46 protein-coding genes and 5 pseudogenes (1 of these 51 running past the window's edge) are annotated in these 57671 nt (G+C 63.3%); 26 read left to right on the plus strand and 25 right to left on the minus strand.

The annotated features are described in order from the left end of the window. The 3 genes and pseudogenes from FAZ69_RS33440 to FAZ69_RS27705 all read left to right on the plus strand — a co-directional run. Positions 1 to 1068, plus strand: a pseudogene (locus tag FAZ69_RS33440) (hypothetical protein); the annotation flags it as partial. Beyond that, entirely contained in the window at positions 1065 to 1253 is a 189-nt protein-coding gene (locus tag FAZ69_RS27700) for a hypothetical protein (RefSeq protein ID WP_136898292.1), read from the plus strand. The pseudogene FAZ69_RS33440 and the gene FAZ69_RS27700, both read left to right, overlap by 4 nt. An 8-nt stretch (positions 1254 to 1261) precedes the next feature. Then, positions 1262 to 1693 (plus strand): hypothetical protein, encoded by a 432-nt coding sequence (locus FAZ69_RS27705; protein ID WP_136898293.1) that lies wholly within the window; start codon positions 1262 to 1264, stop codon positions 1691 to 1693. A 151-nt stretch (positions 1694 to 1844) separates the two neighbouring features. Here FAZ69_RS27705 and FAZ69_RS27710 read toward each other — a convergent pair whose 3' ends face one another. From FAZ69_RS27710 to nosR, 3 genes are all read right to left on the minus strand, one after another. Continuing rightward, positions 1845 to 3557: an ATP-binding protein gene (locus FAZ69_RS27710; protein WP_136898294.1), complete on the minus strand. Its 1713-nt coding sequence runs from the start codon at positions 3555 to 3557 to the stop codon at positions 1845 to 1847. Between the two features lie 32 nt (positions 3558 to 3589). Beyond that, complete coding sequence (locus FAZ69_RS27715) at positions 3590 to 4648, minus strand: substrate-binding domain-containing protein (protein WP_439654806.1); 1059 nt, start codon at positions 4646 to 4648, stop codon at positions 3590 to 3592. A gap of 257 nt (positions 4649 to 4905) precedes the next feature. Beyond that, positions 4906 to 6261, minus strand: coding sequence for a response regulator c-di-GMP phosphodiesterase, NosR family (gene nosR / locus FAZ69_RS27720; RefSeq protein ID WP_136898295.1), 1356 nt, complete (start codon positions 6259 to 6261; stop codon positions 4906 to 4908). Positions 6262 to 6702: 441 nt separating this feature from the next. Here nosR and FAZ69_RS27725 point away from each other — a divergent pair. Beyond that, positions 6703 to 6843: pseudogene (locus FAZ69_RS27725) on the plus strand (Rieske (2Fe-2S) protein); the annotation flags it as partial. On the opposite strand, the gene FAZ69_RS27730 reads toward FAZ69_RS27725, so the two are convergent. The 3 genes from FAZ69_RS27730 to FAZ69_RS27740 form a co-directional block, all read right to left on the minus strand. Further along, positions 6840 to 7310 (minus strand): MEKHLA domain-containing protein, encoded by a 471-nt coding sequence (locus FAZ69_RS27730; RefSeq protein ID WP_136898296.1) that lies wholly within the window; start codon positions 7308 to 7310, stop codon positions 6840 to 6842. The pseudogene FAZ69_RS27725 and the gene FAZ69_RS27730 overlap by 4 nt on opposite strands. A gap of 100 nt (positions 7311 to 7410) precedes the next feature. After that, complete coding sequence (locus tag FAZ69_RS27735) at positions 7411 to 7806, minus strand: 2-oxoglutarate dehydrogenase (RefSeq protein WP_136898297.1); 396 nt, start codon at positions 7804 to 7806, stop codon at positions 7411 to 7413. Between the two features lie 77 nt (positions 7807 to 7883). Then, positions 7884 to 9698 carry a S10 family serine carboxypeptidase-like protein gene (locus FAZ69_RS27740; RefSeq protein WP_136898298.1) on the minus strand — a complete coding sequence of 605 codons (1815 nt, stop codon included), beginning with the start codon at positions 9696 to 9698 and terminating at the stop codon, positions 7884 to 7886. 608 nt (positions 9699 to 10306) lie between these two features. On the opposite strand from FAZ69_RS27740, the gene FAZ69_RS27745 reads away from it, so the two are divergent. Together FAZ69_RS27745 and FAZ69_RS27750 are read left to right on the plus strand one after the other, a co-directional pair. Then, positions 10307 to 12241 (plus strand): SMP-30/gluconolactonase/LRE family protein, encoded by a 1935-nt coding sequence (locus tag FAZ69_RS27745; protein WP_136898299.1) that lies wholly within the window; start codon positions 10307 to 10309, stop codon positions 12239 to 12241. A 315-nt stretch (positions 12242 to 12556) separates the two neighbouring features. Beyond that, positions 12557 to 12883, plus strand: a complete 327-nt coding sequence (locus FAZ69_RS27750; RefSeq protein ID WP_136898300.1) for a hypothetical protein — start codon at positions 12557 to 12559, stop codon at positions 12881 to 12883. 200 nt (positions 12884 to 13083) lie between these two features. Here FAZ69_RS27750 and FAZ69_RS27755 read toward each other — a convergent pair whose 3' ends face one another. The 8 genes from FAZ69_RS27755 to FAZ69_RS33445 form a co-directional block, all read right to left on the minus strand. Then, a complete protein-coding gene (locus FAZ69_RS27755) occupies positions 13084 to 14985 on the minus strand; it encodes an ATP-dependent nuclease (RefSeq protein WP_169708780.1) in 1902 nt (633 codons plus the stop codon). A 549-nt stretch (positions 14986 to 15534) separates the two neighbouring features. Continuing rightward, entirely contained in the window at positions 15535 to 15744 is a 210-nt protein-coding gene (locus tag FAZ69_RS27760; RefSeq protein WP_240702491.1) for a type II toxin-antitoxin system RelE/ParE family toxin, read from the minus strand. 289 nt (positions 15745 to 16033) lie between these two features. Continuing rightward, positions 16034 to 16945 carry a hypothetical protein gene (locus FAZ69_RS27770; protein WP_136898303.1) on the minus strand — a complete coding sequence of 304 codons (912 nt, stop codon included), beginning with the start codon at positions 16943 to 16945 and terminating at the stop codon, positions 16034 to 16036. A 53-nt stretch (positions 16946 to 16998) separates the two neighbouring features. Then, complete coding sequence (gene tssA / locus FAZ69_RS27775; protein ID WP_136898304.1) at positions 16999 to 18096, minus strand: type VI secretion system protein TssA; 1098 nt, start codon at positions 18094 to 18096, stop codon at positions 16999 to 17001. Then, positions 18093 to 21989: a type VI secretion system protein gene (locus FAZ69_RS27780; protein WP_136898305.1), complete on the minus strand. Its 3897-nt coding sequence runs from the start codon at positions 21987 to 21989 to the stop codon at positions 18093 to 18095. Before FAZ69_RS27780 ends, tssA begins: the two co-directional genes overlap by 4 nt. Then, the gene (locus FAZ69_RS27785; RefSeq protein WP_169708781.1) at positions 21986 to 22924 is read right to left on the minus strand and encodes a DotU family type IV/VI secretion system protein; all 939 of its coding nucleotides are present in this window, start codon (positions 22922 to 22924) and stop codon (positions 21986 to 21988) included. Before FAZ69_RS27785 ends, FAZ69_RS27780 begins: the two co-directional genes overlap by 4 nt. Continuing rightward, a complete protein-coding gene (tssK, locus tag FAZ69_RS27790) occupies positions 22917 to 24308 on the minus strand; it encodes a type VI secretion system baseplate subunit TssK (RefSeq protein ID WP_169708782.1) in 1392 nt (463 codons plus the stop codon). The genes FAZ69_RS27785 and tssK overlap by 8 nt, the downstream gene beginning before the upstream one ends. Before the next feature lie 41 nt (positions 24309 to 24349). Further along, positions 24350 to 24784, minus strand: a complete 435-nt coding sequence (locus FAZ69_RS33445) for a type VI secretion protein (RefSeq protein ID WP_169708783.1) — start codon at positions 24782 to 24784, stop codon at positions 24350 to 24352. 644 nt (positions 24785 to 25428) lie between these two features. Between FAZ69_RS33445 and tssB the strand changes: the two genes are divergently transcribed. The 9 genes from tssB (at position 25429) to FAZ69_RS27835 (ending at position 36695) form a co-directional block, all read left to right on the plus strand. Beyond that, complete coding sequence (gene tssB, locus FAZ69_RS27795) at positions 25429 to 25992, plus strand: type VI secretion system contractile sheath small subunit (protein WP_136898308.1); 564 nt, start codon at positions 25429 to 25431, stop codon at positions 25990 to 25992. Positions 25993 to 26116: 124 nt separating this feature from the next. Then, positions 26117 to 27607 carry a type VI secretion system contractile sheath large subunit gene (gene tssC / locus FAZ69_RS27800; RefSeq protein ID WP_136898309.1) on the plus strand — a complete coding sequence of 497 codons (1491 nt, stop codon included), beginning with the start codon at positions 26117 to 26119 and terminating at the stop codon, positions 27605 to 27607. A gap of 93 nt (positions 27608 to 27700) precedes the next feature. After that, the gene (locus tag FAZ69_RS27805; protein WP_136898310.1) at positions 27701 to 28198 is read left to right on the plus strand and encodes an Hcp family type VI secretion system effector; all 498 of its coding nucleotides are present in this window, start codon (positions 27701 to 27703) and stop codon (positions 28196 to 28198) included. A gap of 12 nt (positions 28199 to 28210) precedes the next feature. Next, positions 28211 to 28684: a type VI secretion system baseplate subunit TssE gene (tssE, locus tag FAZ69_RS27810; protein WP_136898311.1), complete on the plus strand. Its 474-nt coding sequence runs from the start codon at positions 28211 to 28213 to the stop codon at positions 28682 to 28684. Beyond that, a complete protein-coding gene (gene tssF / locus FAZ69_RS27815; RefSeq protein WP_136898312.1) occupies positions 28668 to 30458 on the plus strand; it encodes a type VI secretion system baseplate subunit TssF in 1791 nt (596 codons plus the stop codon). The genes tssE and tssF overlap by 17 nt, the downstream gene beginning before the upstream one ends. Beyond that, positions 30422 to 31495 (plus strand): type VI secretion system baseplate subunit TssG, encoded by a 1074-nt coding sequence (tssG, locus tag FAZ69_RS27820; protein WP_136898313.1) that lies wholly within the window; start codon positions 30422 to 30424, stop codon positions 31493 to 31495. Before tssF ends, tssG begins: the two co-directional genes overlap by 37 nt. Beyond that, positions 31495 to 34050 carry a type VI secretion system ATPase TssH gene (gene tssH / locus FAZ69_RS27825; protein ID WP_206171243.1) on the plus strand — a complete coding sequence of 852 codons (2556 nt, stop codon included), beginning with the start codon at positions 31495 to 31497 and terminating at the stop codon, positions 34048 to 34050. Before tssG ends, tssH begins: the two co-directional genes overlap by 1 nt. Positions 34051 to 34147: 97 nt before the next feature. Continuing rightward, on the plus strand, positions 34148 to 36136 hold the full coding sequence (locus FAZ69_RS27830) for a type VI secretion system Vgr family protein (protein WP_136898314.1): 1989 nt from the start codon (positions 34148 to 34150) through the stop codon (positions 36134 to 36136). A gap of 7 nt (positions 36137 to 36143) precedes the next feature. Next, a complete protein-coding gene (locus tag FAZ69_RS27835; protein ID WP_136898315.1) occupies positions 36144 to 36695 on the plus strand; it encodes a toxin-antitoxin system YwqK family antitoxin in 552 nt (183 codons plus the stop codon). A gap of 4 nt (positions 36696 to 36699) precedes the next feature. On the opposite strand, the gene FAZ69_RS27840 is transcribed toward FAZ69_RS27835, so the two are convergent. Then, positions 36700 to 37095 (minus strand): DUF4280 domain-containing protein, encoded by a 396-nt coding sequence (locus FAZ69_RS27840; RefSeq protein ID WP_136898316.1) that lies wholly within the window; start codon positions 37093 to 37095, stop codon positions 36700 to 36702. Positions 37096 to 37163: 68 nt separating this feature from the next. On the opposite strand from FAZ69_RS27840, the gene FAZ69_RS27845 reads away from it, so the two are divergent. Next, a complete protein-coding gene (locus FAZ69_RS27845; protein WP_136898317.1) occupies positions 37164 to 38117 on the plus strand; it encodes a hypothetical protein in 954 nt (317 codons plus the stop codon). Between the two features lie 51 nt (positions 38118 to 38168). On the opposite strand, the pseudogene FAZ69_RS34370 reads toward FAZ69_RS27845, so the two are convergent. Then, a pseudogene (locus FAZ69_RS34370) lies at positions 38169 to 38417 on the minus strand (methyl-accepting chemotaxis protein); the annotation flags it as partial. Between the two features lie 353 nt (positions 38418 to 38770). On the opposite strand from FAZ69_RS34370, the gene FAZ69_RS27855 reads away from it, so the two are divergent. From FAZ69_RS27855 to FAZ69_RS27865, 3 genes are all read left to right on the plus strand, one after another. Beyond that, positions 38771 to 40291 (plus strand): catalase, encoded by a 1521-nt coding sequence (locus FAZ69_RS27855; RefSeq protein WP_439654807.1) that lies wholly within the window; start codon positions 38771 to 38773, stop codon positions 40289 to 40291. Between the two features lie 92 nt (positions 40292 to 40383). Continuing rightward, positions 40384 to 40995: an ankyrin repeat domain-containing protein gene (locus FAZ69_RS27860; protein WP_136898319.1), complete on the plus strand. Its 612-nt coding sequence runs from the start codon at positions 40384 to 40386 to the stop codon at positions 40993 to 40995. Between the two features lie 291 nt (positions 40996 to 41286). Further along, entirely contained in the window at positions 41287 to 43011 is a 1725-nt protein-coding gene (locus FAZ69_RS27865; RefSeq protein ID WP_206171244.1) for a GMC oxidoreductase, read from the plus strand. Positions 43012 to 43184: 173 nt separating this feature from the next. Here the strand turns inward: FAZ69_RS27865 and FAZ69_RS27870 are convergent. The 8 genes and pseudogenes from FAZ69_RS27870 to hyfB all read right to left on the minus strand — a co-directional run. Next, a pseudogene (locus FAZ69_RS27870) lies at positions 43185 to 43347 on the minus strand (DUF2909 domain-containing protein); the annotation flags it as partial. Continuing rightward, positions 43344 to 43694, minus strand: coding sequence for a hypothetical protein (locus tag FAZ69_RS27875; RefSeq protein ID WP_136898320.1), 351 nt, complete (start codon positions 43692 to 43694; stop codon positions 43344 to 43346). The gene FAZ69_RS27875 and the pseudogene FAZ69_RS27870, both read right to left, overlap by 4 nt. 53 nt (positions 43695 to 43747) lie before the next feature. Further along, complete coding sequence (locus FAZ69_RS27880; RefSeq protein ID WP_136898321.1) at positions 43748 to 44290, minus strand: NADH-quinone oxidoreductase subunit B family protein; 543 nt, start codon at positions 44288 to 44290, stop codon at positions 43748 to 43750. Then, positions 44290 to 45825, minus strand: a complete 1536-nt coding sequence (locus tag FAZ69_RS27885) for a hydrogenase large subunit (RefSeq protein ID WP_136898322.1) — start codon at positions 45823 to 45825, stop codon at positions 44290 to 44292. The genes FAZ69_RS27880 and FAZ69_RS27885 overlap by 1 nt, the downstream gene beginning before the upstream one ends. Before the next feature lie 3 nt (positions 45826 to 45828). Continuing rightward, entirely contained in the window at positions 45829 to 47289 is a 1461-nt protein-coding gene (locus FAZ69_RS27890) for a hydrogenase 4 subunit F (RefSeq protein WP_136898323.1), read from the minus strand. Beyond that, positions 47282 to 47941 carry a formate hydrogenlyase gene (locus FAZ69_RS27895; RefSeq protein WP_136898324.1) on the minus strand — a complete coding sequence of 220 codons (660 nt, stop codon included), beginning with the start codon at positions 47939 to 47941 and terminating at the stop codon, positions 47282 to 47284. The genes FAZ69_RS27890 and FAZ69_RS27895 overlap by 8 nt, the downstream gene beginning before the upstream one ends. Continuing rightward, a complete protein-coding gene (locus FAZ69_RS27900) occupies positions 47942 to 48892 on the minus strand; it encodes a respiratory chain complex I subunit 1 family protein (RefSeq protein ID WP_136898374.1) in 951 nt (316 codons plus the stop codon). After that, positions 48886 to 50892, minus strand: coding sequence for a hydrogenase 4 subunit B (hyfB, locus tag FAZ69_RS27905; RefSeq protein WP_136898373.1), 2007 nt, complete (start codon positions 50890 to 50892; stop codon positions 48886 to 48888). The genes FAZ69_RS27900 and hyfB overlap by 7 nt, the downstream gene beginning before the upstream one ends. A gap of 229 nt (positions 50893 to 51121) precedes the next feature. Between hyfB and FAZ69_RS27910 the strand changes: the two genes are divergently transcribed. Both FAZ69_RS27910 and FAZ69_RS27915 read left to right on the plus strand, forming a co-directional pair. Next, positions 51122 to 51883: a YoaK family protein gene (locus FAZ69_RS27910; RefSeq protein ID WP_136898325.1), complete on the plus strand. Its 762-nt coding sequence runs from the start codon at positions 51122 to 51124 to the stop codon at positions 51881 to 51883. 129 nt (positions 51884 to 52012) lie between these two features. After that, positions 52013 to 52210 (plus strand): ribbon-helix-helix protein, encoded by a 198-nt coding sequence (locus tag FAZ69_RS27915; RefSeq protein ID WP_136898326.1) that lies wholly within the window; start codon positions 52013 to 52015, stop codon positions 52208 to 52210. A 101-nt stretch (positions 52211 to 52311) separates the two neighbouring features. Here FAZ69_RS27915 and FAZ69_RS27920 read toward each other — a convergent pair. Continuing rightward, positions 52312 to 52913, minus strand: a pseudogene (locus FAZ69_RS27920) (fused MFS/spermidine synthase); the annotation flags it as partial. 295 nt (positions 52914 to 53208) lie between these two features. Between FAZ69_RS27920 and FAZ69_RS27925 the strand changes: the two are divergent. The 5 genes from FAZ69_RS27925 to FAZ69_RS27945 form a co-directional block, all read left to right on the plus strand. Beyond that, a complete protein-coding gene (locus FAZ69_RS27925) occupies positions 53209 to 53655 on the plus strand; it encodes a hypothetical protein (RefSeq protein WP_136898327.1) in 447 nt (148 codons plus the stop codon). Continuing rightward, a complete protein-coding gene (locus tag FAZ69_RS27930; RefSeq protein WP_369407767.1) occupies positions 53598 to 53948 on the plus strand; it encodes an HPr family phosphocarrier protein in 351 nt (116 codons plus the stop codon). Before FAZ69_RS27925 ends, FAZ69_RS27930 begins: the two co-directional genes overlap by 58 nt. Before the next feature lie 102 nt (positions 53949 to 54050). Beyond that, positions 54051 to 54272, plus strand: coding sequence for a hypothetical protein (locus FAZ69_RS34095; protein WP_136898328.1), 222 nt, complete (start codon positions 54051 to 54053; stop codon positions 54270 to 54272). A gap of 311 nt (positions 54273 to 54583) precedes the next feature. Beyond that, positions 54584 to 56116, plus strand: coding sequence for an SLC13 family permease (locus FAZ69_RS27940; protein ID WP_136898329.1), 1533 nt, complete (start codon positions 54584 to 54586; stop codon positions 56114 to 56116). A gap of 49 nt (positions 56117 to 56165) precedes the next feature. Further along, positions 56166 to 57671 carry the 5' portion of a hypothetical protein gene (locus FAZ69_RS27945; protein WP_136898330.1) on the plus strand. It continues 900 nt past the right edge of the window, so the window shows 1506 of its 2406 coding nt (coding positions 1-1506); the start codon lies at positions 56166 to 56168; its stop codon lies beyond the right edge, outside the window.

Genomic DNA, 57671 nt, shown 5'->3' on the forward strand with positions numbered 1-57671 from the left:
GTCTCCAAGACGCCGGATGTGCAAAACCTGCTGTCGCAGCAGTCGGACTTGATGAACGCAGCGTCAGCAGCGGGGCAAGTCGTGGCGCAAAGTATCGGTGCTTATGCCGATGCAAAGCAGAAGGAAGCGCAGGATGAGGCGAATGCAGCGGCGAAGGCGGGCGATACGACCGCAGCGGCGCAGTATCAGGCCGAAGCCGATTCGTGGGCCGAGGGCGGGTCGAACCGGGTCGCGCTACACGTTGTGGGTGGGGCGCTCATCGCCGGGCTCGGCGGGGGGAGCCTCGGCGCTGCCGCACAGGGAGCGGCGGGGGCGGGCTTGGCTGCGGCGTTCGCGGGCAAGCTGAACGGCCTGGCGGACAAGATCGGCGATGCGACGGGCTCGATGACGCTGGGTAATGTCGTATCGAACGTGCTGGCGACGGCGGGCGGCGCATTGGTGGGGGGCAGTGCGGGGGCGTTCGCGGCGGCGAATGCGGATTTGTATAACCGCAGTTCAGGCAACGGGGATGGGACCGGGGGGACGGGAAGTCAGGTGTTGGATGCGGTGCTTGCGTTGCTGCCGGGCAGCCCCGTGCTGCGCAATCAGGTGGGGATCTATGAACAGCAGTTCGTTGGTATGGTGCAAGCTGGCGCAAAGGCCATCATCAATGCGCCGCACTGGTTCCAGGTGGCTCAGGGTATCAATAACGGATTAAGCGCGGGCCTTGACCTGGGAGGTGATGGGCCGACCGCGAGCCCGGGAATGGCGGTGATAAACTCGGCGGCGCGACAGGCAGTTGAGGCCTCGCTGGGTACTCCGGGCTATGTGCCGGATAATGCGACGCTGAATAGCGGGGACGGTGGTGCTGATTCGTCGAACGCCAACAATTCAACAACCCAGTCGGGAAAAGCCGATCTTGGAGGCACTAAAGTTCCGCCTTCGATCTGGGTGGCGATGGAAAGTTACCTGTCGGCATTGGTGGGACGGGTACGCCAATCCCGATGGAGCCGACCAGCAACCCCAGTGCCACAGCAGAGCAATTTGCAAGGGCAGCGTTCAACGGCCAGACGCCGGTCAAGGTCGTGAACAACATTACGGGTGAAGGAAGTTGGGTGGCTATCATGCCTGACGGAACGGCTATTACCTATCGGCCTGCGGGACAGGCTTCGTCGGCAACGGCAACAACCACGGCGACCGTTGAAATCAACAGCGCAGTGGTTAGAAGTATCAACAATGGCAATGTGGCTAAGTTCAAATTTCCCAGCAAGTGAGAGACGGAATGTTCTCGTTCCCAGCCAATGATTATCAACAGCAGCTTATTGTTGCTGGTCTGGATGATTTCACGCCGAATGCTGCGCTCCCCAATTTTTGGGGGGGGCAGTATGGGGCAAATCCTGAGGTGTGGAAGCAGGCTGTACTAGACTTCCTTTGCATAAATTTGAGGTGTGGACTTATTGAAGCTACGCACAGACCTGAGATTTCGCAACACCGCGATGTGCAGGCACTCAAAGTTATCTTGACGCAAGGGGATATGGAGAACGGTCTACCAGCCGATATTGTCTGGGACGTTTTGTACTTCAACGGGACAGAAATGCTCAACGCAATGCTTGAAGGCGCAAATATGCGCACGTGGGACGCGCTCGCGCTTGGCCCCGATTCACGCTTTATTACTGAGCTAACGAGTCTCTATGAGCGTAGCGCTACCGAATAGTTAATCAGGCTATGTGCCTGATACAGCGATACTAAACAGTGGTGGCAACGTGACCCGCCCCGGGAATTGTGGAGGCTGGTTGGCTCAAGCGAATACCGGCACAGCAGCTGTAAAGCGTCCACCAGTTCTGGCGACGGGACCCGCAACACGCCTACGCCGCCTCCACCGGCAACACCACTCTAAACCGCGACCCCTTACCCAGCTCGCTCTCAACATCGATCCGTCCGCCATGCTGCTTCACGATGCCATATGAAATCGACAACCCGAGCCCAGTCCCGACCCCAACCGGCTTGGTCGTAAAAAACGGATCGAAGATACGCCCCAGATACTCGGGGCTGATCCCTTTACCCGTATCTTCGATCTCCACCCATACGTGCCCCGGATCCTGGCCCGTGCGCAGCGTGATGCTCCCATGCCCTTCGATGGACTGAGCCGCATTGACAAGCAGATTCATGAAAACCTGATTGAGCTGCGACGGAATGCATTCGATCTCGGGAATCGGACGGTAATCCCGCACCAGCTCGGCCTTGTATTTGATCTCGTTCCAGGCAATCTTGACCGTGCTCTCGAGATTGGTCTGAAGGCACGCCACCTGTTTCTCCATCCGGTCGACATGCGAAAAATCCTTCAGGCCTTGAACGATGTCGCGCACTCTTTGCAAGCCGTCCGTCGATTCCGCAAGCAGGGCGCCGACGTCTTCGCGCAGATAGGCTAGGTCGATCTCCTGCTTCAGTTTCGCCATCGCCGCACGGGTGTCGGGCGTCATCTCGTCTTCGCTCGCCTCATAGGCGGCCAGCGCCTTGAGCAGATCGCCGACGTACTGCTTGAGCGTGCCGAGGTTGGCATTCACGAAGCCGACCGGGTTGTTGATTTCGTGGGCCACGCCTGCCGCCAATTGCCCGATGGAAGCCATCTTTTCCGATTGCAGCAATTGGCTATGGACCTGCGCGAGTTCGTTGATCAGCTTCTCCTGGCGCAGCTTCTCCACGTGCAGTTCGGCGTTCGTCAACGCAAGCTGCCGGCGATCCTTCTGGAAGTTCTCGACGGCCTTCGCCATCTCGTCGATCTCGTCGTCGCCGTGATCGAGCGCGAGCGCATGCGTCTCGCCGCCGTCGCTGGTCCGCAAGCTGAGACTCACCTGCTGCAGTCGGTTCAGCACGTGATCGCCCAGGAATACTCGAGTGAAAAGCCACGCAAACAGGAGGCTCAGCGCAAGCAGCGACGCGAGCCAGCGCTGATTGCGCTCCGAGGTCTCCGCCAATCCCTCTACGGCCACCTGAAACTCTTGGGTGTATTGATCGGACCTCGCTTGAGCGGCCGCCGCCATCGCACTGGCCTCTTGACGCATTTCGTCGCGCAGCCGCCGCGTCGAATCCTCCACGCCAGGAGCGGGCTCGTCGGTCGCGGCGTCGTCGGCGGAGGGGAGCGCTACCCGTTTGCCGAGCGCTTGCAGTTGGCTCTCGCGCAATTGCGCAACGATGTTCGCCGTATTGCGGAACAGCTGGCTCGACTGGCGCAGGTCGAGGATGGCCAGATCGTTGTTGGTGGTTGCCAGCAGGTCGGACAGCGCATCGAAGCGTTCCAGGCGCCGGACGATGCCCGCATAGCTCTTGCGCATCGCATCGAGCGAAGCGGCGTCGGCGAGCTGAGCCGATTCGCGCTCGATGAGCAGGGTCTGCTGCACGAGCTCCTGCGCGTGCTGCATTGTCACCAGCTGGTCCTTGGCCAGCGCGCGTGTCGCGCTGGTGGCGGTGCGCAAGGAGTAAAGCGCGGTCAATCCGCCCACCACGATCAGGAGGGACAGCACGAGCGCCGCAATGAGGATTTGCAGGCGCAAGGAGCGCGGTAGAAACCGGTGTCTCATGTGCGTATGTCGACGGGCGAACCGCCAACGCGCTAGCGTCTCCATATGCTCCGATAGATGTTCCTGTAGCCGTTGTCCGGGTCGAACTGTCCGCGCAGGCCGCCGTCGAATGCGATGTTTTCCGTGGTCACGAGATGCACGGGGGCGATATAGCCGGTCACGGGTTGATGGGACAGCAGGCGGTTCAACTCGTCGATCAGCTGCCAGCCCTGCATGTTGAGCGGCTCGGCAACCGTGCCGGTCTGGAACGTGCGGGCGCGGATGCGCAGGAAGGCCGCCGCGCTGCCGTCGCCGGCGGAGAGCATGCTGATGCTGCCGCTCGCGCGTCCCGTCTTGGTCAACTCCGGCGCGGCGTAATCGAAGTAAATGTCGTTGATCGCCAGCGCGTAGTTCCAGTCCTTGCCGTACTTGGCGAGCAGATCCTTGGTCACGGCCGGCATCAGGGCAGGGCTGTTGGAAAGCGACACGTCCCGCACTTCGAGCAATCGGCAGCTTTTGCAAGCGCGGATCACCTCGGCCATCGCGTTTGCCTTGGCTTTGGCGATCTCGTAGTGGTTGTCGGTGAACACCACCACGTTGGCCCGTCCGCCCGATTCCGTAACGGCGGCCATTGCCGTCACACGCGCGACTTCGAGCGTATCGGTCGAAACGTTTACCGCAACCGGCCCGCCGTGCATCGGGCCGGCGTTGGGCCCGACATGCCATCCGACGATTGGGATGGCCGCGTCGGCGAACGGCTTGAGCGGGGCTCGCAGTTCCTCCGCGTCGGCGCCGAGGATGATGACCCCGTCGGGCTTTATCGCGAGCGCGGAGTGCACGGCGTCGTGCCGGCCGGCTGCCGTTCCGCCTGAGTCGAAGATCCGCGTCTTCCAGCCGATTACGCGCGCGGCTTCCTGAATGCCTTGCGCGACGCCGAGAACGCCGCCGTTGCGCAGGTCCTCGCTGAGGATGGCGATCGTGGCTTTCGGGTATGCCGGCGGGCCGGATTGCGGGCCGCTCCAGCGCAAGCTGTGCTCGCTGGCTTTCACGACGATCGAGCGCATGTCGGCGGCGCTCGGCGGCTGCGCCGGCGCGGTCTGGTTCGAGGCCATCGCGGGCGTGACGGATGGCACTTGTGCATATCCGGGCAGCATCGCCGTCATGGACAGGGTCAACGCAAGAAACAACCGTTTGTAGTTTGAAAGCATGTAAATCTCCGGAACGTCTCCAGACCATCCGCGACGAACTGAGATCTTTGGTGTCTCCAGCAATACGTCAGGGGCGAGCGGCCGCGGGTGGTGTCTCCCTTGTGTTTACGGCCGATTTGAAAAGGGGCTTGACCTCCGGTGCGCTAGCGAAAACCCTCACTTCAAGCGCGGTCCTCGACGACGGTGACCGAGAAGCGCGTGCCTTCGGACTGCTCGAAGCGCCGTATTTGCGCGATGTGGTGGGCTTCGAGCACGCTGTCGCGTGTTAGCAGCAGCATGCCGCGCGGCGTGCGCAAATCGTCGGCGAGCTTCATGCCCGTCTTCAGCTTCGCCGTGTCGATGCAAATGTGCTCGATCGAGGGTTGGGCCGCGCTCAGGCGCTTGATGAACAGGCTCACGAGGACCGGGTCGTAGCGGATGCCCGCCTGGCTTTGCAGGATCTTCAGGATCTGCGTGTCGATCAAGTGGCGTCCGAGCAGCGCGCCGGAATGCAAGTCCTCGAAATCGCGGACGATCGCGAGAACGCGCGCGCCGAGCGGAATCGCTTCGCCGTTCAATCCATCGGGCGTGCCGCGCCCATCGTATCGCTCGTATTGCAGCCGGATCAGCCCGCCGGCGTGCTGCAGATTGGCCACCGGCATCAGCGTCATTTCCGCGTGCAGGGGGTGCTGGTAGTAGAGCTGCGCTTCGGCCGGCGTGAACTGGTCAATCGACTTTTGCAGCAAGGCGTCGGGCAGCGCGAGCTTGCCGATCCCGAGGAGCAGCCCCGCAAAAAACAACTCCTGGGCCTCGAACTCGCTCATGCCGGCATCGAGGGCGAGCTGCTTGGCGAGCTCGGCGACTCGCGCGGACTGCCCGCCCAGTGCGCCGCAGCGCATTTCGATCATGTTCGCGCAGACCTTCAGCATGGCTGTAAAGCTGCTCTTGAGGTCGAATTCTGCGCGTTCGAGAAACAGCACGGTCTGCTTGATTTCTCCGGTTCGAGCCAGCACTTCGGCTTCGAGCGTGGTATTGAAAGCCTTCAATTGCTCGTTCTGGACGCGAGTCAACTCGAGCAGGCGAGCGGTCTCGCGGCGCAGCTCCTGCTGCTCGAGAGCGCGGCGCAAGGTGAGCAGCAACTCCTGGTCGTGCCACGGCTTTTGCAGGTAGTGATGCACGCCGCCTTCGTTGATCGCGCTCACGACGGAGTCGATGTCCGAATAGCCGGTCAGGATGATGCGGGCCGTTTGAGGGTAGTCCGCATGCACCTTCGTCAGGAATTCGGCGCCGCTCATATGAGGCATGCGCATATCGGAGATGACCACGTCGATCGGCTGCTGCGCCAGGATATCCAAACCGGCCGCGCCGCTTTCGGCTGTAAAGACGCGATATGACGTGCGGTGAAGCAAGCGTTTGAGCGCGGACAGAACACCGGGCTCGTCGTCGACAATGAGAATGGCGGCCGATTGCTCCGGCGCTGCGGTATTGCCGCTGTCGACAGCGTCGGCGGCAATATTCCTTTCCCCCGGATTGTTCATCGCAAGCTCCTGTCGTTGGGCTTTGTGGAGAATGGCCTTCACTCATTAACGGCTGCACGGGAAATTTCCGATAGTCGGGTTTTCCACGGAATTAGTTATTTCATGAATTCATTACTAATTGTACTTTGCGCGGCTTTGCGAATAACAAAAAAATAATTGATGGCCTATTGATCGCTAATATCTCAGTGTTGGCGTTTTTTGTTGCACGTTTTCAAATAGCCAATTCGGATATTCGAAGCTATTGAACGGTTGTTTGAGATGACAGCGCATCGCTGGTGCATCACGCGCGTTCGCGTCTACCCGGGCTTGTCCCAGGTGGGCAAACACCGCGCTTTGAACGCATGGGGGGCCGGCTTTCCGGCCTTGTCCCGCCGTCGTCCCGTCTAAACGAACCCCATTGTTCGCGTTTCGCGAATGACGTATTCGGCCGTTATCCCGTAACAGGTTCTCATGTGCGCGCACCACAGCGCGCTGTTTCGCTTCGAGGACGGCCGTTGCATCGAAGGCCTGTGCACGGGCGCTGCGCTCGACGGGCTGGCTGTCGAGGTCGATGCCGCGGGGTGGGTCGTCTTGGGGCGCTAGCGCGGCTGATCGGGCAAGTCCGCCGTTTGCGGAATCATCGCGGCTTGACCATGCAAGACGCCGTGCTCGTCGATCAGCTGCCAGACCGTGGCGCGTTCAATCCAGAAGCGCCGTCCATGCTTCGAGATCCGCACGCCTCGATATCCGGTCACGAAGCCATGACGGGTAACCTGGTCCAGAAACGCTTGCCGTTCGTGCCGTTCCGGCGCTTCGGCTGAAAGACGGGACGGAAGGGCAGTGAGTTCATCCCAGCCGTAGCCGAACAGCGACTGCGCGCGCCGGTTTCCATAGACGAACACCGGATCTTCCGCCGTGTTGTGCGCAAGCAGCCCATACGGCGCCTCGTCATACAGCCAATGCATCGCATCTTCGGTTCGCTCGAGCGGGGGAACCAGGGGCTCGCCGAGCAGTCTGGCGTAGCTGCCGGTCAGCAGCTTGAAGAAATCGATGTCGTTTCGGAAATCCATGTACGGGTCCTTTGATACTGTGTCCGGTCGAATGGAACGGGAGAAAGGACCCCTATTATCCCGCGCGGCGCGACGCCGCGCGGGTCGACAACACCAAGTCTCATTGATGCTGTTGCTGCAGATACTGCCGCACGTTGTCGATCGACACGCGCCCCGAGTGCGCCGTATCGATCTCATCGAAGTGCTTCGCGATGAAACCCAAGCCGCTGCTTTGCGCCTGCGCCTTGGTAATCGACGCACCGTTGCTCAGCACCGTATTCGCGCCGAGCCGCGCTTCGAGCCGCTGCTGAGCCTGCTGCTGCAATTGCGTGCCGGTGGAGGGCGCCACGGGCGCCGGGCGGTTGGCCGGGAAAAACGGCCCGTCCACGCCGTGCCCGCCCTTCGGAAGCGTAACGGGCGCCACGGCCTGGGTGGTCGCCGACGCCTGCGCGCTGCCGGCCACGGCACCGAGAACGATCAGCGGCAGAACGCGCCGCAGCATATCGATTGGAGACATGATCACTCGCCAAAGATGAATAAGAACGATGAATAAGCGGGAGGTCCCCGGAAGGGCGGGGACCCATTCCTTCAAGGTTACTGCGCCGCCGCCGATTGAGCGATGGCCGTCGGCGTGCCGGCAGGGCTTTCGTCCGGCCACGGCGCGGGCAGCGTCCACAGCGTAAGCGCAAGCGGAATCGGATAGCCGCGGTAGTAGCTCACGAGGTCGCGCTTCATCTGCGGCCGCGCCACGTCGTCGAGGTACGTCATGTGTCCGCCCTGGAAGAAGTTGACCTGCAGGTTCGGGGTCAGGCCGGGCACCGTTTGCAGGCGCGCGAGCTGTTTCTCCGTGTTGAAGAAGGGCGTGGCGAGATCGTGGAAGCCGTTCTCGGCTAGCACCTTGAGCTGCGGGTTCAGCGTGAGGGCGCCGAGCAGGTCAGGCAGCGTGTCCGGCAGGGGCTGGCCGTCGTGCGAGAAATTCCAGACCTGGATGATGTTGTCGTTCAGCGGCATGAAGGTCGCATTCGGCGCCGTATAGCCGAGGTAGTTCGGCAACTGCGTCTGCAGCGCGGTCGTGAACGGCTGCGAGATCAGGATGTCCGACGGGTCCGAATCGTTCACGAGGCGCGGGTCCGAATTGGGCAGCGACACGCGTCCGTCGTAGCGGCCGATCGTGGTGCCCGGCAGCAGCGTCGTGTTGAACGGGTTGACGTTGAAGTAGCCCTGCAGCGCCTGCAGCGTCAGGCTCGATGGCCATTGCCACGCCGCCAGCGTTTGCTGGCTCGGGAATACCGGCGTGCCGAGCGCGTCGGGAATGCCGAGCTGGCTCAGTGTCCACGACTGCGCGTACCTCCGGAACTGACGGTAGTTGTCCGTGACGAAGTACTGCATTTGCAGCGCGTAGAGGCCCTGATCGAGCGGCGCCGGGGAAACCTGGTTGTAGTACGCCGCCACCTCAGCGTAGCCGGGGAAATAGCCCGCGAGCGTATCGGTATCGAGCTGCAGGCCCGCCGTCGAACTGGTGATCGCGGTGGCCTCGATTGCGTCGGCGAAGTAGTTCAGGATCGACGACTGCAGCACGATGCCCGTCAGATGCACGCCGGCCGATTCGAGCGCGAGCGCGAGCATGTCGGTGCGCGGCGTGCCGTACGACTCGCCGTAAAGATAGATCGGCGAGCCGCTGCGATTGTTGGCCGTCAGGTAGCGCGTGATGAAATCGCGCATGACGTCGACGTCCGGATCGCAGCCCCAGAAAGTCTGGTTCGTGTTCGGCAGGATCGCTTCCGAAAGCCCGGTGCCCGGCGGATCGATGAACACCATGTCGGTGGTGTCGATCAGGCTCTGCTCGTTGTTGACGACCGGATAGTTCGGCCAGTTGGTGAGCAGCGGATCGGGCGTCGCGACGCGCGTCGGCGCGAATGAGCCGAGACGCAGCCAGATCGACGACGAGCCCGGACCGCCGTTATAGAAGAACGTGACGGGGCGCGGCGCGCCGTTCGTGCTCGGCGCCGTGTAGGCCACGTACGACATCGTCGCCTCCGGATTGCCCTTGGCATCCGATGCCGTCAGGTGGCCGGCTGTCGTCGTGTAATTGACGGTCTTATTGCCCGAGGTCCACTGGTAGTGCATGACCGCCGCCTTCTCGGCGACTTGCGATGGCGACAGTCCGTCGGTCGCATTCGGCGAATAGGCGACGAGGTCGACATACGGCTGGTTGGCCGCTTGCGATTGGGCGTCGGCCTGTGCCTTCGCACTGACTTGACTTAGCGCACTCGTCGCCGGCGACGAGGAGCCGCCGTCGCCTCCGCCGCATCCCGCGAGAATCAGCATGCCGACGATCAATGCGCCTGTGGCGGTCAGCCGGACGGAATGCCTGCGGCGGCTGCCGTTAGAGCTACGGTCTGGTTTCATTTGTGTCTCTGTGATGGGTGAGATACCGCTACACGACGGTGGACGTTCGACTTGCTTGGTTCAACAGCCCGAATACGGATTACAAAATGAAATGTGCTAAAGAGAACTAATTACATGAGGCAGAAATGAATGAGTAAATTGTGCTGTTTCCATCCTCTTTGCTTTGGATGAAAGAATTGGTAATAAATGGAGGCAGAGGAAAAATAGAATCCACCATGGGACTTTGTCAAGTCGTGTTTTTTATGCAATTCGGATTGAAGCGCGGAGAGGTTCCGTTTTGCCGACGGCGAACGAAGGCGCCTAGCGCCAGGTTGCCGCGCTCTTTGAGGAACAGGGCGTGCAAGCCCCGTTACATTGAGAAACAAATTTGCAAAGACAGGTTCATCTTCTTATTCGCTTGATCGATAAAAATAGGAGGTGAGAATTGCCCGCTATTCGTTTCGAGTTAAAGAAGTCATTCTCGTCCTGCAATTTATCGACTGTAGGCTTGGCGTAATGCAGGCTGCGCCAGATGGTTTCAAGGAAGATGTCAACGATCACGGATATCAAGTAATCTGGCTGGCCGACTATTCACGTGAACGATTGCTACATTCAGGAGAGCATCAGTCATGGTGGGAAAAAAACGAATTCATGCTGCACTTCTCGCCGCAGCGATCGCCACATGTGCGCCGGCCTGTCAGGCGCACAACACCACCGACTGGCTGGCGAACACCTATGGCACTCTCGCCGCCCACGTGGGCAACACCGCGCGGTCCATGTGGGTCGCGCCCGAAGGCGTCATCTATACGGCCTCCAACTGGGACGAGTACGAGGGCGGCGTCGCGATCTACCAGAACGGCCGCAGCGCCGGCTCCATCGGCATTCACAACGAGTTTCAGGGCGGCGCCATCACAGGTAATGCCACGTCGATTTTCGCGGCGCTGCAGTACAACAAGTCGTCCGGAAGCGGCGCGGTGGGACGATACAACCGCATCACCAGGACGCGCGATCTTTTCATTCAGGTCAGTGCGTGGAACAACGAGCCTCTGGTCGACGTCATCACCGGACTCGCCACGGCGGGCTCGCTCCTCTATGCGAGCGACTTCTATGGCAATCGCGTCCGGATCTACACCACCGGCGGTGTCTGGCAGCGGGACATCGACGTCTCGAGCCCGGGCGCGCTCGCCCTGGATGGCGCAGGCAACGTCTGGGTCGCACAGAAGAGGGCCGGCACGATCGTCGAGTTCAGTCCGGCCGGTGCCCTGCTGAACACCATTCAGATGCCCAGCGGGTCGCAGCCGTCGGCGCTGTATTTCGATGCGTCATCGGGGCCGCTCATGGTCGGGGACGAGGGCCCCGACATGAACATCAAGCGCTACAGCCTCTCGGGCAGGCCGACGCTGACCGGTACATTCGGCGTTCAGGGCGGTTATCTCGACACCACGACGGGAATCAAAGGGCAGGTGGGCGCGAAGCGCTTCACCCGCGTCACCGGCATCGGCAAAGACACCGCCGGCAACCTCTATGTGCTCAACAACCCGTGGGGCGGCGGCTGGGACCTCGGCCGCAACGGCGGCACCGACATTCACGCGTATGACAGTGCCGGCAACCAGCAGTGGACGCTTCAGTCGCTCAACTTCGAGGGCATCGCGGCCCCGGACCCGGCCACGGATGGCGCCTTGTTCTATGGCGGCACCAACATCTACACCGGCAGCGCTGGAGGCACCTTCGTCGCGAACACCGTCGATCCGTTCACCTACCCGTCGGATCCGCGCATCGACGTGAACGATACCCAGCGCGACGAGCATTTCGGGCAACTCGTCACCGTCGGCGCGAACCGGATCTTCGTGGCGTCAGGCCAGAACCCGCCGATCTTCTACTTTTTCCATTTCAACGCGGCGAACGGCTACATCGCCATTCCGGATGCATCGATTCCAGGCGCCGCGTTCAATACGACCCGGCGGGTCACGAGCGGATTCTGCATCGACGGCAAGGGTAGCGTGTGGGCGGGTCTGGACAAGACCGGGTACATCTACCGCTACCCGCTGACCGGCTTCGACGCCAGCGGCAAGCCAACATGGGGACCCGGTATCCCCATCCGCATTCCTGCGAGCATCCAGCCGCTGACGCGCATCGTCTACCTCGCGGACAGCGACACGATGATTCTCGCGCAGGGCATCGTCGGAAGTGCCGACTGGACGTCGATCGGCACGCGGATCGAGGTGTATCACGGCTGGAGCGCGGGCAATACCACCGCACCCAATCCGGGGATCAAGCTCACCACCGCCGGCGCCAAGTCGATCGACGCAGCCGGCAACCATCTCTTCGTCAGCTACTGGTTCAGCAGCAGCGGGACAGCCAGGCCGGACATCGACGCCTTCAATCTCTCCACCGGCAACCTCGACGCCACGCTGGTCAACACCAATAGCGGCGCCGTGGACGCCAGCAGCGCCATGGATTCGATGTACGGCATCAGGGCATACCTTCGATCGACGGGCGAATACGTGGTCACGAAGAACAACGTCAAGGGCAACAGCATCACCGTTTATCGCTGGACGCCCTGATCGTGCGTTATGCGCCCCAATGGGTTGCGAGGCCGCTGATGCGCCGAAGTGGCTAGATACGAGGTTGTCCTTCTGGCCGAGCAGATAGACGGCTGGCCGGTACTGATTGCCGTATGCGTTCCATGTCTGGGCTGCGTGCAGCACACGGCGTAACGTGCCCATTTAATTTGACATAACGTAATTTATCAATCGTTTAGTCATGCGGTAAGATAATTGAAAGTCAAATGCTCACGCCAAAAATCAGCCGAAAAGCAGCTCCCAAAAGCGGTTTTTCCTTTTAAGCGACCACTTACGGAGGCCAACTGGAGGCCACCCATGACAAAACGACAGCGACCATTCCTCACCAAACACAACGCCGCATCGCCGAGCGAGTTCCTGTACTACGCGAGCGGCATGCCAATGAAGTATCTAACCCGCATCCTCCAGCGCCACGAGCGCACGGTGAAGGCATGGATGGCCGGAAAAGCCGTCATCCCGCCTTGGGCAGTCGCCGTGCTGCGCCTACGTCACCTTGAGCACGAGCTAACTCTGGACCAAATGGGCGTACAGGCCATCCAACGCGAGCCTCAGCCCATCGTCCAGCGTCGACCAGCCGCAAACGAACCGCACTTCGTTTGTCAGCTCCGCCTAGACATTGCCTGAGCGACGAACGACCATACTCGCAAAAAGCCGCCCGCAGGCGGCTTTCTAAACCGACGAGCGAGGAACGCAGGTCTTTTCAACGACCTCTCGCACGTCCCACCGGATAAAACCGCCCGTCGGTCCTTTGCGCTGTATCTCCGTGACATACTCAGCGACGCGTTTTTCTTGCCCTATTTCCTATCGCCCATCGCCAAAATTAATTACGTATTTTGGGACCCTTCTTTTTTAAACTGCGACTCAAGCCACGCGACAAGTGGATTTAAAATTTCTTCGGTTTCTTTAAAGTCCACAGACTGCCCTGATGCAATGAGTTCTTGGAAGAAAAGAGAAAAGTGATCCTTCTTTGGTTTTTTTGTATTAAATTTACTCATTACCGTATTGCAAACATCATCCTTATATGCGGCCTCCAGTGCCTTTCCTTTAAAATTTTCACCAAACTCATCTAGTGTCTTCACATGATCGGCGGAGATTAGACCTTGCTCAAGGTATCGTGTCTTTTCTTTCTTCCCCGCATCATCTCCATCCAAGATGATCCGAAAATCAATACCCCACCCTCTGAACAAACTAATTAAAGGTGTAATCGCACCAGACCCTGTTGCTGGAAATACGCTGAACCCTCCCCAGCTCTTGCATAGTTTTTTAAGGAAATATGTGAGAGGGTGGTAATCAAATTTCCCCTCAACCACTAACGCATTTTTTGTTTGCACCAACGGACTAAAGGATACATCGAGCGCATCCAAAACCGGCTGAAAATAGGTCACCAAATGCGGGTATGAGCCGACAAACGTTTTATACTTCACAGCCTTGATGTCAGTCTCCCTGACCGTATAAAAATCAAGAGCCTCCTCGGCGTCATAATCTGCGGCAGCATTCTTTACGATATACGCCTTCTCAAGCCAGGTGGGGTTTATCATATAATGCGAATGAGTTGAGTAAACAATATATGCAAATCGATTTGCTATTTTAGAAAAGCTATCGAGAAGCTTTATTTGGGCTCGAGAGTGAAGGTTCGAAGCAGGCTCGTCGAGAAGAAATATCGTCCCAGCTTCACTCTTTCTGTTTACTCGAAATTGAGTAAAAAGTAAAAACGAAAAAAACCAGCGAAATCCAAGTGATCGCTCTGATAGGCTATACGTAGACTGCCCATCGACAATAGATACTTCTACGTATGGAATGTTATTGTTATCGGGATCGAGTAACCAATCTATGTGCACCCTTTTGCCCGTCACCTGTCTTCCGAAGATCTCATTCCAAGACCCGAAAATTACTTTACTCATCTCGCTTGAGGCCTTTTGGAGAACAGCATCGATCTGCTTCTTTTCGTCGCTCCCCCAAAGATGGGACAAGAAATTTACATCCGGACCATGCCTTCCTTGACGTCGCTTGATTCGATCGACAACGTGTGTCTCAATGCTGATTCCTTCCCCTTGGGCATCTAGTACATCTTGTAGAATTTTTCGGTAGTAGTTGTTAATCTCATCACCATTATCCTCAAGATAAATTCGGTTCGGAAAATCAAACAAAAACGTTGGGAAGTATACTGTTTTCGGCAAACGCGCGCGAAGCACGTCAACGCCAATTAACCAATTCGCTTTATCTCTAACAGGGGAGTTCGGTGAGCCTCGATACTCTTTAGTCTTTCCAGTTTTGTCGGATCTGATTTTAAAAGTAATGCCCCATCGGGTAATTGTCTGATCAAATGTGCTGTCCTTGAAGTTATAGCTTCTTTCGATAAGAATGGATTTTTGCATATGATCAATGTCAAGCTTAAAATTGCGCTCCCGATAAGCGTTTTCCACAGCCTTTATATCCATATCATCCAACACGACTTTCGCTGATATGGCTATAGCGCCTGTAAAGGCCGCTTTTTTCTGTTTCGGTATCAGATCTCCGTATGCGGATCTTTGACGAACCGTACCTACTAGATTTGCCGCCTCCTCGTCTTCGGTGCCAAATAATGAAAGTGCCTCAAGAATGGTTGTCTTTCCACTCTCATTCAAGCCGACGAGTGTAATAATATTGCCGGGCGCTCCAGTGGTTAAGTCGATTCGCGCCTCTTTAATTCCTTTGAAATTTTTTATTTCAAAATATTCAATCTTCACGTTGCCCTCGCAGCAAATATCGAAGAGAAAATTTCTTGACTTGACCTCAACGTCAGTATCTACTCTCGATTCTGACGCAACCGAAGGGCCTACGCAATGCCTCGCTTGTGGCGCCAATTGTCGATCGATCAAATCATTGTGCGTGAGACGAACACCCGAATTCGATATTTCGAGTAAAATCTTCACGAATTAAAACTTGACAAGGCCTCTTTTCCCTGGTCTTGCCTTGGAAGCAAACCCAAAGTGCAATTGAACAAATTTTGAGCAGGTATTGAACCGCCGAGGCTATACGTCGCTTTCGCGGCCGACCAGCCACATCGAGATGTACTCTCTCAGGAGATCCAGGCTGAACGATTATTGTCGACCGCGAAGCGGTAACCGCCATTATTGGGGGGAGAGCGTCGAGCCTGGACATCTTCGCCAGTTACCCCCGGCTAATCCGCGATGAACCCCCAAAAACCGCCTAAAGGCGGCTTTCTTCACTGAACTACTCAACGCTTCGCAGTTCGCGCGTATGCCATACGCGTGTAACGAGCACATCTCCGGTATCTAGAACGTAGGCGCTACGGCCAAACTTCGCGGGCCACTCGCGGAACTCCATATGAGGAGCGCCGATCCCAGGTTCTCCGCAATAAGATCGGCGGCTTCGAGAATCACTGACGCCGCACGTCGTGCAGCCTCAGGACTGTGTGGGAAAAGAAAATCATAAAGACGCGCGACGTCATCCAGCGCGTCCGGGTGCCAAATCAGCGAGGACATCCGCTGCGCTTACCTAACGCCAAATCGCCCAACCAAGCCCGAGCACGCTCATGCGACACCCCAGACGTACCCGACAGGTAGGAATCCATCCGCGCACGATCGATCTCGACCGACAACGCGTCCGCAAACACAGCAGCGACGTACTCATCGACCGATCGTCCGGAATGACGGGCAGCCATGAACCCGCAGCGCATGTCAGTGACGCCCGCCACAAGCCAGACGAGCGTATGGCATAACGAATCTCCACCTGATGTTGGACTCCACGATACCGCCGACTTCAGGTGCCGCTTTACTTCCCTACCCCCGGCGATTCGATCGTCTTCAAGACGTGAATCAGCCAATCGAGCTGTTTGAACTGTTTGTCGCCCAACTTATTCTGTTGGTGAATGGGAAGAGTTTTGTCGAAGGGGCTCGGGTCATGGAAGATCAGCCGACCGTCGTGGGCCATGAGGCATTGCAGGTCATAGAGCAGGCTCAGCCTTCGCGGGCGGTCTTTATCGACGAAGGCGCGAAGCCGCTTGAGGTCGGCAAGGGCTGTGCCATACGCCAGGGGAGCATCCGAGACGCGCTGACGCAATTTCGTGATGACCTGCGAATCAGACTTGGTCTTGGATTGGCTGTTCAAAACGACGCCGCCGAGAATCCGGACCGGGGCCGCTTGCTCCTTCAGCGAAAGAAAGGCGCGCGTCCCCCATGGCGTATCGAAAACGTCCGTGGTCTGCAACGTGCTGAAGCCCTCCGCCCTCAGGCTGCCCATCGTCTTGACCTGCTGCTCAAACTCCCTGGCGTCCCCGCCCGGCTTGGCTTCGGACAGGTACACATTGTTGTGCTGCTGAAAATAGTAGACGTTCTTGTGAGCGCCCTGGGTGGTGGCCACAGCAAGATTTGCCTTCCCCTCCTGTAGTTCAGGAAAGGCATTGAGGAAATGCTGGTCGTTGGGATTGAGCCCGAGCACGCCCGTGTCTCGGGCCTTGACGTATTCATAAAGCGTGTCTGCGAACTGCTCATTCGATTCGTATGCCTTAGTACCGCCGAGCTGCCTCGAATATTCAACGCGCGCGGTCTGCAGCTGCGCGGCCGATACAATTCCTTTCGCTTCAAGCAAAAGGCGGACGGCACTCCATACGGAATCGCTTTGGATCTGCGTCGTGTCGTCGACCACGGTCCCGACCACTTCCTTTCCCGCAATCTTCAGCGGCATGGCGAAATTTCCTCATCGAGTTCCGATTCCGGGATTCGGACCCACCTCCCGCGTCATTTCGTCTTCTCCGCCCCCGGCAGCAACCCCAGGGCAGTCCACAGCTTCTCCCCGCCCGCTTCCTCCGACATCAACTCGCGCAGCAGCAGCGGCAGCGGCTTGCTGCCCCACTCCAGCGCCCGCTGAATCATGTAAGGCACCGGGCTATGCGGCTCGTAGCGCATCAAATAATCAGCGATGAGCGCCAATTGCCGGTACGCATCTTCACGGCTTTGCGGCGTGCCCGGCGTTCCCCCTGCCGCGCCCGCCTGCGCCGGCGCAGCCGCAACGGCCGCCCTCTCGCTATCTCCCGCGGGCACAACCTGCGGCGGCTCTGAATTCGGATGCATGGCAAGACACTCCATCAAGACAAGCCCTGCTTGACTCATCGTTTCGAGCAGCGGCGCAAAGCTCGGCGCTTCGGCGCCAAGGCGCGGCGTACACCACGCATCCAGCAACTCGATCAACAAACGCGCCGTCGACAGCGACTCATGCGCATGCCGCAGCCGCTCCGGCGCAGCCGCTCGCGCCGCCTCCTGCAGCACCGCCACCGTCTTCGCAGCCGCCTCTTTCTGCGCAGCCGGAGCGCTCTGCCGCGACGTCACGGCGAGCATCGCGCGCTGCGCGCCCTGCCATTGCGCCAGCGTGCCGCGCACGCCCTCGCGTCCGTCGAACAGTTCGATCCGCACCGACAGCAAATCCGCGTAAGCGGTAATGAGCCACGCTAGCGGCGCGGCCCGGAATCCCGCGTCGCCATCGCGCGGCAGCGGATGCACGCCGTCCCAGAAGCGTTCGCACAATCCGGCGATCAATTCGAAGCAGCGCGGCAGCGCAGCCAAGCCATGGTGCTGCAGCCAGGCCTCCCCGAGCCACGCGGCGATCGTCAGGTCCTTGCTGCGGTTCTTCAGGATGTCGACACAATGCGTCTCCACCGCCTGCCAGTCCGCGACTTTCAATTCCGTCTGCCAAACGCCGGAAGGCAGGCTCGGATCGTCGGCCCGGCGCGCATTTCGAATCGCGTCGTATACGGGATCGTGCAGCAGCGACGGCCCGCATGGCTCGTCGCCAGGCAATGGCTGCAACAGCGCGGCGAGTTCGAGTTCCGGCATCTTCATTCGCGGCCCGCCTGCGCCAGGCCGGCGGCCGATTGGTAGCTGAGCGCCGCCGTGCCCCGCGCGTCCGATCCGGGCGCGGCCGCCGGCAACTCAGGAATCGCCTGGGGCGCTTTCGCCGCGTTCACGAAGCCGATGCGCATATACATTCGCGCCGTCTGAATCGCGCCGTTGCGGTCGCGCACCGGCACCGTGAAAAGCAAGCGCCCCGGCAACCCCGCGCTCGCCGTGCCCGCATCGGCGGGCATCTGGTGCAGCCGCGCAATGCGCAGGAGCGCCCACGTATCGGCGGCGCTCCAGGTCGCAACGCTGTGCTCGCCCGCGAGCGTCGGCTGCGCGGCATCGAACATGGGCTGCCACGGCGCGTCCTTCGCCCAGCGCAGGCTGACCGCCACCGGCAGCCCCGGCTTCCAGCGCACGGGCGGCTCGCCCGAGGACGGATAGGTGAGCGTGTCGCCGCCGCTCGCGAGCTTCCATTCGATGACTTGATCGGCGCCTGCTTCGTCGGTGCGATCGACGCGCCATTCGACGCTGAGCTCCATGCCTTGCAGCGTACCGTCCGCGCCGCGCGCGAGCAGTGCATCGAGCCACGGCTTGGCGCCCGCCAGCTGCGCAACGAAGCGCGCTTCGTCCGGCCGCCCTCGCCCGCCCGCGGCGGCCGCGGCGAGTCCTCGCTGCGCATCGGCGAGATGGGCGTCCAGCATCGCGACGAACGCAGTGGTCTGGCGCACGTCGGCCGCCGGCGCGTTCGCGTCGGCAGCAAACGGGAAGCGTCCGGCCAGGTAGCGCGCGAAGAAGCTCCGGATCTGCTCGTAAGCCTCCATGCCGGCGCTCATCTGCAGCCTGAAGCATTGCTCGCGCGCCGACGACACCAGCCGGACGCCCGCGCTCGCCACGATGTCGCCGGTGGCCGGCACGTCGACTTGATCGAGCGTCGCGCGGCAGTTGTCGAGATCGAGCTTGTCGAGTTGCTCGGCGATCAGCGTGGGCACCGCGATCATCGCGCTCGCCGGACTCTTCGCCCGGTACTGCGCGAGGTCGGTCGACAATGCCTTCCACCGGCTCACGAGCCGCGCGTCGTCCGGCTCGAGCGGCGGCCGTTGCGCATTGAGCCAGTCGAGCGCGCCCGCGGCGCTGCCGGCGGCGTCGGCCACGGCCGCCGATTGCGCCGCGAGATAGGTTTGCAGCGCTTGCGGCGTGGCCGCGCCGAATGCGCGCAGCGCGCCGCCCGGGTTGCCGTTCCAGTCGGAGAAGTCGCCGCGTGCGGGGCGGAACGGCGCCAGCGTCTGCAACTGCGCATCGGCCGCGCGCAAGACGATCACGGCGGCATCGCTCACGCGCAGCGCGACGTTCGTCGCGAGATCGTCGCGGCCCAGCGAATCGAACGCGGCGATCAGGTCCAGCGCGCTCTTTCTCAGCGCGTCGAACTGCAGCGCGGCATCCGCGACCGATGCGCCATCGCGCTGAGCGGCCGGCGACGCCGGCGCCGACAGGGCATCCACCATGCTTTGCACCGCATCGTTTCCGGCCGCCGCGAGCAAGGCGCCGCGGTAGGCTTCGGGCGCCTGCGCGAGCGGCCCGGCCACATATTGGCGATAGGCCGGCAACACCGCCAGTGCGCGCTGCACGCCGGCCGCGTCGACGCTGCGGATGGCCGCATTCGCATTGCCCGTGCCGCCGGCGAACGGCTGCGCGAGCAGCGTACGCAGCGCTTCGCGCAGCGGCGGCAGGTCGGCGGCGAGCTGGAGCCCGTTGGCGGGCGTCGCGCTCAAGACGCCCGGCAAATTGCCGCTCACCAGCCAGCGCGCGGAAAATGCGTTCTGCGCGGCCGTTTCGTGCGCGAGCACGGTCTGCACGGGCGCATCGCCGATCAGGCGCAGACGCTGGGCCGTCTCGAACATCGTGTCGAGGCCCGGCACCAGCGTCTTGCCGTGCGCGCTCGCCCAGCTGTGATCGGCCGTGTCGATTTGCGCGGCCAAGGTGTCGATGCCGCTCGCGAGCGCTGTCAGCGAGGCATTCGCCGGCGTGGCGCCAGGCGAGCGCAACTGAGTCAGCGCTTCCTGAACCTGCGCCGCATTGGCGGTCAGCATCGAATCCGCGTAGACGCGATCGAACCAGGCATCGAACAATTGCTCGAAGCACAGGCTCGCACGCCGGCTCGCCGCCATGGCCAGGGTGTTGTTGAGCCGAATCGTGCCGCCGTCGATGGCGGTGTCGCGCACGGCCTCGTCGAGTGCCGCGCGGTCCGGGACGCGCTCGGGCGGGAGCTCGACGCCGACCGCTTCATGCATCAGCTGCGCCAGCATGGCGAGATTGCCGGAGCCCACCTCCACCAGTTCGTTGTAGCGGGCAATCAGGTGCTCGGTTTGCGCAGCGTCGGCGACCAGCCGTGTCCCGGCGAGGTACTCCGGCAAGTCCTGCGGCCGGACCGAAGCCTGCGCCGCGCTCGCCTGGGCGGTGTCGGCGCCGGGCATCGCGGGGGGCACGCACGACATGTCCGCGAGCCGCTGCGTGAGCCGGTCGCGCAGCGGCGCGAAGATGACGCTGCTCAGCATGTGTTGCTGAGCGTCGCCAAGTTCGCCTGCCAGCGTCAGGTAGGAAAGCGGCATGAACGGCGAAGTCACGTGCCAGCGCGGCACCTTCATCAGTTGCCCGGCCGCCGCGCCCAGCAGTTTCGCTGCGGCCGCATCGCCCTTGTCCGACTCCCGGTAGGTGGTCAGGGCGGGCGTGAGCTCCCCGTATGCACTCGCGAGCGCGCGCGCGTCGTTTCGCAGATGCCACCATGAGAATCCGATCCCCAGGCACCAGCACACCGCAAGCGCGGCTGCGAGGATCGTCGTCACGCGATGCCGCCGCATGCGCAGCGCGAGCACGCGCGGGATCGGCAAGGCGAGACCCTGGCCGCGCAGCACCACGTCGTGCCACAACCGCGCGGCGAACGCGGGCGCGCCCGTGCGCCAGCGCGGCGCGCCGTCCGTGTCCTCGCCGGGCGACTGCCCGGGCGCCGAGCCGACGCAGTGGATGCCGCGCCACAGCGGCGCGGTGCCGTCCGCGCCGCCGCGCAGCGCGGGATCGATGCGCTCGCGCAACGGCGTGCGCAGGGCGTCGAGGCGCTGCGGCAGCAGGAACAGTGCGTCGCCGACACCCCCGTTGAGCGTGCCGAGCTCGGCGATGGTTTCGCTCAAGCCGTTGCGCATCGAGGCAAACGCTTGCCCGATCCACGTTTCCTCGTAGGCACGCTTCGGTGGATAAGGAGAGACCCAGCCAAGCGGCACGCTGCCCGCGGCGCCTTGCAGGCCGGTCGCGAGCGCCTCGAAGCCCGCGATCGCATCGCAGCCGCTGATCACGACATAGAGCGGCAGCATCTGGCCGAATTGCCGTTGCAAGGCGATCAGCTTGCGCGACGATTCGAGCGCTACCGCCGACGTGTCGAGCGGCTCTCCATCCTCCGCGACGAGCGAGCCGGCGGCAATGACCCACAGGATCGCGTCGAGCGGACGGCCGGGGCGGTTGTGCAGCAGCGCGCGCAGCAGCCTGCGCCAGGCGCCGAGCTGCCGGTCGGCGGGCAGCTTCGACAGCATGTCGTTCGGTTCGGCGATCAGCAGCCCTTCCGCGTCGTGCCACACGCGCCCGTACCAGCCTGGCTCGCCCGCCGGCGTCAGCCGCCAGCTCTGGCATAGCGCATCCAGCGCGGCCGGCTCGCCGGTCGCGAGAACGCGCGGAATCGAATAGGGATTGGGCGCGCCCAGCGCGGCATGCGCCGCGCGCACGGAGGCACGGAAACTGCGCAACGGCTTACCCTCTTCTCGCCTGCGCCACCATTGCACGGCGGCGAACACGGCGAGCGCCAGCAGGATCAGCGCGATCAGCACGAGCAGGATCACGACGAGCGTCATGGCCGCCCTCCTTCGGACAGCGCCACCGTGCGCGGGGCGAGGTCCGCCACAGTGGCGGTCTTTTGTGGCGGCGCATCATGATCGCGTGACGGCTGAGGCGCCTCGCCGCTACCCGGCGCGGCGGGAAACGGCGCGGCGACGCCCGATGCCGCCGCTCCGCCCGGCGGCGGCGACGCTTCGAGCAGGGAGACCGCCCGGAACTGCACCTCGGCAGGCCGGATCTGCGCCGCCGTCATGGACCAGATCAGGTGCGAAATGCCTAGCAGCACGCATACGCCGACGCCGAGGAGCAGCGCCAGGCGCGTGTGGTCCGGAAACATCTGGGTGAGCTCCGCCGCGCGGCCTTGCCCGATGGCCACACGTTCGAGCGGCGCGGCAAGCCGTGCGGGCTCGGGGTCGCGCTGCATCGCGAACGCAAAGAGCGCATGACGCAGCTGGTCGTGCCGCAGCGCGCCCGCCTCGCCGCGCAGACGGCCTTTGAAGCCGAGCATCAGGCACGCGAGATAGACGTTCGCCAGATCGCGCTGCGACGGGTCGCGCTGCGCGAGCAGCGACTCGACGGCGTCGGGCAGCCGCTCGCCCCCCGCGTGCGTGCCGAATACGCGCATTTCCAGCGGCAGCGCTTCCCACGCGGTGCGGCCCGGCCACTCGGAGAACAGCAGCAGTTCGTCGAGCAGCACGACGAACGCGTACTGCGCGGCGGTAATGTCCGCCTCGCCCGCGGCACCCGTCCACGCCATCGAATCCCGTGCGAGCCGGCGCGCCGCCACCGAACATTGCGCGGCGAGCTCGTCGGCCTGCGCCGCCGGCTCGAGCGGATCGTCCAGGCGGCGCTCGAGCGCGGCGCGCGCCGTCATCGCATGCTCGATCGCCGCGGCGAACGCGCGCGCCAAAGGCCCGCGTTCATCGTCGAAGCCGTCGTCGTAATCACTCATGGCTGCCACGCCGCGCGCCCGCGACGCCTTCGGCGGCCTCGTCGGCCTGCATGAAAAGTTGCACCGCCCACGGCGCGACGCTCCGGACGCCAGCGCGCACGTCGAGGTGGAGCGGCTCCGTGCGATCGAACCAGGCGTCATCGAGCGTGATCGCAAACATCGCGGTATCCTCGCCCGCGCTGTAGCGGGCGCGCTCGTCGCGGGCCAGCGGGCGGTGCGCGAGGCCTCGCATGCGCTGCCGGGCGAGTGTCGGCACATGGGGGCGCGAAGCGATCACGGCTTGCTTCAGCCACGCGCCGGCGTCGTGCTCGCCCGCGTCGGCCGGCATGCGCAGGCCGATCACCAGCTCCCGTTGCGCCGCGCCGGCGTCGAACGGCTGCGCGATCCAGAAGCTGCCCGCTTCCATCGTGAACTGGCGCACGCGATACCCCTGGCGGATCGTTGCCAGCGCCTCATCGATCCACTCCAGCAGCGGGTCGAACGAGGCGAGCAGTTCCATATAGACGAACGGCTTGAACCTGGGCACGCCGCTCTCCGGACGCAGGCTGGCAAGCGCCCCCGCCATGCCGGTGAGAATGCAGTACAGCTCGAGCGGGTGGATCGAACCCGACTGCAGCGCCGCCTCGGCTTCGGGCAAGCGCAGCCACAGCGCTGCGAGCTGGCGTTCGACTTGCGCGACATCGTCGAGCTCGCCGGCACGCCGCGCTGCGTCGAGCCGGCCCGCCAGGAACATGCACTTCTCTCTCGCGCGATCGGCGATGCCCGTCACGCGCAGGCCGAGCAGCGAACCGGGACTGACGAACGGACAGGGCGCGGCATACTCTGTCAGCGTCAGGCAACCGCCTTGCTGCCGCAGGCGCATCAACGGCAGGCGGTTGTATTCCTGATTGCCGAGATCGGTCATCAAATGCAGCCTCGGCCGCCATGTCGTCACCGAGGCCGGGGTCGGCATCAAAGCCGGATCCGCACCGGCCGCCAGGTCGGGAACGTCCACGCTTTGGTGCTGCCGGTAGCGCGAGCCGCGCTGGTCCAGCTGGCCGCCGCGGTAGAGCGGCGGCACGGCCAGATAGACGGTGACCGCCTCCTCCGGCGACGTGAACGCCTTGCTCACGTCGATCTTCAGCTCCAGCACGGGATCGTCGGCGGTATGGCGGATCGGCAGGCCGTCGGACAGGATCGCGTCGAGCGCGGTGATGCGCACGAGCCCTTGCGCGAGCCCGGCTTCTTCCTGCTCGAGCGCGAGCACGCCCCAGTACTGCGGCCGCGCCGCCCCGGCGAGCAGCGCCGCATGGCCCGCCGCGTGCAGCGCCTGAGTCTGGAAATGCTGGGGCAGCAGCGGCATGCCTTCGAACCAGCAGATCGGATCGGGAAACAGAGTGCGCATCAAGTCAGCACCCGCCGCGCGTCGATGTTCATGGCTTGCCTTTAGCGTGAGATCAGTTGAAGGTCCTGGGCGCCGAGCTGGAGCCTCGCCTTGGCGGGGCCGCCGTCGAGGCGCACGCGATGCGCCCCGGGCGTCTGGTAATCGGCGAACACCAGCACGCCGGCTGCGCGCTGCCCTTTGAACGCGAAGTCCGGATCGGTGAGCTGCTGGCCGGGCACGAGCTCGTACGACAGCACCATGAGGTCGCCCGGATAGTCGCGCCGCAGCTGGTCGCGCTGGGCGAACCATTTCGCGGACGGCAGGCCGAGCAGCGTGTCGAACAGTTGCGGATTGCGTACCAGGACGGCGTCGACGGCAATCGGCGTATCGAGATTGGCTTGCGCCGCGACGTTGATCGCAAGCGAATCGATCTTGACGCGCGGCAGCGATGCGGAGCAGCCTGCCATGCACAGCACGCTCAGGAGCAATGCCGCCATCCAACCCGGCAACCGGCAGCCGGCAAGTCGCAACGCGCTGGTCACTTCGCTCCCCCTATCGCTCGATGTTCGTTTTCGTTCATTGTTACCGGCAAGCGCCGGCGTCGTGCTTCGATAGCGTCAGGCAATGTCCGCGTCATGCATTGAGTCATGCGTCGCGTACGCCGCGGAAACTGCAATTTCCGCACCCAATCGGCATGACGGCCTTTTTTCGACCCACCGCGTAAGGATTACGAAATGTTTAAAGCGGATCCCCAATGGTCAAATAAATTTAGTTTGAAATTCGCTGACGACTATCGTAGAGTAATTTTGTCTTATCTTTAAGTGGTCGAGTGAATTTTTCTGGGTCATCGAATTCATTTGGCTGCAACAGCCATATGCATAGGCATCCGGGCTAAGTCAATTGGGGGCGTCGCCAAGTGCGGATTGCATCCGTAATCTTTTGCTGCACTTGAGCGTGACACGACATTGAATATTTCGGTTTCCTTTCATTCTGCCGAATGATTGCATGCGTGACGGCCGCGCACGTCCATCGGGGCGATGCCACCATCAGGCAAGAAGCAAAAAAGCGTCATAAAAGTGACAAAAAAGCGATAGGCCCTATTCATTCAACGCATTAAAAAAAGAAACTTGCTGAGGTGACCATGGCAGACAGTACACAGCATTGGTTCGAAAGGAACCGCCCCCCGCGCGTGCAGATCACGTACGACGTCGAAACCGGCAATGCCATCGAGAAAAGGGAATTGCCGCTCGTCGTGGGCATTCTTGCCGATTTGTCCGGCAACCCGGAACAGCCGCTGCCCAAGATGACGGAGCGCCGCTTTGTCGACATCGATCGCGACAACTTCAACGACGTCATGGAGTCGATCGCGCCGCGCGTCACGCTGCAAGTCGACAACACGCTGGCAACGGACGGCAGCAAGCTCAATCTCGAGCTGAAATTCAAGCACATCGACGACTTCGATCCGGTGGAGATCGTCAAGCAGATCGGGCCGCTCAAGCAGCTCTATGAAGCGCGGCTGCGCCTGCGCGACCTGCTGACGAAGCTCGACGGCAACGACGAGCTCGACAAGCTGCTGCAGGACGTCGTGCACAACACGCAAGGCCTCGCTGAGATCAAGGCCGCGCATCCGAAGGATGGCGCCGCCGCGGCGACGCCCTCGTCCGGCACGCCGGATGCGCCCGCGGGCGATGCACCCGCGAACTGATACCACGCCGCTAATTCTTTGCATGGGGCGGAGTAGGTGCTCTGCATGGAGCTTGGAGCAAGCGCTAAAGCGCTAACTCCCTCCGGCACGCTGAAGCGCCAACTCTGGCCCACCGGAGACGCTCATGTCCGACATTCAAGCCGCGGCTGCGCCCGCACAAAAAGAAACGCTTAGCCTGCTCGATCGCATCGTCCAGGAAGGCCGCATGGCCCACAACGAGGAGCAGGAAAAAACCGCGCGCGAACTGCTCGCCGAGTTCGCGCAGCAATTGCTCGACGAGAACGAGAAGATGAAGATGAAGATCAGCCGCGACACCGTCGCGATGATCAACGATCACATCAAGAAGATCGACGAGCTGATCAGCCAGCAGCTGAACAAGGTGCTGCACCACCCCGACATGCAGGCGCTCGAGTCGTCGTGGCGCGGGCTGCACTACCTGGTGAAGAACAGCGAGACGAGCACGCGGCTCAAGCTGCGCCTGCTCAACGCCTCGAAGAAAGACTTGCAGAACGACCTCGAAAAGGCGATCGACGTCGACACGAGCGCGCTCTTCAAGAAGATCTACGAAGAGGAATACGGCACGTTCGGCGGCCATCCGTTCAGCGTGCTGGTCGGCGACTACTACTTCTCTCGCCAGACACCCGACATCAGCCTGCTCGAGAAGCTCGCATCGGTCGCCGCGGCCGCGCATGCGCCGTTCATTTCGGCCGCGCATCCGCAACTGTTCGACATGGGCAGCTTCACCGAGCTGGGCGTGCCGCGCGATCTGTCGAAGGTGTTCGAGTCGATCGACATGCATCGCTGGCGCGAATTCAGAAAGAGCGAAGACTCGCGCTACGTCGCACTGGTGCTGCCTCACGTGCTGATGCGCCGCCCCTACCATCCCGACAGCAACCCGGTGGACGGCATGCACTTCACCGAAGACGTCGATGGCACCGATCACTCGAAATACCTGTGGGGCAATGCGGCCTACGCGCTCGGCCAGCGCATCACGAACGCATTCGCGCAGTTCAGCTGGTGCGCGGCGATCCGCGGCGTGGAAGGCGGCGGCGCGGTGGAGAAGCTGCCCGACCACATCTTCCAGACCGCCTCGGGCGACAAGGCGATGAAGTGCCCGACCGAGGTGTCGATCACCGACCGGCGCGAAAAAGAGCTCGATTCGCTCGGCTTCATCGCGCTGTGCCACAAGAAGAGCGAAGGAATGGCCGTGTTCTTCGGCGGGCAGACCGCCAACAAGCCGACGGCCTACAACACGAACGAGGCCACGGCCAACGCGCGCATCTCGGCGATGCTGCCCTACGTGCTCGCCGCGTCGCGCTTCGCTCACTACATCAAGGTGATCATGCGCGACAAGGTGGGCAGCTTCATGACGCGCGACAACGTGCGCGCCTACCTGAACACCTGGATCGCGGACTACGTGCTGCTCAACGACAACGCCCCGCAGGAGATCAAGGCGCAGTATCCGCTGCGCGAGGCGCGCATCGACGTGACCGAGGTCGCCGGCAAGCCGGGCGCGTACCGGGCGACGGTGTTCCTCAGGCCGCACTTTCAGCTCGAGGAGCTCACGGCGTCGATCCGCCTCGTGGCGGCGCTGCCGCCTCCGGCCGCCGCTTGATTCCCCGCCTCGCGGCATTGCACATCCAATCCACGCGGCGCGGCCGGCACGGCACGCGCCGCTTCCCCATACATGCTTGAGGAGCGCTGATTCATGGATTCGATCATTCTCGATCTCGGTGACGACATCAAGGGCGAATGCACGCTCGAAGGCTATACCGACAAGATCGAACTGATGTCGTATAGCCACAACGTGGCCATGCAGGTCACCAACGACGTCAGCAACTCGGAGCGCACGTCGGGCAAGCCGCATATCGGCGAGATGACCGTCACGAAGTTCATCGATATCGCCACGCCCACGCTCAACGAATACTGCTGCGGCGGCAAGGCGATCGCGACCGCGACGGTGATCGTCGGCCGCAACGCCGCGGAAAGCGACGGCAAGATCATGCCGTTCATCACCTACACGCTCAGCAACGTCGTCCTGAGCAACGTGAGCGTGTCGGGCGGTTCGGGCGGCAAGCCGGTCGAGACGCTGTCGCTGAACTTCACGAAGATCAAGTGGGAGATCACGGCGCAGAAGGACGACGGCTCGAAGGAAGGCACGGCCGCGTCCACCTGGGATCTCGCCGCGAACAAGCTCGTCAAGTAACGCGTGCGTCCCATGCCGTCGGCGCTCTCTCCCGTTGCGCGGTCTCCGCTCTTCGAGCGGCTCGAGGACGAGGCGCCCTTCTCGGCCGACGAGCCGTCGGCGCGGCGCATGCTTACGCCTGGCGAGCTGCGCGATTCGGTGCGAGCCGAGCTCATGCGGCTCCTCAACACGCGGCGCGGGACAACGCCGGCGCGGCGGCCACTCGACGTGCTGCTCTACGGGCTGCCCGACTGGAGCGCGAGCCACGCCGCGCGCGCCGGCGACCGCGCGACGCTCGAGCGCGACATCGTCGAGGCCGTGACGGCGTTCGAGCCGCGCCTCGCGCAGCCGCGCGCGCACATCGAGCCGGACCCGGACGTGCCGTGGCGGCTGCGGCTGCGCATCACGGGCCTGCTCGTTGCCGCGGACGGCCGCTGGCCGGTTTCCTACGTTGCGCAACTGGCCGACGGACAGCCGGTCGGAGTCGTGAATGAACGCATCGCTTGACGACCTGCTGCTCGATTACTATCAGCGCGAATTGACCTACCTGCGCCGCGCGAGCGAGAGCTTCGCGCAGCGCTATCCGAAGATCGCCCGCCGGCTCGAGCTCGGTCACGGCGAAAGCGCCGATCCGCATGTCGAACGTCTTCTGGAGAGTTTCGCGCTGTTGACGGCCCGCATTCAGCGCACGCTCGACGACGAGTATTCCGAGCTGACCGACGGACTGCTCGAACAGTTCTATCCCTATGCGTCGCGGCCCATCCCGTCGATGACGATCGCGCAGTTCGAGGCGGATCCGACCCAAGGCAGCGTGGCTGCGGGCTACACGGTGCCGCGCAACATGCCGCTCCTGCACGTCACGCCCGAGGGCGCCACGGTGCGCTGGCGCACCTCGGCCGACGTCACGCTCTGGCCGATCGAACTCGAGGCGACGCAGCTGCTGAATGCCGAAGAGGCCCAGGCCGTGACGGCGAATGGGAGTCTGCAGGCGGCACTGCGCCTGTCGCTGCGCTGCACCGGCTTGCATACGTTCGGCGCGCTGCCGATCGAGCGCTTGCGGCTGCGCCTGGCGGGCTCGCCGGCCACGGCAGCGACGCTCTACGACCTGCTGGGCGCGCATGCCGCAGCGCTCTACGTGCAGGCGCCCGACTCGCCCCCGCAACCGCTGCCCGGCAAGCCCGAGCCGGTCGGCTTCGACGAATCCGAAGCGCTGCTGCCGCTCGAAGACGGCGTGCACCCGGCCTGCCGGCTGCTCGTCGAATACTTCGCCTTTCCCGAGAAATTTGCCTTCTTCGATCTGCCGTTCAAGCCGCCCGAGGCCGCCGGCGACCGGCTCGACCTGCTGATCGGCCTCACGGCCGCGCCGGGCGGGCGGCTCACGCTGCACGCGCACGACTTCGCGCTCGGCTGCACGCCGGCGCTGAATCTCTTCGAGCGCACGTCGGAGCCGCTGCGCCCCGACGGCACGCAGCGCGAGATGCGCGTGAGCCCGGATGCGCACCGCGAAGCGAGCACCGAGATCTACGCGGTGCGCCGCGTGCGCGCCGTCAACGGCCCCGATGTCGCCGAGGTGCCGCCCTACTACGGCGTCCAGCACGGCCTCGGCTCGACGCTGTACTGGCACGCGCGGCGCGTCTTAGGCCTGCACCCGTCGCGTCCCGGCAGCGACATGATGCTGACGTTCGTCGATACCTGCTTCGATCCTTCGAGCCGCCCGCCCGCGCGCACGCTGACGGCCGAGCTGCTGTGCACGAACCGGCACCTCGCGCACACGCTCGAACCCGGCGCCGCGCTGTCGTTCGAGCAGCCGGGGCCGGTCGCGAGCGTGCGCATCGCGCACCGTCCGACGCGGCAGATCCCGGCCGTCCTGGACGGCAGCTCGCGCTGGCGCCTCGCCTCGCAGTTCGTCCTGAATCACGCGCCGCTCGTCTCCGGGCCGAACGCGCTGCCGACCCTGCGCGAAATGCTGGAGCTGCACAATCTCACGGCCAATCCCGCCGCGCAGCGGCAGATCGCCGGACTCGCGAGCGTGAGGAGCGAGCCGGTGGTCGCCCATGTCGGCGACGATTTGTGGCGCGGCTGGTGCAACGGTCTCAAGGTGTGCGTCGAGCTCGACACGTCGCACTTCGTCGGCGCGAGTCCCTTGATGTTTTCCGGCGTGCTCGCGCACTTCTTCTCGCTCTACGCGAGCGCCAACCGTTTCGTGCACACCGCGCTCACGCGCGACGGCAAGGAGATTCACGCATGGCGGCCGACGCAGGGCAGCCCGCTCGTTCTGTAGCGCAGCGCCTCTTTGACGAACCGCATGCGTTCGAATTCGCGCAGGCCGTGCGCCTGCTCGAACTGCTGCGGCCGGAAGCCGTGCCGCTCGGCACCGGCCTGGACCCGCGCGCCGAAGCACTCGGCCTGATGGGGGCGCTCGCGCCCGTGTTCGCGCCGAGCGCACTCGGCGCCGTGCGGCAGGCGCCGCTGCGCTCGCTCGCCGCGCCCGCCGGCGACGGGCGGCAGCAGCCGCAGCTCGAAGTCAACGCCTTCGGTCTCGGCGGGCCGGACGGGCCGCTGCCCGACACCTACCTCGAATGGCTGCAGGACCGCGTGCGCCGCAAAGACACGTCCGCGATCGCTTTCCTGAACCTGTTCCAACACCGGCTGCTCGCGCTGCTCTATCGCGCCCAGCGCAAGTATCGCGTCGCCGATCCCTATCTCGCGCCCGATCGAAGTCCCGCCCAGACGGTCCTGCGCGGCCTCGCCGGCCTGCAGCTGTCGGCTCGCCGGACGACGGCGCTCCCGGCGGGCATCGAGGCGCATGCCGTAGTCGCGCGCGCGGGGCTGTTCGCGAACAGCCGGCGCTCGCTGGCGGGCTTCGACGTGATCGCGCACCACCATTTCGGCGTGAAGATCCGCTCTTCGCCGTTCGCGGGCGGCTGGCGCGATCTTCCCGAGGCGAGCCGGACGAGCATCGGCCGCCGCGGCAGCAATCACCTGCTGGGCGCGGGCGCCGTGGCCGGCAGGCGGATCTGGGACCAGCACCGCGGGATCCGGCTCATCATCGGCCCGCTGGAGCGGCTGGCCGACTACCAATCCTTCCTGCCCGGCGGCCGGCGCCATGCCGAGTTGCGCGGCCTCACGGCCGCCTATTTCGGCGACGATCTCTACTATCACGTCGAGCTGCATCTGAAGGCCGGCGAGCAGCCACCCGCCGGCCTCTCGAAAGCCGAGCCGCCGCGGCTCGGCTGGACGGCCTGGAGCGGCGCGGGGGCGACGCCCCCTGCCCGCGTCGCCCGCATGACGCTGCGCGGCGCCAGCGGGGCCGTGTAATGGCGATCGACCTGAAGACGCTGGTCGGCAAACTCGAGCGGCCGGCGCGCAGCGCGCTCGAGCAGGCCGCGCAACGGTGTCTGCGGCACACGCACTTCGACGTGGAGCTCGAGCATTTCCTGCTCGAGCTGCTCGACATCGAAGGCGGCGACCTGGCCTGCGTGCTCCCGCATTTCAGCCTCGAACGCGACGCGCTCATCGCCGAGATCAACGCCGCCCTCGAGCACTTCAAGCGCGGCAACACGCGCATGCCGACGTTCTCCGCGAACCTCGTGCTGCTGCTGCAGGACGCGCTCGTGCTGTCGACCGTCGTGTTGCAGGAGCCGCTCGTCGGCTCCGGGACGCTGCTGCTCGCGCTGCTCGACAACGACGCCCTGTGCGCGCAGCTCTCCGCAAGCGTGCCGTCGATCTTGCGCGTGTCGAGCGCCGCGCTGCGCATGAACCGCGAGGCGTGGCTCGCGCTCTCGTCCGAGCGCGGCCCCGCGGCCGCGCAAGCGCGGCAGAGCCGCACGGACGCCGCCGCGAGCGCGCCGTCCATGCTCGACCAATACACGCTGGACCTGACCGCCGAAGCGCACGCGGGACGTATCGATCCGATCGTCGGCCGCAACGCGGAGATCCGCCAGACCGTCGACATCCTGCTGCGGCGGCGCCAGAACAATCCGATCCTGGTCGGCGCGCCGGGCGTGGGCAAGACCGCCGTGGTCGAAGGGCTCGCGCTGCGCATCGCCGCGGGCGACGTGCCGCCGCCGCTCGCGAACGTCACGCTGCGCGTGCTCGACCTCGCGCTGCTGCAGGCGGGCGCCAGCGTCAAAGGCGAATTCGAGCAGCGGCTCAAGGGGATCATCGACGAGGTCAAGCAGGTCGCGCAGCCGGTCATCCTGTTCATCGACGAAGCGCACACGATGATCGGGGCCGGCGGAGCGGAAGGCCGGGGCGACGTCGCGAACCTGCTCAAGCCCGCGCTCGCGCGCGGCGAGCTGCGCACGATCGCCGCGACCACCTGGCTCGAATACAAGAAGTACTTCGAAAAAGATCCGGCTCTGGCGCGGCGCTTTCAGCTCGTGCAGATCGAGGAACCCGACGAGGCGACCGCGGTGGCGATGCTGCGCGGCGTCGCCGCCAAGCTCGAGCAGCACCACGGCGTGGCCGTGCTCGAAGCCGCGATCGTTGACGCCGTGAAGCTGTCGCACCGCTACATCTCCGGGCGGCAGCTCCCGGACAAGGCGATCGCCGTGCTCGACACGGCCTGCGCGCGCGTCGCGCTCGCTCAGCACGACACGCCGCCGCAGCTCGAAGCGGCGCGGCATCGCGAACGCGCACTGCACGACGAGCTCGCGCGCCTGCGGCAGGAAATGGTGATGGGCGCGAACCACGGGGCGCGGCTCGCCGCGCTCGATGCGGAGCACCAGCGCAACGCGGCGCTCGTGCGCGAGCTCGATGCGCGCTGGCAGGCCGAGGCGGCGGCGGTCCGCGAGATTCTCGAAACGCGCGCGCGGCTCGCGTCGCTCGATCTCGCGTTGCGCACCGCGCCCGACAGCGCGCAAAGCGAGCAGCTCGAGGACCTCTCGGCCAAGCTGGCGCGGCTCGAAAGCGGGCTCGAGGCGATCCGCGAGGATGACGCGATGGTGCCCGTCTGCGTCGACTCGAAGGCCGTCGCCGCTGTGATCGCGAGCTGGACCGGCATTCCCGTCGGCAAGATGCTGGCCGACGAGATGCATGCGGTGCGCACGCTCAAGGAGCGGCTCGCGCAGCGCATCGTCGGCCAGGACGCAGCACTCGAGCGGATCGCCAAGCGGATCCAGGCCTATCGCGCGGGCCTGACCGATCCGCTGAAACCGGTCGGCGTGTTCCTGCTCGTCGGCCCGACCGGGGTCGGCAAGACCGAGACAGCCTACGCGCTCGCCGACGCACTCTACGGCGGGGAGCGCAATCTCATCTCGATCAACCTCTCCGAGTATCAGGAAGCGCATACGGTCTCGCAGCTCAAGGGGGCCCCGCCCGGCTATGTCGGCTTCGGCGCCGGCGGCATGCTGACCGAGGCGGTGCGCCGCCACCCCTATAGCGTCGTGCTGCTCGATGAAATCGAAAAAGCCCATCCCGACGTGCTCGAAGCGTTCTACAACGTGTTCGACAAAGGCGTGATGGAAGACGGCACGGGCCTCACCGTGGATTTCCGCAACACTGTGATTCTCGCGACCAGCAACGTCGGCGCGGAGCTGCTGCTGCACGTGCCGACCGGGACGCTCGCGACGGAGGCGTTCGCGCTGCGGCTGCGCGAAGCCTTGCTCAAGGCGTTCCGCCCCGCCTTCCTCGCCCGCATGACCGCCGTGCCCTACCGGCCGCTCGACGACGCCGTGCTGCGCGCGATCATCGAGAAAAAGCTCGAGCAGCTCAGGACGCGCTATCACGAATCGACTGGCAAGCAGTTCGCGTTCGACGCGCGCATCGTCGATGCTGTGCTCGCGCGCTGCCGCGCGGCGGGCGCGCGCGAGATCGACAACGTGATGATGAACGAGCTGGTCGGCACGCTCGCGCAGTGGGCGCTCGAATGACCGGCGACCGCCGCCCTCGCCACATGCCGCGAGCCACGACCCGCCCGTCGCGCCGAACGGCCCTCTTCCCTCTTTGAGCGCGCAACGCCCGCCCGCCATGTCCCGTCCGACTCCCACCGATGACACCACGCGCATCGCCATTGCCGGCGCTCCGTTCGCGCCGCTCTTTCCGTCCAGCCTCAGCGGACGCGAGGCGATCAGCGCCGTCGCCGAGTTGAGCGTTCGCGCGTTGGGCGCCTCCCCGCCCGCCGCGCTTTCGAGCATGACCGGACAGCATGCGACGCTCTCGCTCGTCTGGGGCGAAACGCCACGCCTCATCGATGCGGTCTGCGTGCGCGCCGCGCAGTTGCCGTCCACGGTGGACGGCAGCCACTACGCGCTGGAGTTGCGCTCCTGGCTCTGGCTGCTGACGCTCGCGGCGAACAACCGCATTTTCCAGAGCAAGACGACGCAGCAGATCATCGAAGCCGTGTTCAACGGCCACAGCATCAGCGACTTTTCGTTCTCGCTGACGGGCAGCTACGAGGCCCGGGCCTATTGCGTGCAGTACGGGGAAACCGACTTCGCGTTCGTCAGCCGGCTTTGCGAGGAGGAAGGCTGGTTCTATTTCTTCCGGCACGCAAGCGGCAAGCACACGCTCGTCATCGCGGACAGCAACGATGCGTTCGAGACGCTGCCCGGCGCGGCCACGCTCGCCTATGTGTCCGGCCACGCCGGCGAGCGCGAGGCAGGCCAGGTGCTCTACTGCGAGATCGTCGAGGAAACCGTGACCGGCGCCTTCGCCAATTCCGACTACGCCTACCTGACGCCGGCCTCGCAGCTGTTCTCGCAGGCCGAGGCCGAATCGAACGCGCTGACGGTGTACGAGTACCCGGGGCGCTACGAAACCAGCACGGCCGCATCGGCGATCACCAAACGCCGCATCGACGCCTTGCGCAACGGCAAGCGCCGCCTCGTCGGTGAAAGCGATTGCCGCGCGCTGATGCCGGGCTACAAGTTCACGCTGAGCGGGCACGAGTCGGATAGCGCGAACATCGCGTGGGTCGTGTCGAGTGTCGTCCACGATGCCGGCCACGGCACGTACCGCAACCGCTTCGAGGCATTCGCGGCCGACGCCGCCTGGCGCTCCGCATGCACGACGCGCCGGCCCGCGATGCCCGCGCAGACCGCGACCGTCGTCGGCAAGGCCGGCGAAGAGCTGTGGACGGATCAGTACGGGCGAGTCAAGGTCCAGTTCCACTGGGACCGCGACGGCCAGAACGACGAGCAGAGTTCGTGCTGGATACGGGTCGCGCAGCCGTGGGCGAGCAAGCGCTTCGGCATGCAGTTCATGCCGCGCATCGGCGACGAAGTAGTCGTGACGTTCATCGACGGCGATCCGGACCGTCCGCTCATCACCGGCAGCGTCTACAACGGCGCCAATCTGCCGCCCTACACGCTGCCGGACAACCAGACGCAATCCGGCATCAAGACCAGCACGTCGAAAGGCGGCGCGGGCTTCAACGAACTGCGCTTCGAGGACAAGCAGGACAGCGAGGAAGTGTTCCTGCAGGCGCAGAAGGATTTGAAGGTGAACGTCCTGAACGATGCCACTTGGACCATCGGCCACGACGAGACGAGCACGATCCAGAATGCGCGCACGCATACGGTGAAGCAAGCCGACGACACGCTCGTCGTCGAGCAGGGCAATCGCAGCGCGACCGTGAAGACCGGTAACGAAACGGTCGATATCGCGGGGACGCGCACCGTGAAGGCGGGCGGCAACGAGACGCGCAAGGTCGGCGGCAACCTCGAACAGACCGTGTCGGGCAACTTCACGCTGACCGTCGACGGCAACCTGAGCATCAAGGTCACGGGCACGCTTACGCTGCAAAGCACCGGCGATTTGACCGCGAAAACCGATGGATCGATGACGCATCAGGCGGCGATCTCGCTGACCAACAAGGCGGGCACGTCGCTGACCAACAAGTCGGACGGCACGCTTTCGAACGAAGGGATGAGCGTCTCGAACAAGGGCTCGGCCGAACAGACCGTCGACGGCGGCGGCATGCTGACCGTCAAGGGCGGCATCGTCAAGATCAATTGAGGCGGCGATGGAGGGACTTCAGCAAGTTTCGTTCGCGAGCGGCGACTCGCGCATCGACGGCACGACGCTCGACGGCGCGCTGCATGGCACCGCTCGGATTCATGCGAACGGCGCGCCGGTGGCCGTGCTGAGCTACGTGCGCGGCGAGCTGCACGGGCCCGCGACGATGCTCCACCGGGACGGCACGCGCTCGGCGCAGCTCAACTATGCCGACAGCAAGCTGCATGGCAAGGCGACCTACTACCTGCCGGACGGCACGGTCCAGCGCGAGGCGCACTACGACCACGGCGTGCTGAACGGAGACAGCAAGACCTGGCTGCCCGACGGCACCTTGCTCGAGCACGGGAGCTACAAGCAAGGCAAACCTCATGGCGTTCTACAGCGCTTTCATCCGAACGGAAGGGTTGCGGAACGGCAGATATTCAGCGCGGGCAAGCCGGCCGGGCCGGCGGAGCGCTATGCGAGCGACGGACGGCCGCTCGACGCCGAGGGCAAGCCGATTTCGCGCTGGCGGCAATGGTGGCGCGGGATACACGGCACGCCGGAGGCTTCGGGCTGAGGTGTCACGGCACGAGCGTGGTGAACTGGCCCGGTTGCATCACCTTGATGACGCCGCCCCAGGTGCACATGAGCGTGCCTTGCGCGTCGAGCGCGGGCATGGAGCCGATCAGCGCCGTCGGCGCTCCGCCCGGAATCCACGGGGCGGCAGTGACGGGAACGCACGGCATCGGCGTGAGCACGCCCATCGCCGCGGCGGTGGCGGCGGCGACGGTGGGATTGGCCAGGCTCTGGCAGGGGCCGAACGGCGCGATGTTGACGATCGGAATGTTGTCCATGATGGTCGCCGCCGGCACGCCGCCGACCAGCGTGCGGTTAGTCGGCAAGACGTTCAGCACGCCGGGCGCTGCGCCGAACGAGCATTGAAGGTTGGCGCCGGAGCAGACTTGGGGACTGGACATGATGGCTCGCTGTGCTGGCCGGACTTGGCGATCGAAGTTCCCGCAGTGTAAATCTTTGGGGGGTAGACATGAGCGAGCTTTACGCTTACTTCCGGGGCAATAGCTTCCATGTGCGCGATCTGGATGGTCACCATTGGACAGTCAGACAGGGAAGAGCAACGGGAAAGGGAACGCGGATACCGAGCGACGGTTCACGCATCGACCCGGCAGAGGAACATGCGAAGCGCGAAGGCGCGCTGTCGCTGAAAAACGAGGTTGTCCCAAGGAAGACGGGCAGCGGTACGCACGGCCGCTTCGGAACATCTTCCGGCTGGGTGCCTCCGTGGATACGCGGCCCCGCCCACGGCATCGCCAATGTGCTTCTTCAAGAGGGTAGCTGGGCCTGGTACACCGGGTGGGGAGATGTGAAACGCCCACCGGCGAAGGAGGTCAAGCATGGCTACAGACCAAAGCGCGGTCACAAAGCGGCGATGGACGCCGCGACGCTCAAGGAATGCGGCCAAGCCCTGTCGGCTACGCAGTATGCGCGACTTCGCAGTAGCGGTCTCAGCATCACGAGCGGGCACGCATATATCGCTTACGAATGGTGTCATCTGGTAGCCCATGGAATGGGAGGATCGGACAGTCCGGACAACATTGTTGCGGCGACAGCGTTCCAGAATACCGAGCAATTGATTCTCGAGTGCGTCCTTTATGGCTATCGCATGGAGGGTCTGGAGGTCGAGGTTCAGGCGAAGCTGGCGAGGGGCTGGGAGCATTTGGGTGAATCCATCTGGTACCGCGTGAAGCTGGACGACCAAACGATTTACACAAGGACAATGGACTGTCGGCGCGCCACTCGCCCTGACTTCAAAGAGTATGGGGCCGTCGCCCGCGAGATGCGCAGGTACATCAACACCGCCCTTGAGAAGGCGTATCCCGCGGATCAAATGCGCATGGATGCGTGGGAGCTCGTTCAGTCACAGAGTCCTGACGAGGTGGATGAATCAGCAGGACTCTGGCAGAGCTTGACCGGTGGTTAGGATCTTCAGCTTCACCCAAGCTTGAAAACCGCTATCGCGTCACGCAACGCCCGCGATGGTCGACGCCGTGCTGGTCAACTGGGTGGCCTGCTTCGCGTTGTCCGCGTTCTGCCGGACAGTGCTCGCCAGCTCCGCCATGCTCGCCGCCGTCTGTCCGAGCGACGCGGCCTGCTCCTCGGTGCGCTGTGACAAATCGCTATTGCCTTGTGCGATTTCTCCCGCCGCGACCGAGATTGACTCGCTCGCGGTCTTGATGCCCTGCGCGATCCCCGTGAGCCGCTCTTTCATAGCGCTCAGCGAGTTATCGCGCAGCTCCCCAACGTGGGCGTTTTCGGCGCTGACTTGGAGCAGGCTGAAGACGCCCAGTGCAATCAGCAAAGCGATAACCGCCGAGAAGCCGAGAATTAGCTGAGTGACGACCTTCAGATTTCTAAAATTTAGATGGCATGGTTCGATAAATCGGTGATAAAAACCCATGCGAATCGCATAAAAACCGATTTCGCATCGACGTTTCATTCGCTGAATTGAACAATTAAAAATCCCTATTCCATTCATATTTAAATTCCATTGGAAGCACTTTCCCCTGCTGAATAGCATTCGTAGCAATTCAACGCGGCACCCTTCCCCACGGAGAAAGAATGAACAAGCAACGAATGCTCTCGCGCTGGTATGTTCCGGCCACGGTTGGCCTGCTGATGTCGTCGGCCGCATTCGCCGCGGCCTTGACGCGCGACAACGGCTCCCCGGTAGGAGACAACCAGAATTCGCAGACTGCCGGCCCCGAAGGCCCGACGTTGCTGCAGGATTCGCACTTGATCGAAAAGCTGCAGCGCTTCGACCGCGAGCGCATTCCCGAGCGAGTCGTGCATGCGCGCGGCACGGGAGCGTCCGGCGAGTTCGTGGCCGATGCGGACATTTCCGATTTGACCATCGCGAAGGTTTTCACGCCGGGCGAGCATACGCCCGTGTTCGTGCGCTTTTCGACGGTGATGGGCTATCGCGGCTCCCCCGAGCAAGCGCGCGATCCGCGTGGCTTCGCGACGAAGTTCTATACGAGCCAGGGCAACTGGGATCTGGTCGGCATCAACTGGCCGATCTTCTTCATCCGCGATGCCATCAAGTTCCCCGACTTCGTGCATGCGAACAAGCCGAGCGCGGTCACCGGCGTGCAGGACGCGAACCTCGCGTTCGATTTCTTCGCGCATACGCCGGAAGCCACCAGCATGCTCACCCATCTCTACACCGACGAAGGCATGCCGGATTCGTACCGGCATATGGATGGGTACGGCGTGCATGCGTTCAAGCTCGTCAACGCGAAGGGCGAAGTGCACTACGTGAAGTTTCACTGGAAGAGCGCACAAGGCGTGCACGGCATTCGCCCGCAGAACATTCCGACGTCGATCGGCAGCGACTGGAATCTGATGTCCAACGACCTGTACGGCGCGCTCAAGCGCGGCGACGATCCGAAGTGGGACCTGTACATCCAGGTGCTGACGCCGGCGGACCTTGACCGCTTCGACTACGACGCGCTCGACGACACGAAGGTTTGGTCCGACGTGCCCGAGCGCAAGATCGGCACGATGACGCTGAACCGCGTACCGGACAACTACTTCGAAACGAGCGAGGAGTCGGCGTTCGCGCCGTCGCGCATGGTGCCCGGCATCGAACCCTCCGAAGACCGGATGCTGCAGGGGCGGCTGTTCTCCTACGCCGACACGCAGATGTACCGCCTCGGCGCGAACTACAACGAGCTGCCGATCAACCGGCCGCGCGTGCCTGTCGTCAGCAACAACCAGGACGGCTTGATGAACGCCTCGGATCGCAAGGGCGAGATCAACTACGAGCCGTCGGGCTTGAGCGATGTCGCGCAGAGTCCTGCGTACAAGCCGGTGCAAACGCCGTTGCGCGGCACGACTCAGCAGGCCGCGATCCACAAGACGCTCGACTTCCGGCAGGCCGGCGAGTATTACCGCTCGCTGCCGAGCCAGGACAAGAACGATCTCGTGACCGCGCTGTCGGCCGACCTGAATCACGTGACGAACGACGACAACAAGTACACGATGCTGTCGTACTTCTACAAGGCGGACGCCGACTACGGCAAGCGGCTCGCCGTGGCGACCCACGCGGATCTCTCGCGCGTGCAGGCGAAGGCCGCCGCGTTGAGCGACAACTAAGACGCCCGTTCCGAACCGTTACGTAGCCGTCACGCGGCCCGCGCACGCGATGCGCGGGCCGCGTGACGGCAGTCACCGCCCCTTCCCATCGCATGAAAACCCGCCCTCTCCGCCTGCTCGCCATCGCGTCGATGCTCACATTTGCGCTGTTGCTCGGCGCATGCCATTCGTTGTCCGCGTTCCAGCCGCCCAGGCAAGGCGAGCGGACCGCCGACCTGCGCCGCTACGACGACGACTGGTTCGCGGCCGCCCGTCTCGGGCGCGTCGACATCCTGCAGGCCTTGCTCGACGCCGGCTATCCGATCGACGCGGCAACGCCGCAGGGCTATACGGCGCTGATCCTCGCGTCCTACGACGGGCAGCCGCTGGCCCTCGACTATCTGGCCGCGCGCGGCGCGAACCCGTGCCTCGGAGACCGCAACGGCAATACCGCATTGATGGGCGCGATATTCAAGGGCGAGCTGCCGATTGCCAAGCAGCTCTTGAATGCCGCCTGCCCGATCGACCAGGCCAACAACGCGGGAGAGACGGCCTTGTCGTTCGCCGCGCTGTTCGGCAGGCTCAGCCTGCTTCCCGAGCTGGTCAAGCGCGGCGCCGATCCCGATCACGCCGACGCACGCGGCAACACCGCGCTGCAAACGGCACGGACGCAAGGTAACGACGAGGCGTTCAATGCATTGATCCGCGCCGGCGCGACGCGATGATCGCCGCGATAACAGCAGCCTGTAAAACCTAGCAGGTTGCCCGAAATAATAAAAAGGGAAATATTTCGTCCCAGCCCTCACAAAATCGTGAGGGCTTTTTGCAAGGCCCAGCAAAAAAATTGGGCCACTAACGGGGACATTCGAATTGAACGTAATTTCTCGCCAGCAGGCGCATTCGCGCCTCTATTGCCCATTTGGATCGAATCGAACCGAACCGCCTTTTACCGGCAAGTAATCCCGCCCGGTCAGAACCAATAAATCGACACCCCTGACACCCAAAGGATCGTCCAAATGCCGACCGCCTCTTCGTCCGACAAGCTCGCCTACGGCTTCCCCACTCCCGGCCCGCAGAACCCCACCGGCCAGGAGGTCATGAATCACGTTTTCTTCCTGTCCAACGCCGGCTGGAAAGCCGCGCGCGAAACGAACGTCTACGACTACGTCATCGTCGGCTCGGGCTTCTGCGCGCTGGCCTTCGCCGAGCGCATGCTGAAGAACCGGCCGGCGAGCCGCATTTTGATCCTCGAGCGCGGTTCCTTCTTTCTGCCCGAGCACTTCCAGAACCTGCCCCTGCCGTACAAGGACACGCTGGGCGGCCTGTCCGAGACCTTCCCGTGGACCCTGTCGGCGACGACGGCCGAAGGCCTCGACGGCGGCTACATCCGCTGGCAGCACGGCATGGTGCCGTTCTTCGGCGGACGCTCCACGCTGTGGAGCGCCTGGTGTCCGCGCCCGACCGTCCAGGAGATGGACGGCTGGCCGGCCGAGACCATCCGCGCCGCGTACGAGAACTTCGCCTCGGCCGAGCGGCTCTTGCGCGTGCAGCCGGCCGACAAGATCGATGAGGGGCAGGACGCGGCCCAGCGGCGCCTGATCGCGGCCACGCGGCCCGTGTACGGCGAGCTTCAGAACCGCGTCCAGGGGCTGCTGGCGCAAGGCGCGACGAGCGTGCCGGGCATCTACCGCAGCGAGGCGGCGCCGCTCGCCAGCGCGGGGGAACAGGTCGACGGCATCGACTTCCAGAAATTCTCGACGCCCGGCGAGCTGCTGATGCTGACGGGCGAGCGCGGCGACGGCCATCCCGAGAGCCGCGTCGATATTGCCACCGAATGCGTGGTCGAGCACATCGTGCAGCAGAACGGCACGGCGACGGCGCTGCAGACCTCGCGTGGCGTGCTGCCGCTCGGCAACGCCAAGCTGATCCTCGCGATGGGCACGCTGCCGCCCGCCACGCTCGTGCGCAACGCGTTCCCCGATACGGCCAACGTCGGCGAGCGCTTCTCGGCGCACTTCATCACCTCGATCGTCGCGCGCGTGCCGAAGGAGGAACTCGACCCGCACGGCAAGTTCGGCGATCTCGAGATGAGTGCCTGCTATGTCGCCGGCACCGGCCCGCAGGGCTACTCGCAGCAGTACCACATCCAGCTCTCCGCGCTGTGGGATAGGCACCCGGTCAAGAACTCGGGCACCGCGCTGCGCTATATGCCCGACGTGGTGGCTACCGCCTCGATGGCGCAGTTGCTTTCGTCGGAAGGCTACGTCGTGTTCGTTTGCGCGGTGCTCGGCGAACTGGACTACCGCAACGACAAGAACTGGTTCCGCCGCAACGAGCAGGACGACGATCCGACGACGAATTCGCTGCTGCAGGTCGTCGAGAACAAGAGCGACGAGGAAACCTGGGACGCGATGGACGAAGGCGCCTTCGGGATTCTGGAAAAGGTGCTCTCGAGCGGGCACATCCAGTATTGGCACGGCTCGCCCGACGAGGGCGAGTGGACCACGGTGCGCCCCTCGCGCGACGAGCGCCGTGTGCCCGCGCTGGTGCATGAAAGCTCGACGCTGCATCTCGGCCGTGAGGCCAGCGCGCCGGTCGACCTCGATTACCGGCTCAAGGCGGCCGCCAACGTGTACGTCACGGGCGGCGGGTTGTGGCCGCAGGGCGGCTCGTGGAACCCGACCATGACGATGGTGGCGCTGGCGCAGGATCTTGCCGACAAGCTGAGCGCGGCTAAATAAACGAGGCCTTTTTGTTTCCTGCACCAAGCGTGATTCCGTAGCGCGCAGTGCGAGGCCCCCGGCTTGCGGAGCCGGGGGCCTTGGCAGGAAATTGGCTCACTGCGTGCGCAGCTTGGATGGCACATCAAACGGTGACGCCTGACCCCGGTCCAAAATCCGTACTGATCCATGTTGAAAAGCAAGCTCAAGAACAGCGTGATGGATAAACCCACGCGTGCCGCGAGTGGCCAGGCCATCCTACTTGGTAGTGCCGCGATCGCGACTCATGAAATACAGCGCCGAAACCAAACTCCCGACTATCAGAACGAATGCAACGGCAACCAGCAAAGTCTTCATTTTCGATTTTCAGAAAATTTCGCGTCGCCTTGTACGAGTGCGGCCAGCCTGCGCCGCTCGGTTGCGACGTCGCTTGTGCCGGTAGTCGGCCAATCCAGCGCGACGCCGTTCGCCAGTGACTCGCGAACGAGCGATTGATAGTCCCAGTCACTGATTCGTCCTCGGCGCATCGCCTCCGCAATCTCACCACGGAATCGCAACGGAAAGTTCCCATAGGCGTTCGACAAGGCCGCGTACTGCCGTGCATCGATCTCGCTGGAAGATGGAACGGCGGCCCAGATGACGACCGCGACGATCGCCGTTAGCGGAATGGCGGTATATCGAAGGATGAACTTGACTGGAGTCATGAAACTACAAATCTTGTGATTTCGATCAGTACGGCGGCGACTCGCAACGCCGATCAGGAATCGATGCGCGTACGTTCCTGGGTAACGCCGCGCAGTTGACATGCGGCGAGGATGCCTCGCAGTAAATCAACAGGAGATGGTGGGCATCCAGGGATCGTCACGTCGACCGGCAGGATGGATGACAGCGGCCCGCATACGGCGTAACTCTCGCCGAAGAGGCCGCCCGTGCAGGCGCATTCTCCGGTCGCCACGACGAGTTTCGGATGCGGTGTCGCGTCATAGGCCGCCAACACCGCGGCCCGCATGTTTAGCGTCACGGGGCCGGTCACGAGCAACAGATCGGCATGGCGCGGGCTCGCAACGAATTTGATTCCGAGCGATTCGATATTGTAATAGGGATTGTTTAACGCATGAATCTCCAGCTCGCAACCGTTACAAGAGCCCGCGTCGATCTGCCGGATGCACAATGCCCGCCCCATCAGGTCGAGGATGCTTTGCTGAATCTGCTGCGTCTCGTGACGCCACGAAGCTTCCGCCTGCGGAGCCTGCTCGTCAGGAAAATCCGTGCGCGCGAATCGTCGAATGAGCTGCCACATTACAGGTCGTGTCCCGCATAGTTCAGATTGAACGATTTGTTGATCAGCGGGAAATCGGGCACGATATTACCGATGATCGCGTGCTCGAGCGCCGGCCAGTTTTGCCACGACGGATCGTGGCAATGACAGCGCGCGATCGCGCCGTCCGCATCGATCTCAAGCGCGACAAATACGTCCCCACGCCAACCCTCGACCCAGCCCACGCCGCGTGCCGCCTCGTCGCCTGGCACCACGTCGACCGACAACAAGCCATTCGCTGGTCCGGCGAGCCAGGCTTGAATCAACCGCAGCGATTCATCGATCTCGGCAAATCGCACGGCCACGCGCGCCGCAACGTCGCCACGAGTATCACTCGCCGGCTCGACATGCACGGCGCCGTATGGCTCGACACGCATTGCAGCGCGCACGTCGAATGGCCGGCCACTCGCGCGTGCGGCCATGCCACGCACACCAAAATGCGCAGCGGCGTCCGCGCTCAGCCGCCCCGTTCCGGAGAAGCGATCCTGCAGGCCCGATTGCTCGTCGTAGATCTGGCGCAGCGCGCGCACGTCGCGAGACATCTTCTCGCACTGATCACGCATCGCATCGACGTGCTCGGGCGTGACGCCGACCGCCACGCCACCCGGTACGATCCGGTCCATCAAATAGCGATGTCCGAATACGCGATCGTTCATGCGTATCCAGTCTTCCTTGAGGCGAGAGAAGTGAGCGAGACCGAAGGCGAAGCCCGCGTCGTTGCCGAGCGCGCCGAGATCACCGAGATGATTTGCGACACGCTCGCGCTCGAGCAACAGCGCGCGGATCCGCAGCGCGTAGGCCGGTACCTCAATCTGGCATGCCTGCTCGAGTGCCATGCAGTACGCCCATGCAAATGCAACGGTCGAATCGCCGGCAATCCGTCCGGCGAGCCGGTGGCCGTTGAGCGCGGGCGTGCATTCGAACAGACGCTCGACGCCACGGTGAACGTAGCCGAGACGCTCTTCGAGGCGCAGCACCTTCTCGCCAACCACCGAGAACCGGAAATGTCCGGGTTCGATCACACCGGCGTGAATCGGTCCGACCGCGATTTCGTGTACGCCATCGCCCGCGACCTGCACGAACGGGTAGTCAGTTTCGCGCGACTCGAATCTCTCGATGCCCGACGCCTCTTTTAGCAACGGGAAATAGTCGCGGGGCCAATTGCCATGATTCAACCATGGACGTTCGTCCTGTGCACCGTGCGCCCGCAGGCCGGTCAGATCGTAAATCGCGCGCTGCATGCGGTTCGCATACGGAAACAGCCTGGACAGGTCCGGATAGCTGTCGTCCACCGTGAGCCGCACCCACAATACGCCGTCGACGCATTCGTATGCGGCGCTGACGGACCGTATCGACCCGGCCGTTTCGGTACCCCAAACTGCGATCAGACGGCCGCCTTCCGTGTGCGCCGTGCGTGCGAAGTCGCGCCATGCCGACGCATCAACGTCCGCGAACGCAACCGGTATCTGGCCGGCCGTGTGCATGACGCGGTTGTTTTGTACGCTATCGAGTCGCATCGTTCACCCCGCCAGCATCGTTGCGGCCTGGCGATACCACGTGGCCAAATAGGGTGGGACGTACAGGCCAAGCATGAGGCCGAGGCCCAAATGGACGAACACCGGTAGCAGCGCCGGTCGATGTTCGAGCGGCTTCGCGGTCGTCTCGCCGAACACCATGCCCTGCACGCGCAGGAAGATCGCCGCGAACGCGACGGCAAGCCCGAGCAACAACAAAGGCGCTGTCCACGGCAACTGGTTGATCGCCGTCGTCAGGATCAGAAATTCGCTCGCGAATACGCCGAATGGCGGCAGACCGAGAATCGCGAGCGCGCCGAGCATCATGCCCCATCCGACCGTCGGGCTGACCTGCAGCAGCCCCCGGATGCCATCGATGGCCTGGGTGCTCACCTTCTGCGCCGCATGCCCGACTGCGAAGAAGATTGCCGACTTGACGAGCGAGTGCACCGTCATATGCAGCAGCCCGGCGAACGTCGCAACCGGGCCACCCAGTCCGAACGCGAACGTCATCAGCCCCATGTGCTCGATCGATGAATACGAGAACAGTCGTTTGACGTCCTTCTGCCGAAATAGCGAAAACGATGCGATCAGTACCGACACGAGCCCGAATCCGACCAGCAGCCGTCCAGGCAGACCGTTGCCCAGCGCGCCGTCGGCCAGCACCTTGCAACGTAGGACCGCATAAAGCGCGACGTTGAGCAGCAATCCCGACAGCACCGCCGAAATCGGCGTTGGGCCTTCGGCGTGCGCATCCGGCAGCCAGTTGTGCATCGGCACGAGTCCGACCTTCGTACCGTAGCCAACGAGCAGGAACACGAAGGCGATCGACACGATCGTCGGATCGAGATGCATCTTAACCGCTGCGAGGCTCGTCCATAGCAGCGCATCGCCGGCGACGAGTTGCCGGCTCGCCGCGAGATACAGCAGGATCGTACCGAACAGCGCCTGAGCGATGCCGACGCCGCACAGAATGAAATATTTCCATGCCGCTTCGAGGCTGGCGGCCGTCCGGTAGACGCTCACGAGCAGCACGGTCGCAAGCGTCGCAGCCTCCATCGCGACCCATAGCACCCCAATGTTGTTGGTCAGGAGCGCGAGCAGCATCGCGAACATGAAGAACTGGTACATGCTGTGATAAAGACGCATGCGCGCCGCTGTCATCTTGCCGCGCGCTTCCTCGATCTGCATGTATGGCCGAGAGAACAGCGACGTTGTCCAGCCGACGAACGCCGTCAGCGCGACCAGATAGACATTGAACGGGTCGACGAAGAGCGTCCGCCCGGCGGCAAACGTCGGACCATGCTCGACCGTGCGTCCCGCGAGCAGCAGCGTAGCGAGTAGTGTCAGCAGGCTGAACCCGACGTTCAGGTTGCGCGCGACGTGGCTGGGCCACCCCCAAGCAAGCGTTGCGCCCGCGACGAGCGGAATGCCGAGCACGGCCAGCACGACGTGGGCGTCATTCATCTTTGAGTTTCTCGAGATGATGGATGTCGAGGCTGTCGAACTGTTCCCGGATCTGGAACATGAACACCCCAAGTATCAGGATCCCGACCAGCACGTCGAGTCCGATGCCCAGCTCGACGATCATCGGCATCCCATTGGTTGCCGCTGTCGCCGCGAAGAACAGGCCGTTTTCCATCGACAGGAAACCGATCACCTGCGGAATCGCTTGCGCGCGCGTGATCATCATCATGAATGACAGCAGCACGCAGGCAAGTGCGATACCCAGCGCACCACGTGCGACCGACGTTGCGAGCTGGCTGATCGGCGACGCGACGTTGAACGCGACGATCACGAGCACAATGCCGATCAGCAGCGTGGTCGGAATATTGATGAGCGGCTCGACGTCGGCCCGAACGTCGAGCTGGCGAACAAGCCGGTAGAGGATCCACGGAATCAGGCAAACTTTTAGTGCGAGCGTGAGCGCAGCGGAAACGTCGAGGTGCAGGTCGCCCGTCACGAAACCAAGTATCAGGTTCGCCGACACGAGCACCATGCCCTGCATGATATACAGATGTATCAACGACAGAATCCGGCGCTGGCTCAGCATCGCGAACGAGAGCAGCAGCAACACCGCCGCGAGGAAATTGATCAGTTGTGTCGCATAGCCGTGCATTCAAGCCTCCAGCAGAATGTGCACGAGCATGCCGATGACTGCGAGCAGGAATGCGGTCGCAAGGAATTCCGGAATTCGGAAGATACGCATCTTCGCGTTCGCGGTCTCGATCGCGGCGAGCGTCGCGCCCCCCACTATCAGCTTGACGAACAACGCCGGGATCGCGAGCAATAACGCGAGCGGATTGCCAGCCTCGGCAATGCCCCACGGCAGGAACAGCGCAAGGCCAATGCACGAGTATGCAAACAGCTTGAGACTTGCCGCCCATTCCATCAGCGCCAGGTGACGCCCCGAGTATTCGAGGATCAGCGCTTCGTGGATCATCGTCAGCTCGAGGTGGGTCGCCGGATTGTCGACGGGCAGTCGGGCGTTCTCGGCGAGTGAAACCAGCGTGAACGCGATGCCGGCAAACGCCAGACTCGGATAAATCACAAGCTCCCGACTCTTCAGCGTTGCAACGATACTGGTCAGGAGCGTCGATTGCGTGATCAGTGACGCCGAGAACAGCACCATCAGCAATGCAGGTTCCGCGAGAAAGCCGACCAGCATTTCCCGACGCGCGCCGAGCGTACCGAACGCGGTGCCGACATCCATCGCCGCTAGCGACAGCGTCACCCGCGCTAGCGCGAACAGGCCGACCAGCGCAATCGCGTCCGCGGCGGGAGAAAGGGGCAGTTCCGTCGATAACGTCGGAACGATCGCACAGGCGAGCGTCATGGCTGCCCATACGACGTAAGGGGCGCCGCGAAACAGCGGACTGGCATTGACGGCGACGACCGACTCCTTGTTGAACAGCTTGTGCAGCATCCGGTAAGGCTGCCAGATGCTCGGCGCGCGGCGGTTCTGCAGCCACGCGCGGCATTGATTGACCCAGCCCGTCAGCAAGGGAGCAGCGGCGAGCGCCAGCACGATCTCGAGGAGCTGCGATACGACGCCGGATACGGTCACCATCGTCTCACCAGTACCAAAAGTGCGATCAGCACGACAAAGCTGTAAGTCAGATAGATGGCGATCCTGCCGGTCTGCAACCGGCCGGTCCATTCGGACATGCGCTGCGTCAGCCTGGCGAGACGCTCATAGAGAGCGGGCCAGGTACGGTCAGTGATCGACATCCGATAGACGGGATGCGCATCGGAGGGCGACGGCAGTTGTCGCTCGATACGCAGGAGCGGCGAGAAAATCTCGCGAATCGGCTGGCCGAACCCCTCCGCCGTGTCCTGCATCCTCGCCGTCGTAAACGAAAAACCGCAGCTCCATGGTGCCGCCCGTCGCAACCGTCCGTGATAGAGGCGTTGCACCAGTACCCAAGCGAGCACGCAGCAAGCGACAAAGAACAGCATGAACACGAAGGGCATGTAGCTCGCACGGGCGGTCGAGACAGGCACGAACAGCAACCAGCCATGATTTTCAGCGGCAACGCCTGCGCCGACGAGCGACTGGGTCACCCGATCCAGCACTTTGACGAACTGGACTGGCAGCAATCCGAGCAACACGCTGGCGCCCGCGAACCAGCAGAATGCCAGCCGCTCCCATCCATTCGCGTCACGCGCGCGATTCAGTTTCGCCTCTCTCGGCTGCCCGAGAAAGACGATGCCGAAAAACTTGACCATTGCGTACCCGGCGAGCGCGGCGGTCATCGCAACCAGCGCGGCCACGATCGGCACCGTCATGCCGAGCACCGAATCGGGCAACCGAGGCGTGAACAGAAAGCTCTGCAGCAGCAGCCATTCCGCGACGAAGCCGCTCAGCGGTGGCAGACCCGCGCTTGCGGCGACGCCCACCAGTACGGCCCATGCCGTCCACGGCATGAAGCGAATCAGCCCACCCAGCTTCCCGAGATTGCGCTCGCCGGTCGCGTGCAGGACGGCCCCCGTGCCTAGGAACAGCAGGCTCTTGAAGGCCGCGTGTGCAACGACTTGATAGAGCAGCGCGGTCAACGCCAGCGCCGACAGAGCCGGCATATCGTATGCCCGGAACAGTACCGTCAGTCCCATGCTGACGAACATCAAGCCGACGTTATCGATCGACGAATAGGCGAGCAGGCGTTTCATGTCAGTCTGAATCGTGCTGAACACCACGCCGAGCAACGCTGTGGCGATGCCGAGCACAAATAGCAGCACGCCCCACCACGCAATTTGCACGTGCAACAAATCGAAGACGGTGCGCAGCAGGCCGTACAGACCGACTTTCAGCACGAATCCGCTCAGGAGCGCCGAGACGGGCGACGGCGCAGCCGGATGAGCGTCGGGCAGCCAGACATGAAGCGGGAATACACCCGCCTTCGTGCCGAATCCGACCAGCGCGAACAAAAAAGCGATCGACGCCCAGAATCCGTCCAGATGCTGCGCACGCATGTTGGCAAACGTATAGTCGCCGGTTCGCGCCTGGAGGATGCCAAAGCACAACAGGAGCGCGAGCGCGCCGACATGCGAAATCAGGAAATACAGATAGCCGGCCCGGCGAATCTCGGCAATCCGGTGGTTGCTCATCACGAGAAACGTGGCAGACAGCGTCAGCGTTTCCCACGCCACCATGAACACGTACGCGTCGTCGGCAACCAAGACCAGCGCGATGCTCGCGATGCAAACGTGGTATTCGAAGCAGATCAGCCCGGGGGCGGCGCCTTCGCCCTTGCGGAAATAGCCTGCGGAGAACGCACCGATACCCGCACTGACGACGCCCAGAACGAACAGGAAGTAGCCCGACAACCGGTCGAGCCGCAGATGAAACGGCAGAGTTGGTAAGCCCAGCGGTAACGTCCACGCCGACGGCTCCGAAAACACCCCCATCAGCCCTGTGCCGCCCAGCATCAGCCCGAACAGCGCGCCAAGTGGAAACAGCCCGTGCGCCACCAAACGCGTGCGATGCAGCATACCGAGCCCCAGCGCCCCAATCGCCAGCCAGGCGACCACGACCAGCAGGACGAAATGGACGACAGGCCCAGGCGCCATCCGGAATGTCTCCAGTGCGGTCAGGATTGAGAAAGGTGCATCGTGGGGCATCGACCGCTTGCGCCTCTATTATTGCACTGAAACTTCCCTCTCGTTAACAGATCATGATAATGACGTTATCATAAACGTCCCATGTTCCACTCCGCACGCCCCATGTCATCCGGCTCGCCGGGCGGAATGCATGACCCTCATACCCACGCGGGACCGGGTAGTTGACCGAACGACACCAATGCCTTCGCATTACTTCCGAAGCCTGGCGGGAAAAGACCGCAGCACGAACGCAAACCGTCAACTCGGGTTTTCGCTCGCATTCGTCGCCGGTGCGACCAATGCCGGAGGCTTTCTGGCGGTCAAGCAGTACACGTCGCACATGAGCGGCATCGTGTCGGCCATCGCGGATCAAGCCGCGCTCGGTGACATCCCGCTCGCGCTGGGCGGCATCGGCTCATTGGTCTCGTTTCTGTTGGGAGCCGCCTGCTCTGCGGTGTTGGTCAATTGGGGCAGGCGGCGCAGTCTTCACAGCCAATATGTGCTCCCGCTCCTGCTCGAAGCAACGCTGCTCCTGCTGTTCGGGTTGCTCGGCAGCCACCTGGCGTTATGGGAGGCGTTCTTTATCCCCGTCACCGTGGTTCTGCTCTGTTTCATCATGGGCTTGCAGAATGCGATGATCACGAAACTGTCCGGCGCGGAGATCCGCACCACCCACATGACGGGTATCGTGACCGACATCGGCATCGAACTGGGCAAGCTCTTCTACTGGAATTCGCCCAAGGTCACCGCAGACGCAACCGCAGTGATTGCCAATCGCGCGAAGCTGCGAGTGCACAGCGCGATGCTGGCATCGTTCTTTGTCGGTGGGGTGATCGGTGCGGTCGGTTTCAAGCACGTCGGCTACGTGTCGACCGTGCCGCTGGCCGCGCTGCTTGTCACATTGGCGATCGTGCCGGTGATCGACGACATGCTCGCTTTCCTCTACGGCTCTCACCATTAGACGGTCGCGCATGAAACCCGATCTCATCCGATCCGACTCGTCACTGTGCCGCCTTGCCCGCAATTCGTCACGTCGACTGCGCGAAATGCATTATAATTTGATTAACATCGTGCTTTATCTGCCCGCGAAATGGAAACCAAAACTGCCCGCTTGACCGTCCTGATCGACCCCGCCAAGAAAAAAGCATTCGAAACGCTCTGCGCAGCGCAGGATCTGACACCATCTCAAGTCGTGCGGCAGTTGATTCGCGATTATCTCGCCCAGCACGGCATGTCGTACAAGACGAAGAGCGCGATCGGCAGTCGCGTGCGGCGGAGCGCGGAGTGAGCCATGCTCAGGCGTCAGGCACACCGATCTTCCCGTGTTTCCCGCCATCCGAGTGCCAGACCAATCTGTTCCAATCGAAATTTTCACCATCTTTCATCTTCCAGTCGCTCGATGTATTGCGGTAACGCCGGATCGTCATCGGTGAAATTGATGACGAGCACACCAGAATCGGCCAACCGCTCGCGACACGCGCCGAAGAATTCGACACTCGCGCACTGACTTGGAATTCCCTGCGCGACGAACGCGTCAAGCAGGATCACGTCCGCCTGGCTCCCCGTGTGGTCTGCACGAACTCCGCGCCGTCCATGCAGACCACCTTGAATCGCTCGTCGTCCGCTGGAATTTTGAAGACTTTGAAGACGTCACGCAGCTCAGTGACCTCAACGCTAACCTCGATTGCGGTGATCGTAGCCTTGGGCCGATGCTGATGGCAATACTTCACCAGCTATCCGCCGCCCAACCTGATCATGCAAGTGTGCCGTGGATCAGGCTGCAACAACAAAAACCCCATCATCGCGCGCGTATAGCCATGCACGAGCTTGTTCGGCACCTTGAGCGACATGAAGCTCTGCGTCGCAAAATGATCGAAATGCATCGATACCGCATGCTTCGTCTCGAGTACGAACGGTCGCCTGTCCTTCAGCGGTGTCGCCAAAAATTTGACGAATGCATCGAAAGAGATTCGATCGTCATCTTCATTCACCGCTTCTTGCACTCCCCGCGGTCGAACAGCCGCTGATCTCGTCTGCCCGACGCAGGCAGAGCGCGGGATCTCATCGTGCGAATTGGATCCTCGGACCTTCTTCAGAAAACCCGCCTTCAACATGAAGTTGTCGACACCCATCTTGCGGTCAACTTCGTGATCGCCGCCGCCTCGACCAGGGCGAAACACACACTGCATTATAATGTGACACACATTTCTTTATGCCTTAATTATAATTTGTGCCCTGCCCCCGTTTGCACCGGCGATACGGCGCAGGCTCGTTAAGGACGTCAACATGTTTGATCTGGGCGAGACGCTTCTGACCCCCGACCGTCGGCCGGTATTGCTGCCTGACGTCTCAGGAAGTCGCGGGCTCATGGTCGTCGGTGTCGGACGGGGCGCTGAACGCGGTTTCCAGATGGTGTATCGCTTCCACGACGCAGGGACTCAACTCGCGTCAAACGGCGTCAATCTGGTCTTCGTGTACCCGAAAGAATCGGCTCGGCATGTTCTGGATCCCATGTCGGTTGCCTGCGTGCAGTTCCAACGCCACCCGCAGCTCCTGCTTGACGCAGAGGGGCGATTCTTTGGTCGGGTTCAACCAGTCCGATCGCTAACAGCAGCGCACCTGAACGGCGCAATGGCGACTCTCGGTGTCGTCACCATCGACATGCTGGATCGGTCGTGGGAAAACGAGTTTCGAATGTTCTTGTCGATGAGCCAGATAGGCACATCGTATTGAATCCCGCAATCTTACAAAGAGGCAACGGCAAAAAAAGTGGCGACTGTGGCACACATTCAAATCGGTCTCGTTGGACTAGGAGCGGAGCGTCTATTGGCCAACAGGCGCTCGCCGATACAGCGCGATGCTTCCAAAGCGACATCCTGCTGATCGCAAACGGTCGTCGCATCAATGCGAAGGACATGATGGCGATCGGCGCGCTCCAGATGCGAAGCGGCACGTCCGCTCAGGTACTCGTCACCGGACCGGACGAAGACGTGGCGCTGCATACCATCGTGTCGTTGCTGCATTAGGTTGGTTCGCATGCCCCCATCGATCATCCTTTCGGTGTGCCGCCAGCTGCGTGATCTCGCTCCACGGCAACATCCGCAATACCATTCATTTCTGGAGAAAAGATGAGCAATCAAGACACCTCATATGATCGATCGATTTCACCGTCCGCGGTTTGGGCGTTGGAGCGCCTTGCTGCTGTTCGATACGGGCGTGATGCGCCCGCCCTCGGTTGGTCCGTGTCCCGAGAACTCATCGCTGCGGGATTCGTGACCTTGGCGGCGAACAGCCGTCAGAGTGTTTCGATCACCGAGGCGGGTCGAGTATTCCTGCGGAGTCGGAAGTAAATCGAGCACGAAGTGCGCCCGGCGCACGCTGCAGTCAGACCCGACACGTTGCCGTTTGCTGACCCGCGACGCCCTGAAGGTGCTGCAGGATGACGAAACGCCCGCGGCCGAGCCAGCTTACGGCGGCGTTCTTGCACCCCCGCAGACCTCGTATCTGGGTTCACCGCGAATTGCGCGAATCCCGATATCGATATGAAAAGCGATTCGTTTCGCCACTTGCATTAATCCGTCATATTCCCCGTCTCTCAGGCCACTCAGCGGCCGCTCGCAAGACACCTGACGAACGGGGATGGCAAGTGTCGGATCAAGCATTGGCAGATCGAACCTCGGCCGAAGCGCCGCGCTACGCGGCGCTTCGGCCGCGGCAAAGCACGGCGGCCACAGGCCCGCACGCAAGCGCCGCCACGCTGCGCGCACGCCTAGGCTTCGTGGCCGCGTGGCTTGCCTTCGTCGCGATCGCGTGGTGGATGCCCACGCCGCAGGGCCTGACCGCGCAAGGCAAGGCGACGCTCGCCGTCGTCGCGTGGGTCGCCATCGTGTGGTTCGTCGAAGCGATTCCGGTTGGCGTAAGCGGGATCCTCGTGCCGATGCTGCTCGTGCTCTCGCATGCGGCGACGCCGTTTCCGAAGGCCGCGAGCGGCTTTGCCGCGCCGGTCGTGTTCCTCTGCCTCGCCGCCTTTCTGTTCTCCGCGATCATGCAGGCCTGCCAGCTCGACCGCCGCATCGCGCTGATGCTGCTCGAGCGGCTCAAGGTGCGCACCGCCAACGGCGTGATCTGGGCGATGTTCGCCGTGAACTTCGTGATGTCGCTGGCCGTGCCCGCCGCGAACGCGCGCGCCGCCACGCTGCTGCCGGTGACGAACGGCATCGCTGGATTGTTCGGCGGCACGCCGCGCGAACGCGAGGCGAAGAAGGCCATCGTGATCCAGACGCTCGTCTACGGCGCGATGATCAGCGGCATGTGCATTCTCACGGCGCACCTGCCGAACATGGTCGTCTCCGGCCTGATCGAGAAGCAGCTCGGCATCCGCCTCTCGTACTTCACGTGGCTCAAGCTGCAATGGCCCTACCTCGGCATGTTCGCGCTGACTCAGCTTTGGGTGCAGCACTACTTCAAGTCGCGCGCCGTGCCGATTCCGGGCGGACCTGAAGCGATCGCCGCGATGCGCCGCGAGCTGCCCGCCGTCGCGCGCCAGGACTGGAGCGTGCTCGCGCTGTTCGCGTTCGCCGCCGCGATGTGGGCGACCGAGCCGCTGCACCATCTGCCCTCGGAGATCGTCGCGCTCATCACCCTCGCCCTGTTGTTCGCGCCCGGCGTGCTGCGTTTCGGCTGGCGCGAGATCCAGGAGCGCACGATGTGGGGCACGCTGTTCCTGCTCGCGGGCGCGCTGTCGCTGTCGGCGGCGATCAGCGAATCGGGGCTCGCGCAGTGGGCCGCCGGTCACATCTACGGCGCCGCGCGCGGCCACGTCTGGTGGCTCGCGATCGCGATCGTCATGCTCGGCACGCATGTGATCAGGCTCGGGATGCTGTCGAACGTCGCGGCCGTCACGATGATCGCGCCGATCGCCCTCGCGCTTGCGCCGCGTCTCGGGCTGCACCCCGTCGCGTTCACCATGCTCGTGAGCGACACCGACAGCTTCGCCTACGTGCTGCCCACGCAGATCACCGCAGGCGTCATCGCGTACGGCAGCGGCGCGTTCTCGACGGCGGATTACGCGAAAGTCGGCGTGGTGTCGGTGCTGATCGCCGTCGCCTACGGGATCTGCGTGATGGCGCCGTGGTATGCGCACCTCGGCCTTCCCGTCTGGAACCCCGCCGCGCCCTGGCCGTTCGCGCATTGAGCCGCGGCGCGTACGACATGCAGATCACCGCCTGGTACCAACGCACACCATGAGCGAAAAAACCGACCACAGCATCGACAAGAAGGCCGCCGCGCTGCGCAGCCGACTTGGGCCTCACGTCGCCCCGCAAGGCCTCTACGAGCGGCATAAGCAACTGCCGTTCGCCGGCCGCGTGAGTTGCAACGTCGAGCGCCTGGAAGCGGGAAGCTGGAGCGAGATCATCCTCGACTACGAGGTCGGCGCATCGGGCGTCGCGGATGGCGCCTGGCTCAAGGCCACCTTCAAGTTCTACTCCGACTGGGCCCTTTTTCAAACGAGCGATCCGGGCGCCGCGAACTACCTCAGCGCCGAGTATCACGCCGCGCCGCTCGCGCCGGGGCAGAGCCCGGCCACCGTGCAGGCGCTCAACGTGCGCTTCGACCAGAAGGGACACGAGCGGCCGTTCCAGAAAGCGGTGATCGTCGACGTCGTCGACGGCTACCTGAATGCGGGCGACCATATCGTGATCCGGCTCGGCGACCGCAGGCGCGGCCCGGGCACGCGCGTGCAGACCTTCGTCGAAGACCAGTTCCGCTTCCGCTTCTACGTGGACCCGCTCGGCACGTCGCGCTTCGTCGCCGTGCCGGGCGACATCGTCATCGACATCCACGCGGGACCGCCCGCGCAAGTGCTGCTCAACGGTCCGCGCTTCGTGCAGCCGGGCGAGCGCGCGCCGTTCCGGCTGTCGTTGCAGGACCGCTGGGGCAATGCGTGCCGCGATGTCGGCGGCAGCGCCCGCGTGATCGCATACGACGTGCGCGGCGAAGCGGTCTATCGCCGCGAGCTCGCGCTGCCGGACGAAGGCTGGGCGACGTGCGCGCTCGACGACCTGCCCACGTCGTTCGGCGCGCTGCGCATCGTCGCCGACGTGCCGAGCCTCCGCGGCGTGCGCGCGGCCGAGGAACGGCTCACGATCGATGCGGCGCTGCCGGCGCCGCGCGCGCTCTACGCGGACTTGCACGTGCATGCGCACGACACGGTCGGCACCAACAGCCCCGCCTACAACGCGGCCTACGCGCGCGACATCGGCGGCATCGACGTGCTCGGCTACACGGCGAACGACTTCCAGATCACCGACGCGAACTGGCAGCTCGGCGTCGAAACGGTCGAGCGCTTCAACGAGCCGGGCCGCTTCGTGGTCTACCCGGTGCAGGAATGGTGCGGCAGCTCCACGGCGGGCGGCGACCACAACGTCGTCTTCCTCGGCGACGAGCGCCCCGGCTTCCCGTACAACGCGCGCGGCGAGCACAACCGCACGCTGGTCTGGAACGAGGACATGAAGGGCAGCGCGGTCGAGCTCGGCCGCTGGCCTGTCGAAGAGCTCTGGGATGCCTATGTCGACGACGCCGGGCATCATCTCGTGATGCCGCACGTCGGCGGCCGCCGCTACATTCCGGACTGGCATCACCCCGAGCTCGAACGTCTCGTCGAAATTGCGTCGACGTGGGGGCATTTCGGCTGGCTCTACCAGGACGTGATCGCGCGCGGCTACAAGCTCGGCGTCGCGGCGAGCGGC

Origin of the sequence: Trinickia terrae (assembly GCF_005144415.1) — a bacterium.
GTDB lineage: Bacteria > Pseudomonadota > Gammaproteobacteria > Burkholderiales > Burkholderiaceae > Trinickia_A > Trinickia_A terrae.

Excerpts from the sequence above, each read along its gene's own strand:
- tssE (WP_136898311.1), top strand. The coding sequence starts at position 28,211 with ATGCCGTCGGCGCTCTCTCCCGTTGCGCGGTCTCCGCTCTTCGAGCGG.
- FAZ69_RS33445 (WP_169708783.1), bottom strand. The coding sequence starts at position 24,784 with ATGGCGGCATTGCTCCTGAGCGTGCTGTGCATGGCAGGCTGCTCCGCA.
- FAZ69_RS27735 (WP_136898297.1), bottom strand. The coding sequence starts at position 7,806 with ATGTCTCCAATCGATATGCTGCGGCGCGTTCTGCCGCTGATCGTTCTC.
- tssF (WP_136898312.1), top strand. The coding sequence starts at position 28,668 with ATGAACGCATCGCTTGACGACCTGCTGCTCGATTACTATCAGCGCGAA.
- FAZ69_RS27860 (WP_136898319.1), top strand. The coding sequence starts at position 40,384 with ATGAAAACCCGCCCTCTCCGCCTGCTCGCCATCGCGTCGATGCTCACA.
- tssB (WP_136898308.1), top strand. The coding sequence starts at position 25,429 with ATGGCAGACAGTACACAGCATTGGTTCGAAAGGAACCGCCCCCCGCGC.
- FAZ69_RS27805 (WP_136898310.1), top strand. The coding sequence starts at position 27,701 with ATGGATTCGATCATTCTCGATCTCGGTGACGACATCAAGGGCGAATGC.
- FAZ69_RS27780 (WP_136898305.1), bottom strand. The coding sequence starts at position 21,989 with ATGACGCTCGTCGTGATCCTGCTCGTGCTGATCGCGCTGATCCTGCTG.
- FAZ69_RS27740 (WP_136898298.1), bottom strand. The coding sequence starts at position 9,698 with ATGAAACCAGACCGTAGCTCTAACGGCAGCCGCCGCAGGCATTCCGTC.
- FAZ69_RS27915 (WP_136898326.1), top strand. The coding sequence starts at position 52,013 with ATGGAAACCAAAACTGCCCGCTTGACCGTCCTGATCGACCCCGCCAAG.
- FAZ69_RS27710 (WP_136898294.1), bottom strand. The coding sequence starts at position 3,557 with ATGAGACACCGGTTTCTACCGCGCTCCTTGCGCCTGCAAATCCTCATT.
- FAZ69_RS27785 (WP_169708781.1), bottom strand. The coding sequence starts at position 22,924 with ATGAGTGATTACGACGACGGCTTCGACGATGAACGCGGGCCTTTGGCG.
- FAZ69_RS27745 (WP_136898299.1), top strand. The coding sequence starts at position 10,307 with ATGGTGGGAAAAAAACGAATTCATGCTGCACTTCTCGCCGCAGCGATC.
- tssC (WP_136898309.1), top strand. The coding sequence starts at position 26,117 with ATGTCCGACATTCAAGCCGCGGCTGCGCCCGCACAAAAAGAAACGCTT.
- tssA (WP_136898304.1), bottom strand. The coding sequence starts at position 18,096 with ATGAAGATGCCGGAACTCGAACTCGCCGCGCTGTTGCAGCCATTGCCT.
- FAZ69_RS27705 (WP_136898293.1), top strand. The coding sequence starts at position 1,262 with ATGTTCTCGTTCCCAGCCAATGATTATCAACAGCAGCTTATTGTTGCT.
- FAZ69_RS27730 (WP_136898296.1), bottom strand. The coding sequence starts at position 7,310 with ATGGATTTCCGAAACGACATCGATTTCTTCAAGCTGCTGACCGGCAGC.
- FAZ69_RS27880 (WP_136898321.1), bottom strand. The coding sequence starts at position 44,290 with ATGTGGCAGCTCATTCGACGATTCGCGCGCACGGATTTTCCTGACGAG.
- FAZ69_RS27890 (WP_136898323.1), bottom strand. The coding sequence starts at position 47,289 with ATGAATGACGCCCACGTCGTGCTGGCCGTGCTCGGCATTCCGCTCGTC.
- FAZ69_RS27910 (WP_136898325.1), top strand. The coding sequence starts at position 51,122 with ATGCCTTCGCATTACTTCCGAAGCCTGGCGGGAAAAGACCGCAGCACG.
- FAZ69_RS27855 (WP_439654807.1), top strand. The coding sequence starts at position 38,771 with ATGCTCTCGCGCTGGTATGTTCCGGCCACGGTTGGCCTGCTGATGTCG.
- FAZ69_RS27760 (WP_240702491.1), bottom strand. The coding sequence starts at position 15,744 with ATGTCCTCGCTGATTTGGCACCCGGACGCGCTGGATGACGTCGCGCGT.
- FAZ69_RS27845 (WP_136898317.1), top strand. The coding sequence starts at position 37,164 with ATGAGCGAGCTTTACGCTTACTTCCGGGGCAATAGCTTCCATGTGCGC.
- FAZ69_RS27925 (WP_136898327.1), top strand. The coding sequence starts at position 53,209 with ATGTTTGATCTGGGCGAGACGCTTCTGACCCCCGACCGTCGGCCGGTA.
- FAZ69_RS27840 (WP_136898316.1), bottom strand. The coding sequence starts at position 37,095 with ATGTCCAGTCCCCAAGTCTGCTCCGGCGCCAACCTTCAATGCTCGTTC.
- tssG (WP_136898313.1), top strand. The coding sequence starts at position 30,422 with ATGGCGGCCGACGCAGGGCAGCCCGCTCGTTCTGTAGCGCAGCGCCTC.
- FAZ69_RS27865 (WP_206171244.1), top strand. The coding sequence starts at position 41,287 with ATGCCGACCGCCTCTTCGTCCGACAAGCTCGCCTACGGCTTCCCCACT.
- nosR (WP_136898295.1), bottom strand. The coding sequence starts at position 6,261 with ATGAACAATCCGGGGGAAAGGAATATTGCCGCCGACGCTGTCGACAGC.
- tssH (WP_206171243.1), top strand. The coding sequence starts at position 31,495 with ATGGCGATCGACCTGAAGACGCTGGTCGGCAAACTCGAGCGGCCGGCG.
- FAZ69_RS27900 (WP_136898374.1), bottom strand. The coding sequence starts at position 48,892 with ATGGTGACCGTATCCGGCGTCGTATCGCAGCTCCTCGAGATCGTGCTG.
- FAZ69_RS27885 (WP_136898322.1), bottom strand. The coding sequence starts at position 45,825 with ATGCGACTCGATAGCGTACAAAACAACCGCGTCATGCACACGGCCGGC.
- FAZ69_RS27770 (WP_136898303.1), bottom strand. The coding sequence starts at position 16,945 with ATGCCGCTGAAGATTGCGGGAAAGGAAGTGGTCGGGACCGTGGTCGAC.
- FAZ69_RS34095 (WP_136898328.1), top strand. The coding sequence starts at position 54,051 with ATGAGCAATCAAGACACCTCATATGATCGATCGATTTCACCGTCCGCG.
- FAZ69_RS27715 (WP_439654806.1), bottom strand. The coding sequence starts at position 4,648 with ATGGCCTCGAACCAGACCGCGCCGGCGCAGCCGCCGAGCGCCGCCGAC.
- FAZ69_RS27750 (WP_136898300.1), top strand. The coding sequence starts at position 12,557 with ATGACAAAACGACAGCGACCATTCCTCACCAAACACAACGCCGCATCG.
- FAZ69_RS27875 (WP_136898320.1), bottom strand. The coding sequence starts at position 43,694 with ATGACTCCAGTCAAGTTCATCCTTCGATATACCGCCATTCCGCTAACG.
- tssK (WP_169708782.1), bottom strand. The coding sequence starts at position 24,308 with ATGCGCACTCTGTTTCCCGATCCGATCTGCTGGTTCGAAGGCATGCCG.
- FAZ69_RS27835 (WP_136898315.1), top strand. The coding sequence starts at position 36,144 with ATGGAGGGACTTCAGCAAGTTTCGTTCGCGAGCGGCGACTCGCGCATC.
- FAZ69_RS27830 (WP_136898314.1), top strand. The coding sequence starts at position 34,148 with ATGTCCCGTCCGACTCCCACCGATGACACCACGCGCATCGCCATTGCC.
- FAZ69_RS27895 (WP_136898324.1), bottom strand. The coding sequence starts at position 47,941 with ATGCACGGCTATGCGACACAACTGATCAATTTCCTCGCGGCGGTGTTG.
- hyfB (WP_136898373.1), bottom strand. The coding sequence starts at position 50,892 with ATGGCGCCTGGGCCTGTCGTCCATTTCGTCCTGCTGGTCGTGGTCGCC.